Origin of the sequence: Streptomyces sp. NPDC007875 (assembly GCF_042868035.1) — a bacterium.
GTDB lineage: Bacteria > Actinomycetota > Actinomycetes > Streptomycetales > Streptomycetaceae > Streptomyces > Streptomyces antimycoticus.
Genome location: NZ_JBIADZ010000012.1, coordinates 222,326 through 277,456, shown reverse-complemented (window position 1 = coordinate 277,456; position 55,131 = coordinate 222,326). Strand labels below are relative to the sequence as shown.

The 55,131-nt window shown below is 71.0% G+C and carries 51 protein-coding genes and 2 pseudogenes (1 of these 53 running past the window's edge); 23 read left to right on the top strand and 30 right to left on the bottom strand.

Annotated elements, in window-relative coordinates:
- Both ACFYOY_RS25770 and ACFYOY_RS25765 read left to right on the top strand, forming a co-directional pair.
- A protein-coding gene (locus tag ACFYOY_RS25770; RefSeq protein WP_351888628.1) for a Clp protease N-terminal domain-containing protein crosses the window boundary here: on the top strand, positions 1 to 330 show its 3' portion. Its footprint begins 198 nt before the window's first position; the window shows 330 of its 528 coding nt (coding positions 199-528); the start codon falls outside the window, past its left edge; the stop codon is at positions 328 to 330.
- A 31-nt stretch (positions 331 to 361) separates the two neighbouring features.
- On the top strand, positions 362 to 1,351 hold the full coding sequence (locus ACFYOY_RS25765; protein WP_351888625.1) for an EamA family transporter: 990 nt from the start codon (positions 362 to 364) through the stop codon (positions 1,349 to 1,351).
- A 53-nt stretch (positions 1,352 to 1,404) separates the two neighbouring features.
- On the opposite strand, the gene ACFYOY_RS25760 is transcribed toward ACFYOY_RS25765, so the two are convergent.
- Entirely contained in the window at positions 1,405 to 2,106 is a 702-nt protein-coding gene (locus ACFYOY_RS25760) for a pyridoxamine 5'-phosphate oxidase family protein (protein WP_351888622.1), read from the bottom strand.
- A 36-nt stretch (positions 2,107 to 2,142) separates the two neighbouring features.
- Between ACFYOY_RS25760 and ACFYOY_RS25755 the strand changes: the two genes are divergently transcribed.
- Positions 2,143 to 3,471 (top strand): aminotransferase class I/II-fold pyridoxal phosphate-dependent enzyme, encoded by a 1,329-nt coding sequence (locus tag ACFYOY_RS25755; RefSeq protein ID WP_388589841.1) that lies wholly within the window; start codon positions 2,143 to 2,145, stop codon positions 3,469 to 3,471.
- A 159-nt stretch (positions 3,472 to 3,630) separates the two neighbouring features.
- Here ACFYOY_RS25755 and ACFYOY_RS25750 read toward each other — a convergent pair whose 3' ends face one another.
- On the bottom strand, positions 3,631 to 4,584 hold the full coding sequence (locus ACFYOY_RS25750) for a DMT family transporter (protein ID WP_351888616.1): 954 nt from the start codon (positions 4,582 to 4,584) through the stop codon (positions 3,631 to 3,633).
- Positions 4,585 to 4,660: 76 nt separating this feature from the next.
- Between ACFYOY_RS25750 and ACFYOY_RS25745 the strand changes: the two genes are divergently transcribed.
- A complete protein-coding gene (locus ACFYOY_RS25745) occupies positions 4,661 to 5,569 on the top strand; it encodes a LysR substrate-binding domain-containing protein (protein WP_351888706.1) in 909 nt (302 codons plus the stop codon).
- 70 nt (positions 5,570 to 5,639) lie between these two features.
- On the opposite strand, the gene ACFYOY_RS25740 is transcribed toward ACFYOY_RS25745, so the two are convergent.
- Positions 5,640 to 6,107 carry a pyridoxamine 5'-phosphate oxidase family protein gene (locus ACFYOY_RS25740; RefSeq protein WP_351888613.1) on the bottom strand — a complete coding sequence of 156 codons (468 nt, stop codon included), beginning with the start codon at positions 6,105 to 6,107 and terminating at the stop codon, positions 5,640 to 5,642.
- Between the two features lie 57 nt (positions 6,108 to 6,164).
- On the opposite strand from ACFYOY_RS25740, the gene ACFYOY_RS25735 reads away from it, so the two are divergent.
- Positions 6,165 to 6,869: a cysteine hydrolase gene (locus ACFYOY_RS25735; protein ID WP_388589838.1), complete on the top strand. Its 705-nt coding sequence runs from the start codon at positions 6,165 to 6,167 to the stop codon at positions 6,867 to 6,869.
- Here ACFYOY_RS25735 and ACFYOY_RS25730 read toward each other — a convergent pair.
- The gene (locus ACFYOY_RS25730) at positions 6,835 to 7,329 is read right to left on the bottom strand and encodes a Rieske (2Fe-2S) protein (RefSeq protein ID WP_351888606.1); all 495 of its coding nucleotides are present in this window, start codon (positions 7,327 to 7,329) and stop codon (positions 6,835 to 6,837) included. The two genes, ACFYOY_RS25735 and ACFYOY_RS25730, sit on opposite strands and share 35 nt — an antisense overlap.
- 141 nt (positions 7,330 to 7,470) lie before the next feature.
- On the opposite strand from ACFYOY_RS25730, the gene ACFYOY_RS25725 reads away from it, so the two are divergent.
- On the top strand, positions 7,471 to 9,090 hold the full coding sequence (locus ACFYOY_RS25725) for an ATP-binding cassette domain-containing protein (RefSeq protein ID WP_351888603.1): 1,620 nt from the start codon (positions 7,471 to 7,473) through the stop codon (positions 9,088 to 9,090).
- Positions 9,091 to 9,326: 236 nt separating this feature from the next.
- On the opposite strand, the gene ACFYOY_RS25720 is transcribed toward ACFYOY_RS25725, so the two are convergent.
- The 5 genes from ACFYOY_RS25720 to ACFYOY_RS25700 all read right to left on the bottom strand — a co-directional run bounded on the left by ACFYOY_RS25720 (position 9,327) and on the right by ACFYOY_RS25700 (position 13,121).
- Entirely contained in the window at positions 9,327 to 9,806 is a 480-nt protein-coding gene (locus ACFYOY_RS25720; RefSeq protein ID WP_388589835.1) for a SpoIIE family protein phosphatase, read from the bottom strand.
- Positions 9,766 to 9,990, bottom strand: a complete 225-nt coding sequence (locus ACFYOY_RS25715) for a SpoIIE family protein phosphatase (RefSeq protein WP_388589832.1) — start codon at positions 9,988 to 9,990, stop codon at positions 9,766 to 9,768. Before ACFYOY_RS25715 ends, ACFYOY_RS25720 begins: the two co-directional genes overlap by 41 nt.
- A 558-nt stretch (positions 9,991 to 10,548) precedes the next feature.
- Positions 10,549 to 11,817 carry a YbfB/YjiJ family MFS transporter gene (locus tag ACFYOY_RS25710; protein ID WP_351888600.1) on the bottom strand — a complete coding sequence of 423 codons (1,269 nt, stop codon included), beginning with the start codon at positions 11,815 to 11,817 and terminating at the stop codon, positions 10,549 to 10,551.
- 88 nt (positions 11,818 to 11,905) lie between these two features.
- Positions 11,906 to 12,286, bottom strand: coding sequence for a nuclear transport factor 2 family protein (locus ACFYOY_RS25705; protein WP_351888597.1), 381 nt, complete (start codon positions 12,284 to 12,286; stop codon positions 11,906 to 11,908).
- Between the two features lie 121 nt (positions 12,287 to 12,407).
- Entirely contained in the window at positions 12,408 to 13,121 is a 714-nt protein-coding gene (locus tag ACFYOY_RS25700) for an SDR family NAD(P)-dependent oxidoreductase (protein WP_388589829.1), read from the bottom strand.
- A gap of 283 nt (positions 13,122 to 13,404) precedes the next feature.
- Here ACFYOY_RS25700 and ACFYOY_RS25695 point away from each other — a divergent pair, with 283 nt between their 5' ends.
- On the top strand, positions 13,405 to 14,328 hold the full coding sequence (locus ACFYOY_RS25695) for a LysR family transcriptional regulator (protein ID WP_351888700.1): 924 nt from the start codon (positions 13,405 to 13,407) through the stop codon (positions 14,326 to 14,328).
- Positions 14,329 to 14,523: 195 nt separating this feature from the next.
- Here ACFYOY_RS25695 and ACFYOY_RS25690 read toward each other — a convergent pair whose 3' ends face one another.
- The 7 genes and pseudogenes from ACFYOY_RS25690 to ACFYOY_RS25660 form a co-directional block, all read right to left on the bottom strand.
- Complete coding sequence (locus ACFYOY_RS25690; protein WP_351888591.1) at positions 14,524 to 15,306, bottom strand: DUF899 domain-containing protein; 783 nt, start codon at positions 15,304 to 15,306, stop codon at positions 14,524 to 14,526.
- Between the two features lie 241 nt (positions 15,307 to 15,547).
- Positions 15,548 to 16,723 carry a DUF6596 domain-containing protein gene (locus ACFYOY_RS25685; protein WP_351888588.1) on the bottom strand — a complete coding sequence of 392 codons (1,176 nt, stop codon included), beginning with the start codon at positions 16,721 to 16,723 and terminating at the stop codon, positions 15,548 to 15,550.
- Positions 16,720 to 17,139: a YciI family protein gene (locus ACFYOY_RS25680; RefSeq protein ID WP_351888585.1), complete on the bottom strand. Its 420-nt coding sequence runs from the start codon at positions 17,137 to 17,139 to the stop codon at positions 16,720 to 16,722. The genes ACFYOY_RS25685 and ACFYOY_RS25680 overlap by 4 nt, the downstream gene beginning before the upstream one ends.
- 277 nt (positions 17,140 to 17,416) lie before the next feature.
- Positions 17,417 to 18,322: an RNA polymerase subunit sigma gene (locus ACFYOY_RS25675; RefSeq protein ID WP_388589825.1), complete on the bottom strand. Its 906-nt coding sequence runs from the start codon at positions 18,320 to 18,322 to the stop codon at positions 17,417 to 17,419.
- Positions 18,309 to 18,689 carry a hypothetical protein gene (locus ACFYOY_RS25670; RefSeq protein ID WP_388589822.1) on the bottom strand — a complete coding sequence of 127 codons (381 nt, stop codon included), beginning with the start codon at positions 18,687 to 18,689 and terminating at the stop codon, positions 18,309 to 18,311. The genes ACFYOY_RS25675 and ACFYOY_RS25670 overlap by 14 nt, the downstream gene beginning before the upstream one ends.
- Before the next feature lie 243 nt (positions 18,690 to 18,932).
- Positions 18,933 to 19,462, bottom strand: a pseudogene (locus ACFYOY_RS25665) (SDR family oxidoreductase); the annotation flags it as partial.
- 74 nt (positions 19,463 to 19,536) lie between these two features.
- Positions 19,537 to 21,237 (bottom strand): FAD-binding protein, encoded by a 1,701-nt coding sequence (locus ACFYOY_RS25660; protein ID WP_351888697.1) that lies wholly within the window; start codon positions 21,235 to 21,237, stop codon positions 19,537 to 19,539.
- Positions 21,238 to 21,456: 219 nt separating this feature from the next.
- Between ACFYOY_RS25660 and ACFYOY_RS25655 the strand changes: the two genes are divergently transcribed.
- The 3 genes from ACFYOY_RS25655 to ACFYOY_RS25645 all read left to right on the top strand — a co-directional run bounded on the left by ACFYOY_RS25655 (position 21,457) and on the right by ACFYOY_RS25645 (position 23,686).
- On the top strand, positions 21,457 to 21,954 hold the full coding sequence (locus ACFYOY_RS25655; RefSeq protein ID WP_351888572.1) for an Ohr family peroxiredoxin: 498 nt from the start codon (positions 21,457 to 21,459) through the stop codon (positions 21,952 to 21,954).
- A 227-nt stretch (positions 21,955 to 22,181) separates the two neighbouring features.
- Positions 22,182 to 23,189: a sigma-70 family RNA polymerase sigma factor gene (locus ACFYOY_RS25650; protein WP_351888569.1), complete on the top strand. Its 1,008-nt coding sequence runs from the start codon at positions 22,182 to 22,184 to the stop codon at positions 23,187 to 23,189.
- Between the two features lie 23 nt (positions 23,190 to 23,212).
- Positions 23,213 to 23,686: a carboxymuconolactone decarboxylase family protein gene (locus tag ACFYOY_RS25645; RefSeq protein ID WP_351888566.1), complete on the top strand. Its 474-nt coding sequence runs from the start codon at positions 23,213 to 23,215 to the stop codon at positions 23,684 to 23,686.
- A gap of 237 nt (positions 23,687 to 23,923) precedes the next feature.
- Here ACFYOY_RS25645 and ACFYOY_RS25640 read toward each other — a convergent pair whose 3' ends face one another.
- The 6 genes from ACFYOY_RS25640 to ACFYOY_RS25615 form a co-directional block, all read right to left on the bottom strand.
- A complete protein-coding gene (locus ACFYOY_RS25640) occupies positions 23,924 to 24,802 on the bottom strand; it encodes an ABC transporter substrate-binding protein (protein ID WP_388589818.1) in 879 nt (292 codons plus the stop codon).
- Positions 24,803 to 24,858: 56 nt separating this feature from the next.
- Positions 24,859 to 25,614: an SDR family NAD(P)-dependent oxidoreductase gene (locus ACFYOY_RS25635; protein WP_388589815.1), complete on the bottom strand. Its 756-nt coding sequence runs from the start codon at positions 25,612 to 25,614 to the stop codon at positions 24,859 to 24,861.
- The gene (locus ACFYOY_RS25630) at positions 25,611 to 26,282 is read right to left on the bottom strand and encodes a TetR/AcrR family transcriptional regulator (RefSeq protein ID WP_388589812.1); all 672 of its coding nucleotides are present in this window, start codon (positions 26,280 to 26,282) and stop codon (positions 25,611 to 25,613) included. The genes ACFYOY_RS25635 and ACFYOY_RS25630 overlap by 4 nt, the downstream gene beginning before the upstream one ends.
- Positions 26,283 to 26,379: 97 nt before the next feature.
- Positions 26,380 to 27,621: a thiolase family protein gene (locus tag ACFYOY_RS25625; RefSeq protein ID WP_388589810.1), complete on the bottom strand. Its 1,242-nt coding sequence runs from the start codon at positions 27,619 to 27,621 to the stop codon at positions 26,380 to 26,382.
- Positions 27,618 to 28,262 (bottom strand): CoA transferase subunit B, encoded by a 645-nt coding sequence (locus ACFYOY_RS25620; protein ID WP_351888552.1) that lies wholly within the window; start codon positions 28,260 to 28,262, stop codon positions 27,618 to 27,620. Before ACFYOY_RS25620 ends, ACFYOY_RS25625 begins: the two co-directional genes overlap by 4 nt.
- Positions 28,262 to 29,044, bottom strand: a complete 783-nt coding sequence (locus tag ACFYOY_RS25615) for a CoA transferase subunit A (RefSeq protein ID WP_351888549.1) — start codon at positions 29,042 to 29,044, stop codon at positions 28,262 to 28,264. The genes ACFYOY_RS25620 and ACFYOY_RS25615 overlap by 1 nt, the downstream gene beginning before the upstream one ends.
- Before the next feature lie 271 nt (positions 29,045 to 29,315).
- Here ACFYOY_RS25615 and ACFYOY_RS25610 point away from each other — a divergent pair, with 271 nt between their 5' ends.
- The 5 genes from ACFYOY_RS25610 (at position 29,316) to ACFYOY_RS25590 (ending at position 37,321) form a co-directional block, all read left to right on the top strand.
- The gene (locus ACFYOY_RS25610; protein WP_351888546.1) at positions 29,316 to 30,371 is read left to right on the top strand and encodes a maleylacetate reductase; all 1,056 of its coding nucleotides are present in this window, start codon (positions 29,316 to 29,318) and stop codon (positions 30,369 to 30,371) included.
- Positions 30,372 to 30,441: 70 nt separating this feature from the next.
- Positions 30,442 to 31,311 (top strand): dioxygenase, encoded by an 870-nt coding sequence (locus ACFYOY_RS25605; RefSeq protein WP_351888543.1) that lies wholly within the window; start codon positions 30,442 to 30,444, stop codon positions 31,309 to 31,311.
- Positions 31,312 to 31,445: 134 nt separating this feature from the next.
- Positions 31,446 to 34,349, top strand: coding sequence for a BTAD domain-containing putative transcriptional regulator (locus tag ACFYOY_RS25600; RefSeq protein WP_388589805.1), 2,904 nt, complete (start codon positions 31,446 to 31,448; stop codon positions 34,347 to 34,349).
- Positions 34,350 to 34,476: 127 nt separating this feature from the next.
- Positions 34,477 to 34,965: a flavin reductase family protein gene (locus tag ACFYOY_RS25595; protein ID WP_351888537.1), complete on the top strand. Its 489-nt coding sequence runs from the start codon at positions 34,477 to 34,479 to the stop codon at positions 34,963 to 34,965.
- A gap of 136 nt (positions 34,966 to 35,101) precedes the next feature.
- Complete coding sequence (locus ACFYOY_RS25590; RefSeq protein WP_388589802.1) at positions 35,102 to 37,321, top strand: LuxR C-terminal-related transcriptional regulator; 2,220 nt, start codon at positions 35,102 to 35,104, stop codon at positions 37,319 to 37,321.
- 19 nt (positions 37,322 to 37,340) lie between these two features.
- Here ACFYOY_RS25590 and ACFYOY_RS25585 read toward each other — a convergent pair whose 3' ends face one another.
- Positions 37,341 to 38,876, bottom strand: coding sequence for a 4-hydroxyphenylacetate 3-hydroxylase family protein (locus ACFYOY_RS25585; protein WP_388589799.1), 1,536 nt, complete (start codon positions 38,874 to 38,876; stop codon positions 37,341 to 37,343).
- A gap of 158 nt (positions 38,877 to 39,034) precedes the next feature.
- Between ACFYOY_RS25585 and ACFYOY_RS25580 the strand changes: the two genes are divergently transcribed.
- Positions 39,035 to 41,887 carry an AAA family ATPase gene (locus tag ACFYOY_RS25580; protein ID WP_388589797.1) on the top strand — a complete coding sequence of 951 codons (2,853 nt, stop codon included), beginning with the start codon at positions 39,035 to 39,037 and terminating at the stop codon, positions 41,885 to 41,887.
- A 25-nt stretch (positions 41,888 to 41,912) separates the two neighbouring features.
- On the opposite strand, the gene ACFYOY_RS25575 is transcribed toward ACFYOY_RS25580, so the two are convergent.
- Entirely contained in the window at positions 41,913 to 42,638 is a 726-nt protein-coding gene (locus ACFYOY_RS25575) for an SDR family NAD(P)-dependent oxidoreductase (RefSeq protein WP_388589794.1), read from the bottom strand.
- A gap of 138 nt (positions 42,639 to 42,776) precedes the next feature.
- Between ACFYOY_RS25575 and ACFYOY_RS25570 the strand changes: the two genes are divergently transcribed.
- Positions 42,777 to 43,829, top strand: coding sequence for an Lrp/AsnC family transcriptional regulator (locus ACFYOY_RS25570; RefSeq protein ID WP_388589792.1), 1,053 nt, complete (start codon positions 42,777 to 42,779; stop codon positions 43,827 to 43,829).
- Here ACFYOY_RS25570 and ACFYOY_RS25565 read toward each other — a convergent pair.
- Positions 43,759 to 44,796: a GAF domain-containing protein gene (locus ACFYOY_RS25565; protein WP_388589789.1), complete on the bottom strand. Its 1,038-nt coding sequence runs from the start codon at positions 44,794 to 44,796 to the stop codon at positions 43,759 to 43,761. The genes ACFYOY_RS25570 and ACFYOY_RS25565 overlap by 71 nt on opposite strands.
- 403 nt (positions 44,797 to 45,199) lie before the next feature.
- Between ACFYOY_RS25565 and ACFYOY_RS25560 the strand changes: the two genes are divergently transcribed.
- The gene (locus ACFYOY_RS25560) at positions 45,200 to 46,333 is read left to right on the top strand and encodes an NAD(P)/FAD-dependent oxidoreductase (RefSeq protein ID WP_351888518.1); all 1,134 of its coding nucleotides are present in this window, start codon (positions 45,200 to 45,202) and stop codon (positions 46,331 to 46,333) included.
- 43 nt (positions 46,334 to 46,376) lie between these two features.
- On the opposite strand, the gene ACFYOY_RS25555 is transcribed toward ACFYOY_RS25560, so the two are convergent.
- From ACFYOY_RS25555 to ACFYOY_RS25540, 4 genes are all read right to left on the bottom strand, one after another.
- Positions 46,377 to 46,760: a VOC family protein gene (locus tag ACFYOY_RS25555; protein WP_351888515.1), complete on the bottom strand. Its 384-nt coding sequence runs from the start codon at positions 46,758 to 46,760 to the stop codon at positions 46,377 to 46,379.
- A gap of 90 nt (positions 46,761 to 46,850) precedes the next feature.
- A complete protein-coding gene (locus ACFYOY_RS25550) occupies positions 46,851 to 47,750 on the bottom strand; it encodes a geranyl diphosphate 2-C-methyltransferase (protein WP_388589786.1) in 900 nt (299 codons plus the stop codon).
- 17 nt (positions 47,751 to 47,767) lie between these two features.
- The gene (locus ACFYOY_RS25545) at positions 47,768 to 49,126 is read right to left on the bottom strand and encodes a family 2 encapsulin nanocompartment cargo protein terpene cyclase (RefSeq protein ID WP_388589784.1); all 1,359 of its coding nucleotides are present in this window, start codon (positions 49,124 to 49,126) and stop codon (positions 47,768 to 47,770) included.
- Between the two features lie 98 nt (positions 49,127 to 49,224).
- Positions 49,225 to 50,637, bottom strand: a complete 1,413-nt coding sequence (locus ACFYOY_RS25540; RefSeq protein ID WP_388589782.1) for a family 2B encapsulin nanocompartment shell protein — start codon at positions 50,635 to 50,637, stop codon at positions 49,225 to 49,227.
- A gap of 469 nt (positions 50,638 to 51,106) precedes the next feature.
- Here ACFYOY_RS25540 and ACFYOY_RS25535 point away from each other — a divergent pair, with 469 nt between their 5' ends.
- The 3 genes from ACFYOY_RS25535 (at position 51,107) to ACFYOY_RS25525 (ending at position 53,486) form a co-directional block, all read left to right on the top strand.
- Positions 51,107 to 51,928: a PhzF family phenazine biosynthesis protein gene (locus ACFYOY_RS25535; RefSeq protein ID WP_388589779.1), complete on the top strand. Its 822-nt coding sequence runs from the start codon at positions 51,107 to 51,109 to the stop codon at positions 51,926 to 51,928.
- A gap of 178 nt (positions 51,929 to 52,106) precedes the next feature.
- Positions 52,107 to 53,168 (top strand): low specificity L-threonine aldolase, encoded by a 1,062-nt coding sequence (locus ACFYOY_RS25530; protein ID WP_351888501.1) that lies wholly within the window; start codon positions 52,107 to 52,109, stop codon positions 53,166 to 53,168.
- 57 nt (positions 53,169 to 53,225) lie between these two features.
- A complete protein-coding gene (locus ACFYOY_RS25525) occupies positions 53,226 to 53,486 on the top strand; it encodes a hypothetical protein (protein ID WP_351888498.1) in 261 nt (86 codons plus the stop codon).
- 27 nt (positions 53,487 to 53,513) lie between these two features.
- On the opposite strand, the gene ACFYOY_RS25520 is transcribed toward ACFYOY_RS25525, so the two are convergent.
- On the bottom strand, positions 53,514 to 53,768 hold the full coding sequence (locus ACFYOY_RS25520) for a hypothetical protein (protein ID WP_351888719.1): 255 nt from the start codon (positions 53,766 to 53,768) through the stop codon (positions 53,514 to 53,516).
- Here ACFYOY_RS25520 and ACFYOY_RS25515 point away from each other — a divergent pair.
- Both ACFYOY_RS25515 and ACFYOY_RS25510 read left to right on the top strand, forming a co-directional pair.
- A pseudogene (locus ACFYOY_RS25515) lies at positions 53,694 to 54,116 on the top strand (Lrp/AsnC family transcriptional regulator). The gene ACFYOY_RS25520 and the pseudogene ACFYOY_RS25515 sit on opposite strands and share 75 nt — an antisense overlap.
- A 112-nt stretch (positions 54,117 to 54,228) precedes the next feature.
- Positions 54,229 to 54,930 (top strand): hypothetical protein, encoded by a 702-nt coding sequence (locus tag ACFYOY_RS25510; RefSeq protein WP_351888495.1) that lies wholly within the window; start codon positions 54,229 to 54,231, stop codon positions 54,928 to 54,930.
- The last annotated feature ends 201 nt before the right edge of the window (positions 54,931 to 55,131 follow it).

Genomic DNA, 55,131 nt, shown 5'->3' with positions numbered 1-55,131 from the left:
CCCCAGGTGATACGGCTGCTGGGGTATCTGGTGCAGCGCGTCATCGGCTACGGGCTCCGGTGGAGCGGCACCGTCGAGGTCTCGGGGGCGGCGCCGTCGGTGGGGAACGGGATGGCCGGATGGTCGCCCGCCGCGGCGGCCGCCCTCGATGCGGCGGTCCGCCGCGCCGCCTCCCGTGGCGGGTCCCGCGCCGGGGGCCTCGATCTCCTCGCCGCGTTCGTCCGTGACCGGGAGTGTCGTGCCATGGAGGTGCTGCGGCGCGCGGGCGTCGCCGTCGAACCGCTGGTCACCGCCCTGACTGTGGAGACCTGCCAGCAGTCAACGGGATGACGGTACTGACGTGAGCTGACATGATGGCCCGGTGCAGGTATCCGGAGGCCACTCACGGCAAAGGAAGGTCGGCCTGGGGCTCGCCCTGGTGTCGGCGCTCACGTTCGGCGGATCGGGTGTCGCCGCCAAACCGCTGATCGAGGCGGGGCTCGCGCCGCTCGAGGTCACCTGGCTGCGGGTGACCGGCGCGGCCCTGGTCCTGCTGCCCCTGGCCTGGCGCCATCGCCGACTGCTGACCCGGCGCCCCGCCCTGCTGGTGGGGTTCGGTCTGCTGGCCGTCGCGGGAGTGCAGGCCTGCTACTTCGCGGCGCTCTCCCGGATCCCCGTCGGCGTCGCGCTGCTCGTCGAATATCTGGCGCCCGCCCTGGTGCTGGGGTGGGTGCGGTTCGTCCAGCGCCGGCCGGTGAGCCGGGCCGCGGCGATCGGCGTCGTCCTGGCCGTCGGCGGGCTCGCGTGCGTGGTGGAGGTCTGGTCCGGGCTGGGCTTCAACCCCCTCGGACTGCTGCTCGCCTTCGGCGCGGCCTTCTGTCAGGTGGGCTACTTCGTCCTCTCCGACCACGGCAGCGACGGCCAGGACCCGGCGGATCCGCTCGGCGTCATCGCCTACGGACTGCTGATCGGAGCCGTGGCGCTGACCGTGGTCGGCCGCCCCTGGGGCATGGACTGGACGGTCCTCACCGGTGGCGCCGACCTTGCGGGCGCCCGCGTTCCCGCCATGGTGCTGCTCGCCTGGATCGTGCTGGTGGCGACGGTGATCGCGTATCTCACCGGGGTGCTGTCGGTGCGCCGGCTCTCACCGCAGGTGGCCGGGGTGCTCGCCTGTCTGGAGGCGGTCATCGCGACCGTTCTGGCGTGGGTGCTGCTGGATGAACACCTGGGCGTGGCGCAGGTCGTCGGCGGTGTGGTGGTGCTGGCCGGCGCCCTGATCGCCCAGACCTCCACCCCGAAGGCCGCCGCCGCCGAGCCGGTGGCGGCCTCGGCGCCGGTCGAGGGGGAGCGGGAGTACACGGCGGGAGGGTGACCGCCCCCCGTCCCCGGTGTGTGACGACCCGGAGGGCGGCGGGGCGTCCCCGGTCAGAGTCGGGTGAGGTAGCCGGGCACCGGCGTGTCGGGCGCGAGGTCGTCGGCGGGGTCCGGCGCGCCGTACGTGCGGGCGACGGGCACCACGCCGCTCCAGTGGGGGAGTCCCAGATCCTCGGCGTCGTCGTTGGGCCCGCCGGTGCGGATCTTCGCGGAGACCTCTTCGAGGTCGAGGCCGAGCACGGCGGTGGCGGCCAGCTCCTTGGCGTTGGCGGGCCGGGAGTCGGCGGCTCGGCCCGGCACCACATGGTCCACCAGGGCGTCCAGGGCCGCGGTGCGCTCGGCCGGATCGGTCACCGGGCGGGCGATGCCGTGCACCACCACCGAGCGGTAGTTGATGGAGTGGTGGAACGCCGCGCGGGCCAGGACCAGTCCGTCGACATGGGTGACGGTGAGACACACCGGCAGCCCCGGCTCCTCGCCGCCCGGCGCGCCCGCCATGCGCAGCGGACGCGCCCCCGTCGAGCCGTGGAGATACAGCCGCTCCCCGACCCGGCCGTAGAGGGTCGGCAGGACGACGGGTGCGCCATCGCGTATGAAGCCCAGATGGCAGACGTAGCCCTCGTCGAGGATCGCGTGCACCACCTCCCGGTCGTACGACGCGCGCTCGCGGGAGCGGGTGGGCACGGTGCGGCCGGTCGGTGTGTAGGCGTTGTCGGGCGCGTTGGTCGCGGCGGTGGCGTCCGGGGCGGGCATTTGCGTCCTCCATTGCATTAGTGCAAAATAGCATTTGTGCTAGGAGAATATCCGATCGTCGGGCGTCGCGCAGCCGAGATCGCGGCCAGTGTGGAGCGCGCGGTCGGCGCCGGTGAGCTGCCGCCGGGCCAACTGCTGCCGCCCTTGCGGGAGTTGGCGCAGCGACTGGGCGTGAATCCCAATACGGTCGCGGCCGCCTATCGCGTGCTGCGCGAACGGGGCGTGATCGAAACGGCGGGGCGCCGGGGGAGCCGGGTGCGCTCCCGCCCCTCCAGTACGCCCCGCGAGTGGATCGGCGTCGACGCCACCGGCGCGCGCGACCTGTCTAGCGGCAACCCCGACCCCGCCCTGCTGCCCCCGCTCGGCGCGCCGCTCGCGGCGGCCGCGGCCCGCGCGGCGGAGCGCCCCACGCTGTACGGCGCGCCGGACGTCGTCCCCGAGGTCGCCGAGCTCGCCCGGGCCGCCCTCGATGCGGACGGGGTGCCGGCCGGGCCGGTCGCCGTCACGTCGGGCGCGCTCGACGCGATCGAACGGGTGCTGGCCGCGCATCTGCGTCCCGGTGACGCGGTCGCGGTCGAGGACCCCGGCTGGGGTAGTCTGCTCGACCTGATCCCGGCGCTCGGACTGCGCGCCGTCCCGGTCGGGGTCGACGACGACGGGCCGCTGCCCGAGCGGGTGGAGCAGGCGCTGGCCCAGGGGGCGCGGGCGCTGGTGGTCACCGACCGGGCGCAGAACCCGACCGGCGCGGTGGTGAGCGCGACACGCGCCCGCGAGCTGCGAACCGTGCTCGCCGCCCACCCTTCCGTACTGCTGATCGAGGACGACCACGGGCACGGCATCGTGGACCTCCCGCTGCGCCCCCTGGCCGGGGGCACGGACCACTGGGCGCTGGTCCGCTCCACCGCCAAGGCGTACGGCCCCGATCTGCGGCTCGCCGTGCTCACCGGCGACCCCGTCACCCTGGACCGGGTGCGCGGCCGCCAGCGGCTGGGGCCGGGCTGGGTCAGCCATCTGCTGCAGGACGCGGTCGGCGGGCTGTGGCGGACGGGCGCGGTCGACGCGGCGGCGGTGGCGGCGTCCTACGACACGCGGCGCGCCGCGCTGGTGCGGGCGCTGCGGGCGCGGGGGATCGCCGCGCACGGGCGGAGCGGGATGAATGTGTGGGTGCCGGTCCCGGACGAGACCGGCGCCGTCGCCCGGCTGCTGGCCTCGGGCTGGGCCGTCGCCCCCGGGGCGCGGTTCCGCGTGGCTTCGCCACCGGGGGTCCGGCTGACGATCTCGCCGCTGGCCGCCGGCGAGATCGAGACGGTCGCCGCCGCGGTGGCCGCGGCGGCGGGGGCGACGGTCACGGGACGGCTGGACTAGCGCCCCGGGTTCCGCACACCGACCACGGAGGGCAGGGGCTCAACGCCAACCGGCAGGCGTGTCCGTGCCCTGCCGCTGGCGTTGGACGCGCTGATGTGACGACCGGTGCCCTCGACCGGCCGACGGGCGGCCGACCGAGGGCACCGGGCGGCGGGGCGGCTATCGGGTGGTGGAGCGCCGCTGGGTCAGGGCCGCGCCGATGAGGACGACGGCGGCGCCCACCGGTGTGTTCCAGGTGAGGTGTTCCCCGAGGATCGCCACGCCCGCGGTGGTGGCGATCACCGGGACGAAGTAGGTGACCATCATCGCCGTCGTCGGGCCGACCTCGTCGACGAGCCCGTACTGGACCAGGAAGGCCACCCCGGTGCCCAGCGCGCCCAGGGCGAGCACGGACAGCACGGGCAGGACCGGGAAGGAGGTGGGCGTCGTCGCGAACACCGGTGCGACGAGGGCGAGTTGCACCGTGCCGAGCAGCAGCTGACCGCCGGACATCGACAGATGGGAGTGGCCCGTATCGCTCAGCGTGCGCCGGACGTACTGCCAGCCGACCGCATAGCTGGCCGAGGCGATCAGGGCCAGCACCGTGCCCAGCGGGTCCTGGCCGGAGAAGCCCTGCCAGGCGCCCAGCACGATCAACACGCCGATGAAGCCGAGCCCGAGACCCGCGACACGCTGACGGCTCGGCCGGTCGTCGGAGACCACGACCACCGCGAGCAGCATCCCCCACAGCGGCGAGGCGGCGTTGCAGATACCGGCCAGGGTGGAGGGGATGGTCAGCTCGGCGTAGGCGAACAGCGAGAACGGCAGCGCGTTGAGGAAGAACGCGGCCACCGCCAGATGACCCCAGACCCGCGCCCCGCGCGGCAGCCGCTCCCGCTGCACCACCAGCGTCACGAGCAGTACGGCGGTGCCGAACAGCATCCGCCCGAGCGTGACGTACAAGGGGGCGAACGCCTCATTGCCCACCTTGATGAAGAGAAAGCTGAAACCCCAGATCAGGGAGAGCGTGCCGAAGCGGATCCGCCAGTCGAGGAGCGGTCGTCGGGCGGGGGAGCAGGAGGTCTCCGCCGTGGAAGCGGCGGCAGGGGGCGCCGAGGCGGTCGCTGAGGTCATGCCTTTACGATGTGGGCTGCAACCTCTTAGGACAAGCGAGATTTCGTTGGCGGTATCGCGTAGGATTCCTTACATGTTGTTGAACCTGGATCGCCTACGGACCTTGCACGCCGTGGCCCGCCACGGCTCCGTGAGCGGCGCCGCCGAGGGGCTGCACGTCACCACCTCCGCCGTTTCCCAGCAACTCGCCAAGCTGGAGCGGGAGACCGGTCAGCAGCTGCTCGCCAAGAACGGGCGCGGGATCCGCCTCACCGACGCCGGGCGGCTGCTCTCCGACCACGCGGCGCGCATCCTCTCCCAGGTGGAGCTGGCCCAGGCGGATCTGGAGGCGCAGCGTGGCCATGCCGTCGGCGAGCTGCTGCTCGGCGCGTTCCCGACCGCCGTCCGCGGTCTCTTCCCCGACGCGCTGGGCCGGCTGCGCACCGAGCATCCGCAGTTGAACGTGCGGCTGCAGGAGATGGAGCCCGATGAGTCGGTGCCCTCGGTGGTGCGCGGCGACATCGATCTGGCCGTGGTCCTGGACTGGTACAACAAACCCCTGCCGATGCCCGGCGGGCTGGTGAAGGCCGCCCTGCTGGACGACCCGGTGGATGTGGCGATGCCCGCCGACCACCCCCTCGCCGACCGTCACGCGGTCGAGCCGGAGGACTTCGTGGACGACGAGTGGGTCTCCTGGCCCAAGGGCGGATTCTGCTACGACTGGCTGATGGTGACCCTGCGCGGCAAGGGCATCGAGCCGAGGATCCGGCACACCGCGCATGAGCACCACACCCAGCTCTCGCTGATCGCCGCCGGGCTGGGCATCGCGGTGGTGCCCCGGCTGGGCCGTGGCCCGGTGCCCGAGGGGGTGCGGATGGTGCCCGTCAGCCAGCCCACGATGCGGCGGCACATCTACGCGATCTGGCGCGCGGACGCCGACCGCAGGCCCTCGATCCGCGCGGCGGTCGAGGTGCTGCGGTCCGTCGGCGAGAAGATCATCGACTGATCATCGACTGATCGCCGACGGGCCGCCGACCGGCCCGGAGCCCGGCCCGGGCCCCGCTCCCGGGCAAGCCTCAGCCCTGCGGCATCTTGCGGAAGTCCCAGGAGCGGATCGCCTCGGGGGCCAGGCGCAGCCATGCGTGGCGCCCGTCGTGCGGCATGGCGTCCAGGCCGAAGTACTTCGCCGCGAACATCCGCTCCGGCGTGTCGAGTTCGGGGCACGACACGCCGGTGCGCGGCGCCTCGCCGACCAGGACCGCCTCGCCGGAGAGTTCCACCCCGCGCAGTTCGCCGTAGTCGTGCCCGTCGTCGACCACCACCGAGATCCGCGGATCGCGGCGCACCTCGGCCCAGCGGCGGCTGCGGGTCAGGGAGTACAGCCACAGGGCGGCGCCGTCCCAGCAGAACCACAGCGGGCTGACATGCGGCCGCCCGTCCGCGGCCACGGTCGCCACCCGACAGGTGCGCTGTTCGGCGAGGAAGGTGTCCAGCTCGTCCTGGGCCATCATGATGCGGCGTCCCCGCCGCTGGGTGACGGTCATCCGACCCTGTACCTCCCGGTGACTGGATGTGCGGCACAGGATGATGGCTCTTCCTTGATGACGCAAGGGACGCTACTCTCCCGCGCCGTGACCCCGCGCCCCCGCGAAGACCTAGTGGAACTGCTCCGGCCGGAAGGCTGCGCCCTGCTCACCGTCGAATGCCAGCGCGGTGTGGTGGGCCCGGACAGCGCGCTGCCCGAACTGGCCGCCGTGGCACAGGACATCGGTGCGCTCGGGCGTGTCGCCCAGCTGGTGGCGGCCGCCCACGACACGGGCGTCCAGGTGCTGCACGCGGTGGCCGAGCGGCGCGCCGACGGACGCGGCGCGAGCCGCAACGCCCCGCTGTTCCGGGCCGTCGAGCGGCTGCCGGTCCGGCAGCTCACCGGAAGCGCGGCGGTGGAGATCGCCGAACCGGTTCCGGTGGCCGCCGAGGACCTGGTCGTACGGCGGCTGCACGGCCTCTCGCCGATCGCCGGGACCGAGGTGGACGCGCTGCTGCGCAATCTGGGCTGCCGCACGCTGGTCATCACCGGCGTGTCGGCCAATGTGGCCATCCCGGCCGCCGTCTTCGACGCCGTCAACCTCGGCTATACGGCCGTGGTGCCCGAGGACGCGATCGCCGGGGTGCCCGCCTCGTACACCCCGGCGATGGTCCGCCACACCCTCGCCCTCGTGGCCGCCGTCACCACGGCCGACGAGGTGGTCGCCTGCTGGCGGAGGACGGCCGTCACGCCATCCAGATCGAACTTCCCTGCACCTTGATCTGCGCGCCCGGCAGCGGCTTCTGCGCCGGTCCGCCCTTCACACTGCCGTCGGTGATGTCGAACTTGCTCTGATGGCACGGGCAGTTGATGGTGCCGCCGGTCACATCGCCGACCGAGCAGCCCTGGTGCGTACAGATCGACGAGAACGCCTTGAACTCACCCGCCTTGGGCTGGGTCACCACGACCTTGTGGTCCTTGAAGACCATGCCACCGCCCTCGGGGATCTGGGAGGTCTTGGCCAGTTCCATACCGTCCCCGCCGGCCGACTGGCCGCCCTCCGCGCTCTGCGACGGCTGCGAACCCCCGGCGTCCTGGGCGCTGCCCGCGCTGCCGGTGTCCGAATCGCCGCTGTCGTCCTTGCCGCATGCGGCAAGCGTGGCGGCCAGCCCGGCCACTCCCGCCGCGGTGACGACGGCGCGGCGGGTGGTGCCCTGCCCGTTGATTGCCGACTGCGTCATGGTAGTGCCTCCTGATCAGGGGACGTTTCTCTCCCATACGGACGGCGGGGCCCCCGTGTTCAGCCACATGCGGGCATCCTCGGGCCCGGTTCGGGAAATCGCTTTGCCGATGGGGCGACCGGGCCGTGAGAATGCCGGACCATGGGACATCTGGAGGCCGCGCACCTCGCCTTTTTCCTGCCCGACGGACGGCTGCTGCTCGGCGATGTGTCGTTCCGCGTCGCGGAGGGCACGGTGGCCGCCCTGGTCGGGCCCAACGGGGCGGGCAAGACCACGCTGCTGCGGCTGGTCTCCGGCGAGGTGGAGCCGCACGGCGGCACGGTCACGGTCAGCGGTTCGCTCGGGGTGATGCCGCAGTTCATCGGCTCCGTGCGCGATGAGCGGACGGTCCGCGACCTGCTGGTGTCGGTGGCCCAGCCCCGGGTCCGCGAGGCCGCCCGCGCGGTCGACGAGGCCGAGCTGGCGATCATGGAGCGGGACGACGAGGCCGCCCAGATGGCCTACGCCCAGAGCCTGAGCGACTGGGCCGAGGCGCGTGGCTACGAGGCCGAGACGGTATGGGACATGTGCACCATGGCGGCGCTCGGACTGCCGTACGAACGGGCCCAGTGGCGTCAGGTGCGCACCCTCAGCGGGGGCGAGCAGAAGCGGCTGGTCCTGGAGGCGCTGCTGCGCGGGCCCGACGACGTGCTGCTGCTGGACGAGCCGGACAACTACCTCGATGTGCCGGGCAAGCAGTGGCTGGAGGAGCGGCTGCGCGAGACCCGTAAGACCGTCCTGTTCATCAGCCACGACCGGGAACTGCTGGCCCGCGCGGCCGACCGGATCGTCAGCGTCGAGCCGAGCCCGGCGGGCAGCGATGTGTGGGTGCACGGCGGCGGTTTCGCCACCTACCACGACGCCCGCGAGGAGCGGTTCGAGCGCTTCGAGGAGCTCCGGCGGCGCTGGGACGAGAAGCATGCCCAGCTCAAACGGCTGGTGCTGGACATGCAGCGGTACGCGGCCCGAAGTGACGAGATGGCCTCCCGCTACCAGGCCGCCAAGACCCGGCTGCGGAAGTTCGAGGAGGCCGGGCCGCCACCGGAGCCGCCGCGCAAACAGGACATCACCATGCGGCTCGCGGGCGGACGCACCGGGGTGCGGGCGCTGACGTGCCGGGCGCTGGAGTTGGAGGGGCTGATGCGCCCCTTCGACCTGGAGGTCTTCTACGGTGAGCGGGTGGCCGTCCTGGGCTCCAACGGCTCGGGCAAGTCCCACTTCCTGCGGCTCCTGGCGGGCCAGAGCGTCGACCACCGGGGGGAGTGGAAGCTGGGCGCGCGGGTCGTGCCCGGCCACTTCGCCCAGACCCACGCCCATCCGGAGCTCTTCGGGCGCACGCTGGTCGACATCCTGTGGACCGAGCACGCCCGGGACCGGGGGCGCTCGATGAGCGCCCTACGGCGCTATGAGCTCGATCGCCAGGGCGACCAGACCTTCGACCGGCTCTCGGGCGGCCAGCAGGCTCGGTTCCAGATCCTGCTGCTCGAACTGGCCGGGACGACCGCGCTGCTGCTGGACGAGCCCACGGACAACCTGGACCTGGAGTCGGCCGAAGCGCTGCAGGACGGGCTCGGCGCCTATGACGGCACGGTGCTGGCGGTCACCCATGACCGCTGGTTCGCGCGGTCCTTCGACCGCTTCCTGGTCTTCGGTGCGGACGGTGTCGTCCGCGAGACGGCGGAGCCGGTCTGGGACGAGCGCCGCGTCGACCGGGTCCGCTGAGCGCTCCGCTGGATGTGCCGCGCTGTGCCGTCGGTCGTCTGTGGCGCCATCGTGGCTGGTCCCGCCCACGCGGCGGAGCCGCACATCCAACACAGCCCCGCGCCCCTTCAGGGCACCTGCCGAACGGCAGTGGGCTTCGTCCGACCTGCTCAGCCGGGCGGCGTTCCGCCGGGTCTGCCGGATCTGCCGGAACGCCACGGATCAACGGTCGACGGCGTTGACCGGCACCATCTTCTTCAGCTGCTGGACCGGGTGGAGGGCGGGCGAGCGCCGGATGACCACCATGGCGGCGTCGTCGTCCAGCCGCCCGCCGGCATGGTCCAGCAGATCGCGGCGGAGGTGGTGCAGCAGCCCTTCGGGACCGGAGCACCTCCACTGCCCGACCCGTTGGGCCAGCGGATAGAAGGACCCGTCGGGGCACGGGCCTCGATCACCCCGTCCGTGTAGAGCAGCGGCGGCTCGCCGTCCTCGAAGGCGAAGGTGTCGGGCGTGCCGGAGGCGCTCGAGCCGTTCGGGAGTCCGCACATGCCCATCGGAGAGGCGGGCTGGGCCGCGGACAGGGTGGTCACCTCGCCCCGCTCGTGCAGCAGCAGGCGCGGCGGATGCCCGCAGTTGGTCATGTGCGCCACGGTGTCCTCGTCCGGGATGTCGACCAGCAGGGCGGCGATGAAGTGCTCACTGAGCTCCGCGTCCGCAACGGGCCGCTCGGCGGGCACCGCCGAGCTCGCCGTGCGCGATGGTGGTGTGCTCGGCCAGATGCCGGCAGACGCTGCGCTCCAGGACCTCGGCGAGCTCCAGCAGGCCGGGGCTGAAATGGGCGGCCTCCCGGAAGGCGCCCATCAGCACCGACGCGTCGCTGATGGAGGTCAGCCCCTTGCCCCGGACATCCCCGATGATCATCCGGGTGGAGTCCTTGACCCGGGTCGCCGCGTACAGGTCCCCGCCGATCTGCGCGCTCGTCCTCGGCCGCCATGTACAGCGAGGCGACCCGCAGCGGGACCAGCCGGTGCGGCAACGACCGCAGGACGCACCCGCTGCGTGGCCTCGGACACCGACCGCACCCGGGCCAGCTCACGGTGGCGCCGCCGCTGCTCCTGGGCGTAGGCCACGATGTACGCAGCTTCCGCCCCGCCAGCAGGCGCAGCCACGCCGCCGCCGCGTAGGCCGACTGCGACACGACATGCCGCTCCGGGTCCTGGTCTTCGGAATAGCACAGACCCACTTCGGTCAGCTGCTCATGGACCGCGTCGACGTCGGTCGGTTCGCCCGCGGCGGCCTTGCGGATTCCCCGTACCGCATCCGGGGTCGAGAGCACGGGCTCATCGCTCAGCTCCTCGTCCTCCTGCTCAACCCGGTAGCACGAGGTACGGACATCGAGATGGCCTGGCCCACCGGGCCGGTAAGGCCCAAATCCGGATGAGGGGCGTGCCGCCCACGACAGCGGGCCTCGCGTGGAGGTCAGTCGGCCTGGGCCCTCGCGGTGTCGACGGTCGTGGGCTGCCCGCCCGGTGCGGGTTCCGAGCGCGCGACCGGGTGGCCGGGCGTGGGCATGTGATGGGGGAAACCGATCCGGAGCAGGGCTGCCGCGACGGCGGACGCCAGGACGACGACGGCCGCGAGGATCAGGGCCTGGTGGTACCCATGGTGCAGCAGAGGGGTGGCGACCAGCGGGCCGAGGATCTGGCCCACCGAGTATCCGGCCGTCAGCAGGGCGACCGCGCGCGGGAAGCGCAGATGCGCGCCGGTCGCGAGCGCGAGGGTGCTGACGCCGATGAACGTGGCGCCGAAGAGCACCGCGGAGAGCAGCGCGGCGGCGACGCCACCGATCAGCGCGGGCAGGGCGATGCCGACGGCCTGGACGGCCAGCGCGGCCAGCAGGAGCCCCGGGCGGGACCAGCGCCGGCCCAGCCCCGCCCACAGCGCGGAGGACGGGATGGCCGCCAGGCCGACCAGCACCCAGGCACCACTGCCGATCCAGCCGGGAGAACTCTGCTCGATCGCGGCCACCAGGAAGGTCCCCGCGATGATGTAGCCGATGCCCTCCAGCGTGTAGGACGCGAGGAGCGCGGTGAACCACCGATGGGTGCGCGGGCCGGTCGCCCGCCGCTCCGCTCCGGGCGTGGCGGACGCCGACGGGGGAGCGGGTTCCGGCCGCAGGAACCATGCGGGAAGGGCGAGCAGCGCGGTCAGCCCGGCGGAGGCCCACCACGCGGCCTGCCAGTCGGCGATGGTGCGCAGGGCGAGGACGAGCAGCCCGGACAGGGCGATACCGGCCCCCACTCCTCCGAAGGCCCACCCGGGCAAGTGGGCGGGGTGGTCGCGCAGATGGCTGAGCAGGGAGCTGGCGGCGATGACGAAGATCAGCGCACTGGCCACGCCCGCACACAGCCGGAGCACCAGCCATACACCCGGGGCGTGGGTCAATGGCATCGCGGCCAGGGACACCGCCAGCACCACCAGGCAACCCCGCAGCACGGCCGGGGAACGCACCAGCCGAGGCAGGAAGGTTCCGGCGAGGGCACCGAGCAGATAGCCGACGTAGTTGGCGGTGGCGAGATTCGCCCCCGTCGCGGCGGACAGCCCGATCTGAGCGTGCATCAGGGGAAGAATCGGGGTGTAGACGAAACGGCCCACACCCATGCCGGCTCCCAGCGCGGCGGCGGCCTGTACGACATGGCCCCAGGGTGAGTGACGTACGCCTCGGGTGTCGGTGACGTGCTGCTGCATGGCCCCACACTGCGCCCGCCGCCAGGGCGAATGCCAGGATCGGCTTCCTCCCTGCTGGTAGGTCCAGCCTCTTACGGGCACCGCCGTCTCAGTGATCAGTGACGATCCGGGAGACGTGGTACTGACGGATCCGCCAACCGCCGCCCTCGCGCTGAAGGACCAACGACAGATGCACCGGGGCCTCCCACCCCGTCGGATCCCGGAAGGTGACGTCGGCGAAGCCACCGGCCACGTGTTCGCCGATCCGGTAGCCGTGGACGTTCCCCAGATGGGCCCTGCGGTAGTCCGGAACGGCCGCGTAGTAGCCGCGCACGGCGTCCCGGCCGGAGATCGTCTCGGGCCCGAACCCCTGGAAGAGGGCGTCGGGTGTGAACAGGTCGGCCATCGCGTCCGTCTGGTGACCGTCGAAGGCGGCCTGCCAGCGGCTCAGCACCTCGTGCAGGGGGTCGTTCAGCGCGTCAGTACTCATGGTGTCAGCTCCAACACAGGGGGTGAGGCGTCGCTCGCCTGCCGGAGAGCCGACGCCTGAGGAACACGGTCCGAGAAGGGTGTGCCCGGGCGGCGGGTGTGGCGCCCGGGCGGTGTGAGGGTCAGTGGCCGGCGCTCTGGCCGCCGTCGACGTGGAGGATTTCGCCGGTGACGAAGGGGGCGTTCTCCAGGTAGGTGACGGCGTCGGCGATGTCGCTGACCTCGCCCATCCGGCCGACCGGGTGGAGGGCGGCGAGGGTGTCGTGGTGTTCCGCCGGGTGCATGGGTGTCTTGATGATGCCGAGGGACACGGCGTTGCTGCGCACGCCGCGGGTGGCGTATTCGATGGCCAGGGCCTTGGTCGCCGACTGGAGCCCGCCCTTGGTCAGGGAGGCCAGTACGGAGGCGACCGCGGAGTTGGCGTGGTCGACCAGGCTGGTGGTGATCTGGACGACGTGCCCGCCGCCTTGACGGAGCATCTGCTCGACGGCGAGCTGGGTGATGCGGAAGAAGCCGCTCAGGTTGACGCCGGTGACCGCATCGTAGTCCTGCTGTGTGTACTCCGTGAACGGCTTGGCGACGAAGATGCCGGCGTTGTTGACCAGCGTGTCGATGCGGCCGAAGTGCTCTATCGCGGCGCCGGCGACCCGCTCGGCGGTGGCGGGGGCGGCGATGTCGCCCTGGACGGTGAGGACCTGCGGGTCGGGTGAGGGAGCGATCCCGCGCGAGGTCGCGACGACGGCGTAGCCGAGCTTCCGGTAGGCCTCGACCAGGCCCGCGCCGATGCCCTGGGACGCGCCGGTGATGATGGCGACCTTCTGGTCAGGAGTGCTCATGGTGACTGTCTCCAGTGGGGGTTGTCCGGACCGGTGTTCATGACCGGCTCCCCATGAATGTAGACGACCGGTCGACAAAACACCAAGGGGGGCGAGAGCCTCCGGCCCGCTTCGGCACCGCTGTGACCTGCGGTGGGAGGCAGCGCCTACCAGATGGGAGGAAGCCGGTCACAGGGACGCCCCGACGCGAGACCGCCCCGCCCCGCGGCCACTGAGCGGGCGTGGACGCAGGGGGGCGAGTCCGCCGAGGGCGCGACCGGCCGGGGCTCCGGCCGCGGGTAGCATTGCGGGCGTGGAGCTACGCCAGTTGCGGTATTTCGTCGCTGTAGCCGAGGAGCTGAACTTCGGCCGGGCCGCGGAACGGCTCCTGATCGCCGGCCCCTCCCTGTCCCAGCAGATCAAGTCGCTGGAACGGGATCTCGGCGTCCGGCTCTTCGACCGCGACCGCCGTTCGGTGGCCCTCACTCCGGCCGGAGCGGCCCTGCTCCCTCACACCCGGGCCCTGCTCGAGCGCGCTGACGACCTCCGCAACCGCGCCGCCAGGATCGCGGGCTCGGAGCCGGTCCGGCTCGGCTACGTCAACTGGCTGCCCGCGGACCTGACCGCCCGCGCCTCGTCCGTGGCGCGCCTGCACATCGACGCATGGGTCGCGCCCTCCCACGCCCAGGCGGCGCGCGTCGCGGACGGTGGCCTCGACCTCGCGGTGTGCTGGATCCGTACGGACGACCTGGAGAAGCTCGGACTCGGCGCCAGGCTGATCGGCGCGGAGCGGCTCTACGCCGTCTCGGCCGGGCAGGACACCGGCGAGGTCCGCGCCCAGGACACCGTCGCGCTGCTGGACGACGACACCACCACATGGCTGTCCTGGAACGACTACGCGGGCCGATTGGCCGAAGAGACCGGCGTCCCCGTGGCGCGCATCAGGGACGGGGGCATCACCGGTCCCGTGTTCTTCGACCATGTGCGTCGAAGCGGGCGGCCCATCCTCAACTCGCCCAAGGGCCAGACCACTCCACTGCCGCCCGATCTGGCCGCACGCCCTGTGGCCGAGCCGAAGCTCTACTGGACCTGGTCTCTCGTCTGGCGCCGGGACGAACTCCGCCCGGCCGTACTGAGCACCGTCGACGCCCTGACCGAAGGCGTTGGCGACTTCGGCATCCATGCGCCGGACGCATGGCTCCCTGACGGGGATCCGTACAAGCGGTAGACCCGGTCGGCCGTGGTCGGGGTCGCCGTGGTCGGGGTCGCCGTGGTCGGCGCTTCGTGACCGGCGGACACGATATGTGCCCCCGGACTCCTGGTGGGATGGGCAAGCCTGGACGGCCCGTCTCCCACCAGGGGCCGCCGACCGATAGAGCGCGCAGACCCCTCACGCCCTGCCGACGCCGTCGGCGGAGGCGCGTCAGTGGTGGTGGCCGTGTCGGCCGAGGGTCTCCACGGGGGTCGCGCCGGGGCGGGTCCACTGCGGCACGGGGCGGCTGGTCGGGCCCCAGGTGGCGTTCCCGTCCGCGTCCGTGCGCCAGGACCAGCACGGGCCGCGCCCTTCGGGCCAGCCCTCGGGGTCGTCCTCCCACGCCTCGCGGCGGCCGTAGGGCGTCATGTCGAGCAGGCCGAGGGACCCGTTGACCCGCTCATTGCCACGGCCGGTCGTGGAGTAGGTGAGGAACACGCGATCGCCGTCGCGCAGGAAGCAGGTGAGGTACCCCATGTCCCCGCCGACCGGCGCGTCCACGTCGCGCACCGAGTACCAGGGCTGGGTGTAGCCCATGAACTCGACGTAGGAGGCCACCTCGTCCCACCGGCCCGTGGTCACGATGGCGAACGAGACACCGCCGGCGTTGAGGTAGGCGGCGTCCTTCAGATGCCAGGCCGTGGTGGTGCAGCCCTCGCACTGCCCCTGGTGCGGCGCGCCGTCGTGCCACATGTGCTGGTAGACCACGAGCTCGTCGCGGCCTTGGAACAGGTCCAGGAACGGGACCGGGCCGTCCGGTCCGACGACCTCGACCGTCCCGTCGAACTCCACCATCGGCAGCCGGCGGCGGGCCGCGGCGATGGCGTCGCCCTCGCGGGTGTGGGCCTTCTCGCGCACCAGAAGCTCGTCACGGGCGGCCTGCCAGGTGGCCAGGTCGACGATGGGCGGGCGGCCGGGCAGCGTGGTGGTCGGGTCGTCCGGTGCGGTCGTCATGGTGTCCTCCGTGGTGTCTCGTGCCGGGCAGCGTCGTACGGCGTCCTACGACGGTCACCAGAACAGACTCGCGTCCCGGCCGGAACTCATCGCGGCACCGTGCGCACTCGGCCGAGCCCGCACGGAACCGAGGGCCGGCCGCGAGCGATCACCTCCGCCGTGTACCGGTCCATGGACGCCCCGTGCTCTTCCCACATGTCCTCACGCGATGTGACGGAGCCGGACCGCCGGGCGCGACTCGTCAGCCACGCCGACGGGCGTTGAGGCGGGCGGCCTGGCGGGTCAGGTAGTCGCGCTCGGCGAGGTTGGGTGCCTGGTGGGCCGCCTCGGCATACAGCCGTGCCGCCGTCGTCAGGTCGCCGTCGCGTTCGTGGAGGTACGCCGCCACCGCGGTGTGGCGGGGCATGGGGGATCCCCTGCTCGAAGAGGCCGGCGAAGAGTCGTTCAGCTCCGCGAGCGCCGCCAGGCCGGCGCGCGGGCCGTCGGCCTCGCCGACGGCCACCGCGCGGTTGAGCCGGACGACCGGGCTGTCGGTCAGGCGCACGAGCTCGTCGTACCACTCCAGGATCTGTACCCAGTCGGTCTCCTCGACGGTGGGCGCGTCGGCGTGGAGTGCCGCGATGGCGGCCTGGGCCTGGAACTCGCCCAGTCGGTCGCGGGCGAGGGCCGCCTGCAGGATCTCGATGCCCTCGGCGATCGAGGCGGTGTCCCACCGGCCGCGGTCCTGCTCGGCGAGCGGCACCAGGCTGCCGTCCGGCGCGGTCCGGGTGGCGCGCCGGGCGTGGTGGAGCAGCATGAGGGCGAGCAGCCCGGCCACTTCGGGGTGGCCGATGCGGGCCGCGAGCTGCCGGGTGAGCCGGATGGCCTCGGCGGAGAGGTCGACGTCGCCGGAGTAGCCCTCGTTGAAGACCAGGTAGAGGACGCGCAGCACGGTGGCGACGTCGCCGGGCTGGTCGAATCGCACGTCGGAGACGGTGCGCTTGGCACGGCTGATGCGCTGCGCCATGGTCGCCTCGGGCACGAGGTATGCCTGGGCGATCTGGCGGGTGGTCAGCCCGCCCACGGCGCGCAGGGTGAGCGCCACCGCGGACGACGGCGTCAGCGACGGGTGGGCGCACAGGAAGTAGAGCTGGAGGGTGTCGTCCACGGCGGGCGCGGGCCCGGGTGCCGGCTCCTCGTCGACGCGGTCCTCCCGCCGGCGGCGGGCGGCATCCGAGCGGGTGGCGTCGAGGAACTTGCGCCAGGCCACGGTGACCAGCCAGCCCTTCGCATCCCGCGGAGGGTCGGCCGGCCAGCCGCGGACCGCCTCGACCAGTGCGTCCTGTACGGCGTCCTCGGCCGCCGCGAAGTCGGCTCCGCGGCGGACGAGGACGGCGAGCACGCTCGGCGTGAGGCTCCGGATCAGGGCCTCGTTCATTGATGAGGGCACTCCGTGATGGTGGGGTGCGGGCCCAGGAACGGGCGCAGCTCGAGCCACTCGTGGATCGGCTTGCCGCCCGCCCCTGGGGCGGCCGACAGCTCCCCGGCCAGCTCGACGGCGCGCTCGTAGCTGTCGACGTCGATCACCATCCAGCCCGCGATGAGGTCCTTGGTCTCGGCGAACGGGCCGTCGGTGACCGGCGGGCGCCCCTCACCGTCGTACCGCACCCATGTCCCCTCGGGGGCGAGTGCCTGGCCGCCGACGAACTCGCCGGTCCCCTCCAGCCGCGCCGCGAAGTCGTTCATGTACTGCACGTGCGCCGCGACCTCCTCCGGTGCCCACTGGTCCATGGGCACGTCGTTGACCGCGGCCGGAGCGCCACGATAGTGCTTGAGCAGCAAGTACTTGGCCATTGTGTTTCTCCTCGGTGCCGATGCGACCCATTGTGGTCGCGTTCACCTCGGGGACGGAGCCGGCCGCGGGTTCTCGACATCGCCGTCCGAACTTTTTTGGCGCCCGTGCGCGAGCAGGGGTGAGCCGACCGCTCTGCCTTCAGCGGCACGTGTCACAGACGGGCGGACTCCCCGGTCCGGCCTCAAGCCCGGTGACCTCATCCCCGGGGCCGATGCTCATATCGCGACCACTCGCTACGGCGACTGGCTTGACGGGCACGCCGGCGCTCAAAGGTGATCAAGACCGGTCATCACCCCGCTGTGCCGGGCCCTGGTGTGAACCGGGGCCATCGGGGGCGGGGGGCCGGTTCCAGGAGCGCAGTTTCTCGGGGTTGAGGACGACCCAGACCTGTGCGACGCGATGGTCGGTCATGCCGAGACTGATGACGGCGGCGACCTGGCGGTCGTAGCGGGCGACCAGGCCGGTGCGCCCGTTGACGGAGTGGGTGGTCAGGGTGGTGCGCGGGCGGTGGGCCAGGAGTGTCAGCAGGCTGTGGGCGACCCGTCGGCTGCCGTGTGCGGGCCTGATCAGCGTCCGGACCTTGCCGCCGCCGTCGAAGAACGCCGTGACATCCGGACACAGCAGCGACGCGAGCAGTTCGGCGTCCTCGCTCACACAGGCCCGGCGGACGGCGTGGGCCAGGGCATCGTGCTCTTCCGGCGTCGCGGGATGTGAGCGCCGCATCCGGAGGGAGTGGCGGGCCCGGTCGGCGAGTTCGGCGCACTCCGGCTCGATGCGCCCCACGATGTCCGCGACCGTATCGGGGGCCATGCCGAAGGCGTCATGGAGCACGAACACCGCCCGCTCGGGCGGCGGCAGAGAGTCCAGCGCGTTCAGCAGGACCTGGCTGACCTCCTCCACCAGCTTCGTCCGGGCTCCCTCGGTGTCTCCGGTTTCTGTGCGGTGATCCTCGGGGTGGGTGAGCCGGCTCAGGCAGATCCCGCCCGCGGTCTTCGCGAGCCAGGACCGGGCCGCGGTGATCTGCCGGCGCTCCGCATCCGACAGCGCGTACCAGCGGCGGTAGGTCTCGTCGACGACGTTCTCCGCCTCACGGGGGCCGCCCAGCATCCAGTAGGCGACATCCAGCAGATACCGGCGCTCATCGAGCAGCTCCGCGATCGGCACCGCGTCAGCGTGCTCCATACGGCAACCTCCCGAACAGAGAAAACAGATCAGAGACAACGGGGCAGAGTGAACGGGTCAGGCTGAAAGAGCCGAGAGCGTCCCGAAGGATCTGCTGGACCTGGATCTGATCGGCTTCGGCCTGGACCCCGCTCCGGGCCACCCGGTCCGGGTCACGGTCGGCACACCGGAGGGCCCTGCACACCGCGTGAGTCGAATCGCAGGCCCCGTCCACCACGTAGTACAGCCAAAACCGCTGGAAGTCGGCGGTGTGGAACGGCAGGCCCACCAGCCATTTGCCATGAAGTTCGAGGCCGGAGTCGCGGGAAAAGCGCTCGGCCTCCGCAGCAACACGCCCGCCGCAATCAGAGTCCGTATGGTGCCGCATGCTGTGTCATCTCCATTCCGACTCGGGCGATCGCGCCGATGGCGCGGCCTGCCGTCGAGGTACGGGTACGGGTGAGACGCTTCGCTTTTCTACCTGCGTGACCAGACGGCACTCCGACTTGTGACACCTGCGACCGGTATTGCGGCACCTTTTTGACACGCTTCCGCCGGGCAGGCGAAGGCGCCCGTGGCGAGGGACGGCCGGTCCCCTTCCGCCGACGGGCGCCCTGCGGCCGCCCGCGGTCTAGTGCTGCTGCACCAGCCAATCGTTGACCTTGGTCTCGGTGATCTCCGCGTCAGGACCCGGCAGCAGCGAGGTCTCCTGCAGCTCGACATCGACGTACTTCGCACCCGGGTCGGCGACGCCCTTGCGGGGGTCCTTGTTGGCGGCGAGCATCTCGCGGATGAGCTGGTCGAGTTCGAACTCATCGGGCCCCGCGACCTCCACCACGTCGTTGGTCGGGGTACCGAGCGCGGCGCGGTCCACGGCCGCGGCCAAGTCGTCGGAGTACATGGGCCGGATCTTGACGTGGGCCAGATGAACGGTGTCGCCCTCGGTCGCCGAGTCCGTCAGCCTCTTCATGAACTCGAAGAACTGGGTGGCGTGGACGATGGAGTACGGGATCCCGGACGCTTGAGCAGGTCCTCCTGGACCTGCTTGGCACGGAAGTATCCACTGTCCTGGAGCCGATCGGTGCCGATCACGGACAGCACCACGTGGTGCGCCACACCGGCCTGGGCCTCCGCCTCCAGGAGGTTGTGCGGGGCGCTCCTGCGATGAGCTCCTCGCGGGCGCCGAAACGGCGCCCCCGGTCTGTGTTCCCAGGCGTTGTTCGCAGTGTACGAGGTCATTCGGCGAGCTTTCCCTCGGTCGAGACCTCCTCCATCAGCGAGGAAATCTCGTCCGGTGCGGCCGGGATGCTCTCGCGGGTGATACCGGTGGCGGGTGACCACACGAGGTTGACCCGCAGCGCGGGATCGAGGTCGGGGTAGTCGCTGCGGTTGTGGCAGCCGCGGGTCTCGCGCCGCTCCAGTGCCGCTTCGAGGGTGGCCCGGGCCGACAGGGCGGCGGACTTGAGATCGAAGGCGTGCGCGAGGTCCTGGAAGCCGGCGATGTCCGGGTGCACGCCGACGTCCTGCATCCTCTTCTCGATCAGTGCGAGCTCCGCCAGCCCGGCGCGCAGCCCTTCTTCGTCGCGTACGACTCCCGCATGCTCGGTCATGGTGTTGCGGATGGCACGCTGCAGGGCGCGGACATTCTCCCGTCCGTCGGCCGCGAGAAGATCGTCGATCTCGGCGCGAGCCGCCGCGATGGCCGGGGCCGACCGTGGCTGCGCGGTCAGGGACGCGGAGTAGGCGGCGGCCGCCTGGCCCGTGATACGGCCGAAGACCAGCAGTTCGATGAGGCTGTTCCCGCCGAGGCGGTTGGCGCCGTGCAGCCCGCTCGACGCCTCACCGATGGCGTACAGACCGCGGACGTCGGTGCTGTGGTCCTCGGGACGCACCCACACCCCGCCCATCGAGTAGTGCGCCGTGGGCGCGATCTCGATCGGATCGCGGGTGATGTCCAGCATCTGGAGGTCCAGCAGGGTCTGATAGACGCGGGGGAGCCTCGTCATGATCGTGTGCCGTGGCAGATGGGAGACGTCGAGCCACACTCCGCCGTGAGGAGTCCCGCGTCCTTCCTTGATCTCCGTGTAGGAGGCCAGGGCCACGCGATCACGGGTGGACAGCTCCATGCGCGCCGGGTCGTAGCGGGTCATGAACCGTTCCCCGAGCGCGTTGCGCAGCGTGCCGCCCTCACCCCGTGCGGCCTCGCTGACGAGGGTGCCGGCCGCGTTCTCCGGCTCGATGATCCCGGAGGGATGGAACTGCACCAGCTCCGGGTCGCGCAGCCGGGCCCCGGCCTCGACGGCCAGGCGGAAGGAGTCGCCCGTGTTCTCGTCGCGTCGTGAGGAGGTGCGCCGCCAGATACGGGTATGGCCACCCGCCGCGAGAATGACGGCGTCGGCATGGATCAGATAGCGCGTTCCGTGCGTGAGGTCGAAGCCGTACGCGCCGAAAACGGCCCCGTCGTGGACCAGGAGCCGGGTGATGTAGACGCCGTCGAGCACGGGGATGTCGAGCTGCTCCGCCCGCCTGATGAGTGTGCGCTGGATCTCCAGGCCGGTGTAGTCACCGGCGAAGGCGGTGCGCCGGAATTTGTGCGCGCCGAAGAAGCGCTGGGAGATCCGCCCGTCCTCTTCCCTGGCGAAGGCCACGCCATAGCGTTCCAGGTCGTCGATTCCCCGGGCGGCGCCCTCGGTGACGATCTGGACCGTGCGGGGATCGGCCAGCAGATAGCTCTCTTTGAGCGTGTCGGCCGCGTGCTGCTGCCAGCTGTCCTCGGGATCCATGGTGCCGAGGGCCGCGTTGATTCCTCCGGCGGCGAGTGCGGTATGGGCGTCCGCCTTGGGGCGCTTGCCGACCGCGAGGACGTCGACGCCGGCCTCGGCCAGTTCGATCGACGCCCGCAGCCCGGCCCCTCCGGTGCCGATCACCAGCACCATGGTGGAAAGACGTCGTTCGGTGATAGCCACGGTCTGCTCCGATCGTCGAGAGGTTGCCACTCACTACGACCAGACCGTCCCAGGATATGTGACACCTTTCGCTCCCGCCGGTCCCGTGATGGGTGGCGCTTGACCAGGGACTGTCACAACACGCGTGTCTCGCCGGTCAACCAGGTGTCCGCGCCCGGCCGTATGCCGCAACGTCGACGGAGTGACGCAATGACCGAGCAGATCCGGTTGCCCCATCTGTCCACCGACCATGACTTCGACGGAGAGTCCTTCGCCCCCATCTACACCACGACCGTGACGGTGAGCGGTGGGATGGCGCGTCATGGGCGGGCCTCAGGGAGAGCCTGCTCGGCCGACGGACTCCTGGATCTCCATCTGCGCATGCCGACGGAGCTGGGAGGAGACGGTCAGGGGACGAATCCCGAGCAGTTGTTCGCCGCCGGGCTCGCCGCCTGCTTCCACGGGGCGCTGAGCCTGGTGGCACGACAGGCCGCGCTCGACCCCGCCGCGATCTCCGTGGCGGGAACCGTGGCCTTTGGGCGGGACCCGGAAGACGGTGGCTATGTATTGCGCGTCGACCTCGTGGTCAGGTGGCCGGGCGTCGATCCCGCTGTCGCCGCCCCGCTCCTGGAGAAGGCCGGTGCATTGAGCCCCTACGCGAAGATGGCTCGGCGGGGAACGGCGACAGCCATCACGCTGGCTTCGTAGCGGGCCACATCGGCCGGCTGTACGGGGCGGGCGGTACGGAAAGCGACGGCCTGCCGCGCTGTGTGATGGCGTGGTCTCCCATGCACACCGCCAAGGCCCCGGGCCGTACCTGAGAGGCAACCGGCTCGAATCACTCGTTTATGCGATGCGATTCAGGGCCGCCCCGATCCAGTGTGGCCAGGTAGGAACGCAGACGGCTTACTACTCAGAGGTATGACCGCAGGATCATGGATCTCGAACCGCGTCCCCCGGCAGGGGACCTTGAAGAGGCCGTCTCTGTCTTCGTGCGGCACCGGGGGCGCCTGTTCGGCATCGCCTACCGCGTGCTCGGCAGCGTGGTCGAGGCCGAGGACGTGGTCCAGGAGGTGTGGCTGCGCTGGCAGAAGACGGACCGCTCCGCGGTGGTGAGCCCGGTGGCCTTCCTCTCGAGCACCACGACCCGTTTGGCCATCAACGTGGCGCAATCGGCGCGTGTGCGCCGGGAGACCTATATCGGGCCGTGGCTGCCCGAACCCATCGACACCAGCGCGGATCCGGAGGTGGGGGCGCAGCGCGCGGAGGCACTGGAGCTGGCTCTGCTGCTGGTGCTGGAGAAGCTGAGCCCCGTCGAGCGCGCCGCGTATGTGATGCGTGAGGCGTTCGACTACGGCTACCCCGAGATCGCCGACATGCTGCACATCAGCCCCGTCTACGTGCGGAAGATCGTCAGCCGCGCCCGCAAGCATCTGTCGGACGAGCAGCGGGAGAGCGTGGACACGGCGGAGCACCGGCGCCTTCTGAACGCCTTCGTCTCCGCGGCTCGAACCGGGGACGTGGCGTCGCTGGAGGCCCTTCTCACCCCCGATGCCACCAGTCTGTCCGACGGCAACGGTCTGCGGGCCTGCGCGCGTATCCCGGTGCTGGGCCCTGCGCGTATCGCCAAACTGGCGACCTATCCGCGGCTCTGGCGGGACGCGGAGCCCAGGCTGGTCGACGCCAACGGCCGTACGGGCGTGATGTGTTACCGGGATGGGGAGCCCGCGACGTTCCTGACGGTAGCCGCCTCGAAGGAAGGCATCCACAAGGTGATGTGGGTGTTCACCCCGAGCAAGATCGCTGCCTTTCTTGCTTCGCGCTCCCGCTGCGCGACCGCTTCCGGTCGCCCGGACGGTACGGCGATGACACGGCCGCGGAGACCCACCTCACACGGCCTTGGGTGTCACACCTCGCCGGGCTGTCCGGTCATGAGTGCGTAACGGCAATTCTGCTAGGAGGACCCATGGATCCCCGTGTCAACTACTACGGCAATGGCCTCGCGGCCAAGGCGATGAGGCACTTCGGCTCGGTCAGCAAGGTGCTGGCGGACTCGACGCTGCCGCACACCATTCAGAGCCTGGTGGAGATCCGCGCCAGCCAGATCAACGGCTGTGGCTTCTGCACCGACATGCACACCAAGGAAGCGGCCAACGCCGGCGAGACCTCGATACGGCTCAACCTGGTCGCCGCCTGGCGGGAGGCGACCCTCTTCACCGAGGCCGAGCGTGCCGCACTGGAGCTGGCCGAGCAGGGCACCCGGGTCGCGGACGCGGCCGGCGGGGTCACGGACGAGGCCTGGGCGAACGCCGCCAAGCACTTCGATGAGGACCAGCTCGCCGCGCTGATCACTCTCATCGCCATCATCAACTGCTACAACCGCATCAACATCATCAACCAGCAGCCGGCCGGCGACTACAAGGTGGGCCAGTTCGGCTGAGCCGGAGCGTCCGCGTTATCTCCTCCGGCCGCCGTCACAGGCGGGTGCATCATTCCCGAGGGCGCTTCGGGGATGACCGTCCTCGTCGAATGGCCTCCCGGCCACCGGCCATCCGCACGTCGCGGGTGGCGCAGCGGAGTGGATCCTCTCCCGCACACCGCCATGGCCCCTGGCCATGGCGGTGCTGCGGTGTCCCCCGAGGCCCGTGCGCCGCGACAGCGCGCACGTCCCAGGCTCCTAGGGGGTGATGGTCGCGGCGCGGTAGAACTCGGCCGCCGTGACGGTGGCCGGGACGCCGAGTTCGGCGGCGACCGCGCTGATCGCGGTGGCGCCGATGGCCAGGTCGGCTTGGCCGTCGGTGGTGAAATACGGTGCGATGAACGTCTCGTAGTGGGCTCGGGCTTCCTCCGCGGTCTGTCCGCCGAGGAACGTCTGCATGTGCCGCACCGTGGTGTCGGGGTCGTCGCGGATCACCTTCAGGGCGCGCCGGTGGGCTCGTACGACGGCCTGGACCGCGGGGTCGTCCGGTGGGATGTGGGTGGGGTCGACGGCCACGCCGACGGTGGGGATCTGGAAGTGGTCGCCGACCCAGGCCAGCACCTGCCAGCCGTGCTCGGCGGCTACCGCCTCCGGTGCCACGGTGCTGCCGACGTAGGCGGCGTCGATGCTGCCGTCGTGCAGCGCCCGCAGGTCCAGACCGTAGTCCCCGGGCGGGCGGACGACGGTGTGGAGGTCGCGGTCGGGGTCCAGGCCCGCCTGGCGCAGCACGATCCGGGCGAAGCACCCGGGTGCGGTGTGGGGGGCGTGTACCGCCAGCCGCCGGCCTGCCAGGTCGGCCAGGGAGGTCAGGCCGGGGCGGGCCAGGAACCAGAACAGCGGGCGGTGGGTGTTGACGTTGAGCGCGACCCAGGGGGTGCCGTCGGCCAGGCGGGAGAGCAGCGCCCGGCCCAGCCCGATGGTGGCGCCGCGGCGCAGCCGCTCTTCGTCCCAGGTGCAGCCGTCGCGCAGCGCGACGTGGACGCCCTCATCGGCGTAGTAGTCCTGCTGGTCGGCGATGTAGGCGGCCAGTTCTTCGTGCAGGCCCCGCCCGACGTAGGCGAGATCGATGGTGTGCATGAACACCTTTCCTCGTTCGTGTCACCGCCATGCGGCCGCGCGTGCCGCGGGCGCGGTCAGTACATAAACATTCCGCCGTTGACCGCGGCCGTGGTGCCGGTCATGAAGGCGTTGTCCTCGCCGGTGTAGAAGGCGACCGCTTGGGCGACGTCGGCCGGGTGTGCCAGGCGGCCCAGTGGGGTGGCGGCCACCTGCCGCTGCTTGTGCGTATCGTCGAAAACATCGGCCATGCGGGTGTCCTCCACCGGACCGGGCGCGACGATGTTGACCGTGATGCCCTGCGGGCCCAACTCCTGGGCGAGGTACCGGGCGAACTGCTCCAGGGCGGCCTTGGACGTGCCCAGCGCGATCATGCCCTCCCGGGGCCTGCGGCTGAGGCCGGTGCTGAGATAGACAATGCGTCCCCAGCCCTGTTCGGTCATGGCGGGCAGCACGGCTTTGGTGACCGCGAACGCCGCATGCATCTCGGCGTCGAGCTTGCCGCCCAGTTCTTCCCACGTCATGTCGTGGAACGACGTGACCGCATACGGGATGAGCGCGTTGTGCACGAGCACGTCAATGCCGCCCCATGCCGCCTGGACCTGCTCGACCATGCTCGCGATGGCGGCCACCTCGCGCACATCGGCCCGCACGGCCATGGCCTGGCCGCCCGATGCCTCGATGTCGGCCACGACCTCCTCGGCCGCCGTTTCGCTGCGGAGGTAGTTGACCACCACGCGCATCCCTCGCGCGGCCAGAAGGCGCGCGGTGGCCGCTCCGATTCCGCTGCTGGCTCCGGTCACCAATGCCACCCTGCCGGTCGCCTCGGTCATGGGCCCTCCTTTTCATCGCGGTCTGCCGGGGTCGCCACCCGGGGCTGTTCTTCGCCGGCGCCGGGGGGTGCTGAGCGGATCGCCCCATAGAGCACGGTGTCGACGGTGGCCCGCAGCAGATCGGCCGCGGTCCAGTCGAGTTCGTGCGGCAACTGCGAGGTGAGCAGCCGTTCCAGCGCGCCGCGGGTGATCTCACTCAGCAGCTCGGGCGGCGTCGCCAGCAGTTCCCGCCGGTGCCCGTCGCGGAACAGCTCGTCGAGCCGCCGGTAGACCACCGCGTCCACTCGCTGCTCCACGTACTGGCGCAGCATCGCGTCGCCCCGGCCGGTCGCGAGCTGGGCCGCTCCGATCCGGCCGAGCTCCGTGCCCGCCGCGATCAGGAACCGCTGTACCCGTACATCAAACGGCTGCCCCGGTGAGTCCTCGGCCGCCGTCAGCGTGCGCTCCACCGCCGCGAACTGCCGATCCAGCACCGCGGCCACCAGGCTGCGCTTGTCCGGGAAGTGACGGTAGATCGTCTTCTTGCTCATCCCGAGCTCACGAGCGAGATCGTCCATGCTCACCCGCGCGAAGCCCGGCGCGAAGAACAGCCGGCCGGCCGCCTCCACGATCACATCGGCACGCTGCCCGTCGGGCGTGGAAACTGCAGAAACTTCATTTGTTTCCATGGTTTCCACAATGATCGCACACCCCTGTGCTGTCAAGACAGCGACGTGCGCGGCATGGACGCGCAGCCGGGGCGACGAAGAGGCGGGCGAATCCGGGTCAGCGTTCGAGGACCAGGGCGAGGCCCTGGCCCACGCCGATGCACAGGGTCGCGATGCCGGTGCCGGAGCCGCGGCGGGCCAGTTGGTGGGCGACGGTTCCGGCGAGGCGTGCGCCCGAGGCGCCGAGTGGGTGCCCGAGGGCGATGGCGCCGCCCTGTGGGTTGAGGATCGCCGGGTCGAACTCGGGCCATTCGGCCACGCACCCGAGGACCTGTGCGGCGAAGGCCTCGTTCAGCTCCAGCACGTCGAGATCGGCGAAGGTCCGGCCGGCCTTGGCCAGGGCCCGGTGGACGGCTTCGACGGGGGCGAGGCCGAAGTAGCCCGGGTCGATCGCGGACACTCCGGTGGCCGAGACGCGGGCCAGCGGCTCGCGGCCGGTGGCCTTCAGGCCCTCCTCGTCGGCCAGGAGCAGGGCGGCCGCGCCGTCGTTGAGCGGGGAGGCGTTGCCCGCGGTCACGGTGCCTCCCCCAGTCTCCGGCCGGGGGGACCCCCCTCTCGCTCCGCTCCCGCTGCGGAAGGATGGCTTGAGCTTGGCCATCGCCTCCAGGGAGGCGTCCGGGCGGACGCATTCGTCGGCCGCGAACAGGCGCGGGTCGCCCTTGCGCTGCCGGACCGGCACGGGGGCGAGTTCGGCGTCGAACAGCCCCTGGGCCTGGGCGCGGGCGGCCTTGCGGTGGCTGCCCAGGGCGAACTCGTCCTGCCGCGCGCGGCTGATCGTGTGCTTGTCGGCGATGAGTTCGGCCGACTCCCCGAGCGGGATGGTCCACTGCGGGGGCATCTCCGGATTGACCATGCGCCAGCCCAGGGTGGTCGAGTGCAGCTCGGCGTGGCCGGCCGGGAACGGCCTGTCGCTCTTGGGCAGCACATACGGAGCCCGGGTCATCGACTCCACGCCACCGGCGACCGCGATGGACGCGTCGCCGACGGCGATGGCACGGGCGGCCTGAATGACCGCCTCCAGACCGGAAGCGCACAGCCGGTTGACCGTCACACCCGGTACGGAGGTGGGCAGACCGGCCAGCAGCGCGGCCATGCGGCCGACGTTGCGGTTCTCCTCACCGGCGCCGTTGGCGTTGCCGAGGTACACGTCCGCGATGTGCGCGGGGTCCAACTGGGGGGTGCGGATGAGGAGTTCGCGAATGGCGTGGGCCGCCAGATCGTCGGGGCGTACCGAGGCCAGGCCGCCGTTGTAACGCCCGGTCGGTGTGCGCACGGCGTCGACGATGTACACGTTCTTCACTTCAGGCCCTCCGCGACGGTCAGTTCGGCACCGGTCTTGGCGATGATCTCCTCGATGTCGACGCCCGGTGCGCACTCGGCCAGCACCAGGCTCTCGTCGGTGATGTCGAGGACGCCGAGGTCGGTGATGATCCGGTTCACACAGCGCTTCCCGGTCAGCGGCAGCGCACACTCGGTGAGGATCTTCGGCGAGCCGTCCTTGGCCGTGTGTGTCATCACGACGATGACCCTGCGGGCGCCGTGCACCAGGTCCATCGCCCCGCCGATCCCCGTGATCATCTTCCCGGGGATCGCCCAGTTCGCCAGGTCCCCCCGCGCGGAGACCTGCATCGCGCCCAGCACCGCCACATCGATATGGCCGCCGCGGATCATCGAGAACGACAGCGCCGAGTCGAAGAAGCAGGCGCCGGGCAGCACCGTCACGGTCTCCTTGCCCGCGTTGATCAGGTCGGGGTCGACCTGCTCCTCGCCGGGATAGGGGCCGGTGCCCAGGATCCCGTTCTCCGACTCCAGGATCACTTCCACGCCCTCGGGCAGGTGGTTGGGGATCAGCGTCGGCAGCCCGATGCCGAGATTGACGTACTGGCCGTCCTTCAGCTCACCCGCGGCCCGGGCGGCCATCTCCTCACGGTTCCAGGCCATCAGCCGCTCACCGACCCTCGTGTCACGGGCACGGACACCGTGCGCCGCTCGATCTTCTTGTCCGCCGCCTGCTCCGCGGTGAGGGCCACCACCCGCTGCACGAATATCCCCGGCAGATGCACCGCGTCGGGATCGATCGCGCCCGGCTCCACCAGCTCCTCCACCTCCGCGATGGTCACCTTGCCCGCCATCGCGGCCAGCGGGTTGAAGTTGCGGGCGGACTTGCTGAAGACCAGGTTGCCGTGCCGGTCTCCCTTCGCCGCCCGTACCAGCGCGAAGTCGGTACGGATTCCGCGCTCCAGCACATAGGCGACCCCGTCGAAGGTCCGCACCTCCTTGGCCGGTGAGGCCAGCGCCACCCCGCCCGAGCCGTCATACCGCCAGGGCAGCCCACCCTCCGCGACCTGCGTGCCGACCCCGGCCGGGGTGTAGAAGGCGGGGATCCCCGCACCGCCGGCCCGCAGCCGCTCGGCCAGGGTGCCCTGCGGAATCATCTCCACCTCCAGCTCCCCGGCCAGATACTGCCGCGCGAACTCCTTGTTCGCCCCGATGTACGAGCCCGTCACCCGCCCGATCCGGCCCGCCGCCAGCAGCACCGCCAGACCCGACTCCATCGCCCCGCAGTTGTTCGAGACGACCGACAGGCCGCCGACGCGCCGCTCGAACAGCGCCTGGATCAACACGTTCGGCACACCGCTCAAACCGAATCCGCCCACCGCCAACGACGCACCATCCGGCACATCCGCCACCGCCTCCAGGGCCGTGGCGACCACTTTATCCATCTTTTCTACTCCACCCTTGGCCAATAGGGATCCATCGGACGCTGCTTCCGAAAGGCAATCTCAAGTATTCGGCCGGGTCGGCGGGCCCCCGACATCCCGCAGATGAGTGATATCGGTCAGGATCCCGCGGCCACGGTGTCGGAACCGGTCGCGTGAACACGGTATTTCGACATCGCCTCCCGTCATCGCCCACCGAATCCATTGACGTGCGAGATCCCAGTGCCGAGGCTTTATCCATAAACCGAGGAGCGGCGGGACCGAGGAAATTCTGATGAAGACATTCGTGCATCGGGGACAGATCACCAAGGTGGTTTTCGGCAGCGGTACGCGCAGCCGTATCCCTGAGGAGGCCGATGCCCTCGGGTGCGGTCGGGTGCTCATTTTGTGCACCCCTGGCCAAGTGGACCAGGCATCGGAGATCCGCGAGCTGCTGGGTGCCGCGGCGGTGGGCACGTTCACCGAAGCGGCACCGCACACCCCTGTCGAGGTCACGGAGAAGGCGGTGGCGTACGCCGAAACCGTGGAAGCGGACTCCGTACTCGCCATCGGCGGCGGATCGACCATCGGTCTCGGCAAGGCGATCGCCGTACGGACCGGTCTTCCGCAGCTGGCGCTGCCCACCACCTATGCCGGCTCCGAGATGACGCCGATTCTCGGAGAGACCGAAGGCCGCAAGAAGACCACTCGCCGACTGCCGCAAGTGCTGGTCAAGACGGTGGTGTACGACGTCGACCTGACGCTCACGTTTCCGGCGGCGATATCGGTGGTCAGCGGCATCAACGCGATGGCGCACGCCGTGGAGGCCCTCTACGCACAGGACCGCGATCCGGTCGCCTTCCTGATGGCCGGCGAGGCGCTCGATTCCCTCACGCGATCCCTTCCGGTCATCGCGTGGCGTCCGGACGACGCCGAAGCGCGGGCGGACGCGTTGTACGGGGCGTGGCTGGCCGGCACCTGCCTCGGCACGGTGGGCATGGCCCTGCACCACAAGGTGTGCCACGTGCTGGGCGGCACCTTCGGGCTTCCGCACGCCGAAACCCACACGGTCGTCCTGCCGCATGTGGTCGCCTACAACCGGTCGGCGGCCCCCGAGGCCATGGCACGCATCGCGTGGGCGCTGGCGTGGGACGACGCCGCGAGCGGCCTCTTCGACTTCGCCGGAAGGCTCGGCGCCCCCAGGGCGCTGCGGGACCTCGGCATGCCGGAATCCGGGATCGAGCAGGCGGCCGACCTCATCGTGCGGGACGGCTACTGGAATCCGCGACCGGTGGAACGGGACGCGGTACGCGCTCTCCTGACCCGCGCCTGGGCCGGCGAGGCGCCATGAACGTCACCCGGCGACGAACATCCCTCCGAGCCACTCCGTCAGCGAACACTCAACCACCACGGGAGCGCGCATGCGTGATCTGACGAGCGACACCATCACCGAGGCCATGATCTCGACCATGCGGGACACCAAGGACCCCCGCGTCGCCGAGATCCTGGAATCACTGGTACGCCACCTCCATGCCTTCGTGCGTGATGTCGACCTGACGGAGGAGGAGTGGGCCCGGGGAGTGGACTTCCTGACGCGCACCGGCCAGAAGTGCACCTCCACGCGCCAGGAGTTCATCCTGCTGTCCGACGTGCTGGGCGTCACCATGCTGGTCGACGCCCTGAGCAATCAGCGCCCCACGGAAGCCACGCAGAACAGCGTCCTGGGCCCCTTCTTCAGGGAGGACCGGCCGCAGCACGCCGACGCCGCCGACATCTCCGGCGGTCTGCCCGGCACCCCGCTGTTCTTCGAGGGACGGGTCGTGGACCGTACGGGAGCGCCGGTGGAGGGCGCCGCGGTGGACGTCTGGCACAGTGACGCGGACGGCCACTACGACGTGGATGTGCCCGGCCAGGTCGACCCGGCCATGCGCGCGCTGTTCCGGACCGACGAGACCGGACGCTTCGGCTTCCGTTCCATTCGCCCGTCCAGCTACCCGATCCCCGGTGACGGCCCGGTCGGCGAACTCATGAGCGCGACCAGCAGGTCGCTCATGCGTCCCGCCCATGTGCACCTGCTGATCGAGGCTCCGGGATTCCAGCGCGTGACCACCATGCTCTTCCCGTCGGACGACCCGTACCTGGACACGGACCCGGTGTTCGGGGTCAAGGAGTCGCTGATCGAGTCCTATGACACCTATGCGGCCGACGCCGGGCCGTGCAGCGAGCTGACCGACGAGCCGTACACCTTGCTGCGGCACACCTTCGTTCTCGAACCCCGCCCCGCGGACTGATTTCGACGAGCGGGCACACCGTCGAGAGGCGGTCATCCATGAGGAGCAGCGATCCGGGCGAGGCGGGTGGTGGCCTGCCTCGGTTGCCCGGTCATGTCATAGCCCGACCGAGGCTGGTCCGGAGAATCCATCGGTTGCTGGACCAGTACCCGGTACTCGTCATGGCCGCCTCGGCGGGGTCGGGCAAGACGACCGCCGCGGTCCAGGCCGCTGAGGCGCTGTCCGGGCCGGTCGCCTGGGTATCGCTCGCCGGGATGCCCGGCAACGTCGATCCCGGTGCCGAGGCGCTGACGCGCCGTCTCCGGGCGGCCGTCGAGCTCCATGTGCCGACCGCGGCGGCCGCACTCACCGACGCACCGGCGCGAGGACTCTCAGCCTCGGAGACCGGCGTCCTGCTCGCCCGGGCGCTCGCCGGCACGGAACTGGTGCTGGTGCTCGACCGCGTGGAGACGATCGGCGGGTGCCCTGGTGCGCAGGGGCTGCTCGACGCCCTGGCCGGGAACCTGCCGGACGGGCCGCGGCTGGTCCTGATCTCGCGCGTGGATCTGCCCCCTGACCTCGGAGGTCTCGGCGATGTCCACCGCGTCGCCTTCCTCGAGGACCCGGACCTGGCCTTCGAGGTGGCCGAGGCCGCCGAAGCCCTGCGGGCCGTCGACCGGGGCGACGACCCGTCCCGGCTGGTCGGGGCGACGGGCGGTTGGGTCGGCGGAGTCCTGTACGACTGGTGGGGTGCCGACGCCTCGGCCTCCGCCGTACAGCACGGGCGCCTCGCGGCCGACCTGCTGACCCAGCTCACGCCCGCGGAGAGAGCACTGCTCGTGCGCACCAGCCTGCTCGACGACGGTGTGACGGCCGAGCAGGCGAACGCCCTCGGACTGGCCTCGCCGGACCGGACGTTGGCCGCCCTCCGCGGGCGGCGGCTGCCGCTCAGCTGGTCCTCCGACGGGAGCCGGATGCTCGCCCTGCCGCGGTTCCGCCACCATCTCCAGCGTGAGATCGAGGGCCTGGACGCGGACACCCTGCGGGTGTTGCGCCGGGGGTACGCCACTTTGCTCCAGGGCAGGGGGCGGCACGAGGACGCGGTGTCCGAGCTGCTCATGAGCGGGGACACCGCCGCCGCCCGGGACGTGGCGGAACTCGCCCTGCCCGGCGTACTGGGGCGACTCGACCTGGCGACCGCCGAGAGCTGGCTCGACCGCATGCGCCCGGCCCCCACCCCGAGCCTGGCCTCGGCGGCGCTCCGTGTCGCCCTCGGGCTCGAACAGTGCTGGCGAGGTGTGCAGCTGGCCGACCACCACGGTCGTGCGTGGTGGGGCGCGCTCGCCGAACAGCCGGGCGGCGAGGAGGACTTGGCCCTGCTGGTGTGGTGTCTGTGGCACGTCGGGAGGATCGACGGAGCGCGCGAGATCCTTGGCGTCATGCCGCCCGGGCACCCCCGCGACATCGCGGCGGCCGTGCTGGCTCTGGCCGACAACAGCACACCCCAGCTCGCCCCGGACCTCCTCGACCGGGTCGCGGGCCCCCTCGAAGCCATGGTGATGCGCATCGCCTACCGCTCCGGGCATCTGCGCGAACTGCGGGACAGCATGTCCGGCGCCTGGCGGACCGTGGCGGGGACGCCATGGACGGTCGCGGCGCTGCGCGCCGAAGGACGTATCTCCCAGGCGGAGGAGGCGTACGCGGCGGTAGGAGACGCACCGGGGCCCGTCTGGCTGGCCGCCTTCGAGGCCGCCGAGCTGATGGCGGACCTCGGACGCCGGGACGAGGCGTGGCCCGCGCTGCTGGCCGGGCGACAGCGGATCGCCTCGACCGGATCCCGGGTGTACGAGATCCTCAGCCTGCTCCTGGAGGCGAAGCTGGCCCTGCGCCTGGACCGCGATCTGCCACGAGCCGCCCGGGCCCTCGCCGAGGCGGAGCGCCGAGGGTGCGCGCGCTACGCGTTCACCGCGGAACTGGCGGGCACCTGGCGAGGTCTGGAGCTGCTGCTGGCCGGCCGCGACCACGACGCCGTGCCCCACCTCACCACCGCGGTCTCCACCATGCGCGCGGGCGGCAGACGGGTGGAACTCCCCACCGCGGCCGTCTACTTGAGCGAGGCGCTGTGGCGCACCGGCGACGAGGACGGTGCGGACGCCGCCGCCGATCTGGCGCTGGAGGTGGCCACCACCCAGGGACCCCGCAATCTGCTGGTGCAGGCGCTGGAGGACATGCCCTCCGTCGCCGTGCGGCGGGCCGACGCGGAACCCACCCACTCCTCACGCTGGCACGAGCTCGTGTCCGCTCTCGCCACCGCGAGACCGGTGACCGGGTGCGCCGCACCCCGGCTGACACTCGAGGACTTCGGCCCGGTGCGGCTGGCCGTCGACGGGCGGGAGGTCCACCCGCGGCTGGCCAAGAGCGTCGAGTTGCTCGCCTATCTGCTGCACCAGCCCGCGGCGAGCGCAAGGCGCCGCCCTTTGGTGGAGGCGCTGTTCCCCGGACGGAGCGACACCACGGGGCGCAGCTACCTCCGGCAGGCCGTCTACCGGCTGCGCGAGGTGCTGCCCGACGGCCTGTCGCTCCGCCAGGACGGTGATGTGTACCGGCTGACACCGGCGTCCGCCGTCGTCAGCGACTCGGGAACCCTCCAGCGGCTGCTGGCGGAAGCCGCACGGCAGGACGGCGAGCACCGGTGGGACACCCTGCGGCGCGCCCTGGACATCGCCGAACGCGGCTCCTACTTCGACTCCCTCTCGACGCAATGGCTCGACACCAGGCGCGCCGAACTCGACTCCGCCCTGCTGCAGGCCCGCGTGGACGCGGCGACCGTGGCGCTGCACCTGGGCCGCGTCCGCGAGGCCCGTCGCCTCGCACGCCATGTGCTGGACAGCGATCCCTACCGGGAACAGGCCTGGCGGGTCGCCCTGTGCGCCGCCGAGGCGGCCGGCTCGGACGATGAACTGCTCGACCTGTACCGAGGCTATCTGCGCGTCATGGAGGAGCTGGGCGTGGCGCCGTCCGCCGATCTCAGACGCCTGGTCGACCGGCTGCGCCGATGAGCGGGCAGCCCGCGTGGACGCCCGGTGGCCCCCGGCCCACGAACCGATTTCGCCGGCGTTAACAGCCCGCGACACACACTGCATCGCAGGCACCAGGGTCCAGCCCCACTCTCACGGAGGTCCCCCGATGACTGAAACCCTCGACATCACCGTCGGTTTCCGAGCCACGATGAGCCGGCTCGCCACGGGCGTCAGCGTGATCACCACACGCTCAGGAGACACGCCCATCGGCATGACGGCCAGCGCCGTATCCGCCCTCTCCCTGGACCCGCTCCAGCTGCTCGTGTGCATCGCCAACCACCTGTACACCCGGACCGCGATCGCCGAGCACGGCCGCTTCGCCGTCAATGTCCTCGGCGAGGACAGCGAGGCCCTCGCGCGCAACTTCGCGGCTTCCAAGCCGGACAAGTTCGCGAGCGTCGAGACCTTCGACGACCACGGTGTGCCCGTGCTCAAAGACGCCATCGCGGTGATCGTGTGCGATGTCGCCGAGGCACTCCCCGGCGGCGATCACACCATCTTCGTGGGTGACGTCCGCTACTGCGACCACCGGACGGAGTGCCGGCCGCTGCTCCACTTCGCGGGCGGCTTCGGCACGCTCAGGGCTCCTCACTAGCGCGCATGGCAGCGGCCCGAAAGAAGGTCGCCGCGGGGCCCATGACCGGCCCCGCCGCCCCCGATGTCCGGCTCTCACGAGGCCAGCCAGGGACGTCAGGGCTCAGCCCGTCCCGACGACCCCACGTAAAGGTGCCATGACCAACTCCGTGCCCGCCTTCAAGCTGCATCCCCCGGTGCAGCCCCCGCATCTGCTGACCCGCCCGCGTCTGCTGCGCCGGCTCGACGCGATGACCGAGCCCGTGGTGGTGGTCTCCGCGCCGGCCGGGGCCGGAAAGACGGTGCTCCTGACCGAGTGGTCGCGCGGCCCCGCCGCCCGGGGAGAGTGCGCCTGGCTCGGCCTGGACGGGTACGACAACGCCCCGGGCCGGCTCTGGGCCGGCATCCTGCGCGCGCTGCGGGACGTACGACCGGAGTTGCCCGTCCGCCTCGACAGCGACGAGTGGACGCTCGACGCATGGCTCGAGGAGATCCTGCCGAGCCTGGTGGCCGGACTGGGCGGCGAGGGGCCGCTCACGCTGATCCTCGACGGACTGGAAGCGATCACGGACGCCGACGCGGTACGCAGCCTGTCGGACTTCCTGACCAGGCTGCCCGAGGGCTTCCGCGTCGTACTGTCGACCCGGCACGTTCCCGGACGGCCCGTTCCCACCCTGCGCGCCCGGGGCCTGATCGCCGAACTCGACCAGCACGACCTGGCCTTCACCCCAGGCGAAGCACAGGCGGTGCTCACCGGCCTGCTCGGGTCCGCTCCGGCCGTGGACATCTCCAGCGCGCTGTACGAGGCCACCGAGGGATGGGCGGCGGGACTGTGCATCATGGGGCGCGCCCTCGCCCGCTCGGCCAACCCGGCCGACACGGAGGGGAACGTGGCGCACGGCAGGCAAGCGGTGGCCGAGTATCTGGCCACCGAGGTGCTCTTCCGGCTCACCACGGAACAGCGCCAGTTCCTGCTGCGCACCAGTGTGCTCGACGAGCTGAGCACCGGGCCGTGCCAGGCCCTCGCCGGGGACCGGGCGGGCGTACTGCTGCGCGAGCTCGCCCGGACCGTGCAACTGCTCGTGCCCGTGGCCGCCGACCCGTCGGCGTACCGGCATCACCGGGCACTGGCTCCGCTGCTGTCCGACGTCCTCACCTCCGAAGGGCCGGACATCGTGGTGTCCCTGCACCGGTCCGCGGCCCAGTGGTACGCGCGGCAGGGGGAGACGACCGAGGCCGTACGGCACTGGGTGCTGGGCGGCGATGAGCCGGCGGCCGTCACCTCGATCCTCGGCGCCTGGGAGAAGACGATCTCGGCGGGCCGTGGTGCGCGGGTCTCGCAGTGGCTGGGCCTCCTGCCGCCCCGCACCGTCGCCACCGACGCACGCTTGTGCGTCGTGGCGGCGATGGCCGCCCTGTCAGGAGGCGCCCCGGAGACGGCCCGGCGCTGGCTGGACGTGGCCCGGCTCCGAGCGGCGGGACCCGAGACGGTCGGTGAAGGCAGCACGGTGTCCGACGCGGCCGCCGTCGCTCAGGCCGTGGCCTGCTGTCTGAAGGGAGAGGTCCTGACCGCCGACCGCCTCGGCGAATCCGCCGTCGCCGACGCCATGCCGCTCACTTCCTGGCGCGCCCTGGGCTGTACGGCCCGCGGCGCCGCTCTGCTGTGGACCGCCCGGTACGAGGAAGCGGAGACGCTGCTCGGCGAGGCGACTCGTGACGCGCACGCCGCAGGTCACGGCCTGGCGCTCGTTCGCGCGCTGGGACTGCGGGCGCTGTGCGCGCTGATGGCCGGACGGCAGGAGGCGGCGCGCATTCTGAGCGACGAGGCCCTGGAGGCGGCCGCGACGGCCGGCTTGGGCCGGCACTTCGTTGCCGTGCCCGCTCATATCGGCCGGGCCGGCCTCCTCCTCGAAGAAGGACGGATCGAGGAGGCCGAACGGGTTCTGGCCGACGCGGAGACGGCGCTGGCGGGCTCGCCCCGGACCGGGAGCGAACCCCACGTACGCGCGCTGTACCACGTCACGCGGGCGCGACTGGAGAATGCGCGGCACGACGCGGACGCCTCGCGGGAGGCCCGCCGGGCGGCCGAGCGGGCGGCGGACCGGTGTGAGTCACCCGGCGTCCTGACGGATCTGCTGAGGCGAGTCGGCGGGGAGGCGGTCGTGCCGCCCGCCGTGCCCCGCCCCCAGGACCTGTCGCTGGGGGAGCGCCGAGTGCTCCGCGCCCTGTGCGGCCCGCTGACCCTGCGGGAGATCGCCTCCGAGCTCTATGTGTCCCACAACACCGTCAAGACACAGGTACGGGCGATCTTCCGCAAGCTCGACGCGCACGACAGGAGCGGAGCGATCGCCAGGGCCCGGGAGTGCGGTGTGCTCTGATCCGGGCCCTGGCATTCCGCTACGAGGCGTCCTTGCCGGAAGCGTCCTGGCGCCGGGCGTAGTCCGCCTGAGCCGTGTACGCGGTCTCCTTCTCCTCGGCGTCGCTCACCAGCTCGATGCCGCAGACCTTGCGCGCGAGGTCCGCCATGCTGCCGCCCGGGGACATCTCGGCGCGCTTCATGGTGAGGGTGCGAATCGCCAGCAGGGGCGTGCCGTTGAAGTTCTCGAAGGTGCTGATGCGGTCGCCCCAGTCGGACAGGAACAGGTCTCGGATCACGCGGCTGATCTTCAGCCGGTCGTGCGGCCTGCCGACCGGTCCCGTCTGCAACGCCTCCAGCCACGGCCGCAGTTCGGGCCGCTGCCACTGCCCCTCGGTCGGGAAGATGAGCGAGGCACGACCGGCCAGGTCGACGACCTCGTGGACCATGCCCGCGATGTTCTCGAGGTAGAACGCCCGCCCGAAGTCGAACATCAGGACGTTCGGCTTGTAGAGGCCGCCCGGCGTGGTGAAGCCCTCGTCCTCCGAGGCGATCACATGCGCCTTGATCGTCTGGTGGAAGCCGGCGAACCGGGCGATACGGGTCTGCACCGGCGGCAGTTGGTAGGTGCCGATGTGCTCGGTCATCAGCAGCACCAGACCGAGCATCAGCTCGGCGCGCACCATCTGGCGCACCAGGGCCTGGTAGTGCAGCCAGTCGAAGACGCGCTGCGGGTACAGCGAGGCGTGCTTGGGGTTACCGATGTGGAACACTCGGCTCCAGGGGATGAGCACGTCCTCGAACACGATGACGCTGTCCAGCTCGTCCCCCTGGGAGGCGAGCGGGTGCTCGACGTCCTCGCCGTCCCGGACGTTGCTCTCCCGGCAGACGATGGTGACCCCGGGGGTGTTGGGCTTCACCGCCCCGAAGATGATCTGTTCCGGCAGAATGCCCGGCCGGTAGAAGACGCCGATGTGGATCCAGTCGCCGAAGGCCGCGCCGGTGCTGATCGCCTTCACACCCCGCACGGTGATGCCCTTGTCCGAGGTGCCGACCACCTGCAGGGCGGGGGAATCGGCCTGCGCGGCATCGCGCGAGCGGTCCGTCTGCGGGTCGACGAACGCCGGGGTCGTGTTGAGGTCGCCCTCCCGCACCTCGTTCCAGAAGTCGAGGATCCCCTCGGTCAGGTCCCTGCCGTCGGTGCCGACGGACTGGCTGCTCCAGGGCTCCGGGTCGTCCACGTAGGTCAGCAGGACGTAGTTGTTGACGTCCGGGGTGCGCGGGGTCGCCCCGCCGCCGAGCTCCCGCAGCACCGTCTCCATGTAGCGCCGCTTGCGCTGCAGGTCCTCCTTGGAGCGGTGCTGGAACCACGTCATGGACCGCCTGACGCCCTCTTCGTCCACGAACGTCATGGCGTCCTGGAGCTCCGGGCGGTGGTGCAGGTCGTAGAACTCCGCGAGCCTGCGGGCATACGCCCGGGTCTTGGGGTGCGTGGCCACGTTCTCGACGAGTTCGTCACCCACCCATACCGTGCGGCCGTCGTTCAGCGCCGCCAGGTATTCCTTGCCTGTACGCACGTCGTGCTCCTCTCCAGGGGCAAGAGATCTGGACGGTTCGGAGCATGCGTCGCGGTGGGGTGACAGGACGGCGCGGCAGCGGGAATCACCCGGGTGAAAGAGTCGATCACAAAGGCACCGGCGTTGAGGGCGATGTGGCCGTGCGGCATGCTTGCCCCATGCGCAGCACAGACCCCGCGGGCGACCGGGCGCGTGGGCGCGGCAAGGGGGCCTCGGCCGGGCTGCCCCTCAGAGGACGCGACCACGAGATGGCCGCTGTCCGTGAGGACCTGGAAGCGGTGCGTGGCGGACGAGGTGCCTACGTCGTCGTGGAGGGCGCGCCCGGCGTCGGCAAGAGCCGACTGCTCGCGGAGCTGGACGAGATGGCGCGGCGATTCGGGTTCGACGTGGTGTCCGTACGGGCCGACGAACTCGACCAGTACGCGGCGGGAGCCGCCCTGCAGTCCGCCCTGCAGCCCTCCGACGACTCCCACCGAGCCGCCGCGGCCACCGACGACCACCGGCTCTGGCTGCTGGACGGCATCGCGGACGCTCTGGAGGCCCGGGCCCAGCGCGCCCCGGTGGCCGTGGTCGTGGACGACGCGCAGTGGGCGGATCCGGCCACGCTCTTCGTCCTCCGTACCCTGCCCGGACGACTGGCCGCCTCGCGGATCCTGTGGGTGCTGGCGGTACGGTCGGAAACCGAGCGGCTGACCGTGGCCCGGGTGCGGGATGACCTCGAACACCTCGGGGCCCACTGGCTGACCCTCGGTCCCCTGCCACAGCAGGAGCTGCTGCATATCGCGGCCGATGTCCTCGGGGCGAGGCCGTCATCCGGTCTGGCCCGGCTCCTGCGAGGCGTCGCGGGCAATCCGTTCCTGGCGCTCGAATTGGTGCGTGCCTTCGCCGACACGGACGCCGGCCCGGTGGAGGCTGGCGTGGCGAGCCTCCCGCACCCCGGTATCCCCGCCGGTTTCCGGCGCAGTGTCGCCGCGCGTCTGGACCGGCTTCCGGAGGACGCCGTGCGCCTGCTGCAGATCGGCTCCGTCCTCGGCCGCGAATTCGATCTCGGCACGGCCGCCCGCATGCTCGGCAGGCGGGTCGGCAGCCTGCTGTCGGGCGTCGAGGCCGCCCTGAGCGCCGGTCTGCTCTCGGCCGACGGCCCGCGACTCGCCTTTCGCCACGACCTCATCCGGCAGGCTCTCCAGGAGAACCTGCCGCGGGCGGTGCGGACCGCTCTGCACGGCGAGGCGGCCGACAGTCTGCGGGGCATCGGGGCCCGATCGGCCGAGGTGGCCTGGCACGTCGTCATGGCGGGCGGCCCGGTCGACGACGACGCCGTGACCACGCTGACCACCGCCGTTCAGGAACTGTCGCCGTCGGCCCCCGACGCGGCCGCGGACCTGGCCCAGCGGATCGCCTCACTGCTGCACCCGCACGACCGGCGTCGTATCGCCCTGCTGACCGACGCCGCCGAATACCTCGGCCGGACTCGCCGGATCCACGAGGCGCTCGGCCTGGTCGACGCCACCCTGTCGGACGGTCCCGAGCCGCTGCAGGAGGCATGCCTGCGCCTGGTGGCCGCCGAGATCCACCAGGCCGCGGGCGACGACGCCGCCGCGATGACCCACCTCCAGCGGGCTTTGGACCTGCCCGAGCTGCCGTCCGACGTACGTGTCCGGCTGCTGAAGACCAAGGCCACGGGCCATGTGTACCTCGGGGACATCACCGCCGCCGAGCAGACCGACACCGGGCTGGTCCAGGACGCCTACCGCAGCGACGATCCGGCCGTCGTCGTCAGCGCCATGGTGTTCCAGTCGCAGACCTTCTTCTACCGCGGGCGCCTTGCCCGCGCCCTCGAACTCGCGGAGGCGGCCGACGGACACGCCGGCACCGAATCCGCCGGGTTCTACCTGCGGCCCCCGCGGATTCCGGCGCTGTGGCTGGCCATGGTGCTGACCGCCACCGACCGGCTCGCGGACACCGAGCGGGTTCTGCGGGAGGGACAGCGCGAAGCGGAGGCGCGGGGCCTGGGCTGGTCGCTTCCCCACTGGCATGCAGCCCGTGCCTGCGCGCTCCTCGAACAGGGAGCGCTGGACGACGCGGCCGTGGAGGCCGAGGCCAGTCTGATGGTGGCGGACGAGCTCGAGATCACCCGCCCGAATCCGCGAGCCCACTCCGTACTGGCATTGGTGGAGATCAGACGCGGTGACCTCGTCAAGGCCAGGGACCATCTCCGCGCCGCCGAAGCCGATTCCGGCACCCACACGCAGCGGTACGGCCTGTGGGTGGTGCTCGCTCGCGCCTGCCTGGCGGACGCGGAGGGCCAGGACGGCGCCGCGGCGGCGGCACTCACGGGCAGCTTCGGGGACGGTGAGCCGACGCGGCTGCTCACGGTGGGTCCGTCCCACTGGCCCGGGATCGTGCGCATCGCGCTGCGTGGTGAGGATCCGTCGGCCGCGCAGTCCGTGTCCGACGCTCTGCGCACCCTGATCGCGCGGGACGACAGCCAGCAGATCATCGGGGCGGTCCGCGCCCATGTGGACGGCCTGCTCCACCGCGACCCCCGCGCACTGGCGTCCGCGATCACGGCCTACCGGAGCGGTGGCAGGCCGCTGGCCCTGGCCGCGGCCTGCGAGGACCTCGGCGAGCTCCTGGCCACCTCGGCCGATACGACGGCGGCGATCCCGCACTTGGAAGAGGCGGGTGAGCTGGCGTCGGGCTCAGGAGCCCTGCGCGATCACGAACGGATCCGGCGGCGCCTTCGCCGGCTCGGGGTGCGCACCGGCGCCCCGCGACACCACACGACCGGCCCCCCGGGGTGGGGGACCCTGACCGAATCCGAGCGGAAACTGATCCCGCTGGTCGTGGACGGTCTCACCAACCGCGCCATCGCCGACCGGCTCTATGTCTCTGTGCACACCGTCAACACGCATATGAAGCACATCTTCACCAAGCTCGATATCAACACGCGAGTCGAACTGACCCGGCTGGCGATCGAACGGGGTGCTGTCGCGGGCGGGGCGGACTGAGCGGTGCACGCTCCCGGGGTGGGGTTCACCATGGGACGGTCTGGCCGAAGCGATCCAGATACGCGAGACCAGGCTTCCCCAGCCTCGACAGGAGAACGTCCACCACCCGCGGGATGCTCTCGCCGATGGTGAGTGGCGCGTCTGGTCCCCCCAGGGTGGTGCTGACCCAGCCAGGCGCCATGAGGACGAATGCGCGCTCGGTTTCGTGCTGCTGGACCTGCCGGACCGAGAAGCCGCGCATGAACATGTTCAGGGCTGCCTTGCTGCCCCGATAGACCTCGCGCGATGCGGTCGTGTTGTTCGTGATGCTGCCTTGCCCGGAGGACATCGCCCCGATGAGTCCGGTCGGAGAAACGAGGTCTTCGAGTGATTCGATGACGCGCATCGGGCTGAGCGCGTTGGTGACCATCACTTCTATGAAGTCGGCTGTCGGAACGGCACCGATCGGCGTCGGCTCGTTGTTCGTGGTCCCTGCGTTGACGAAGAGCACGTCGAGTGTGCGATGGGCGAGACGCTCGTGGAGGGGCGCCAACTGTGTGGGCTCGTTGATGTCGAGATGCTCGACGCGGACGCGCCCGTCGGAGCGGTCCGCGAGATCGTGCAGGAGGGTGCGAGCGGTTGCGTCTCGGACCGTGCCGATGACGTTCCATCCCCTGTCGAAGAGTTCGGCCGCCATCGCGTGTCCGAGACCGCGCGACGCCCCGACGATGAGAGCGGTTGGCGGGTGCCGGTCCGCGTCCGTTGACGACATTCCGCGTCATCCCCTTATTTCCTTGTTTCGAGTTTCGGAGTGCCGACCGCCATGAGCGGCACCCCTGATGCGCTGCAATCCTTGCCGCTCCATCGCATTCGGGGCACGTCCGGGGCGCGGATTTGTACGATTGCCCTCATGAAGGGAGTGCTGATGGCCGAATCCGCCACTGTGCAGCCCGATGATGTGCGTGTCATTCGCGCACTCCAGGTGGCTCCGCGGGCCTCGTTCGCCTCGATCGCGGCGGTGCTCGGCCTCTCGGAGGGGGCCGTCGGCCGCCGCTATCGCCGGTTGCTCGCCGATGGCGTCATCCGCGTAGCCGGTGTCCTCGATCCGGGGGCGCTGGGACAGAGCAGATGGCTGGTGCGACTGCGGTGCCGTCCCGGCAGCGTTACGGCGATCGCCGACGCGCTCGCGAAGCGCGACGATGTCAGCTGGGTGGCCCTCGGAGCCGCGGGCTCCGAGATCACCTGCGCGGTCCGGTCGCGGACGCGGGAACAGCGCGAGGACCTCCTCGGTCGGCGACTTCCGCGCACCGCGGCTGTCATCGACATCAACGCGTCCGCGATACTGCGTCAGTTTGTCGGAGGCCGCGGCCACTATTGGGCCGCGCTACGCGGCACGCTGACTCCACAGCAGGAGTCGATGCTCGGGAGCGATGGCGCCCCCTTTACGGAATCCCCGGTTGTCCCTCGCGTTCCCGTGCAGCTCGGCCCCGAGGACGAGAAGATGCTCGACCTCCTCGCCGCGGACGGTCGCGTCGGCCTCGTCGATCTCGGCGCAGCGGCGAACCTCACACCCGGGCGCGCATCACGCCGTCTTCAAGCCTTGCTCCGGCGCCGGGTCGTCCACATCGATGTCGAGATCGCCCCGGCCGCACTGGGCTATCACGCCCGGGCGAACCTTTGGCTCCGCGCGCACCCGACGGCGGTCAAGGACATCGGACGCACACTCGCGCAGGAACCCCACATAGCCTTCGCCGCGGCCGTCTCCGGGCCCTACAATCTCCAGGCCGTCGCGCACTGCCGTGACCTCGACGAACTGTTCGAGTACACCTCGGACCGCATCGGGTCGCTGTCCGGCCTCCAGAGCATGGAGGTCTCACCTTTGCTGCAGCAGATCAAGCAGGCCGGCACGCTCGTGTCCGGCGACCGTCTCGTCCCACCGCACCGCACTCGAGCGCGACCCTGAAGGCGCGCCCGAAGCCTCGACCGCCGTGCGGCCGAGCGCAGGCCCATCGGACAAAGGCAGGCGGTGTCGTGCTCGGCGAGCCCGCCACGTCCAAGGCGCAACAGCCTTCCGAGAGGCGGTCGGCGAAGTCCACCGCGGCCTGTGCCTGGACCGGCGCGGCGGCCCAGGCTCGCGGCGGGGCCGCCACGTGCGGCTCTTCGGGTGCTATCGGGTGCCTGTCCGCGGCGGCATGCCGCAGGAACGCCCCCACCCGGTCGCAGGTGGAGCCGATCACGGCGCGCTCATGCGCGCTCAGCTGCGGCCGGTGCGGACCGGGCCACATCAGCACCAGTCCGCCCCAAGCCGTGGTGCCGGATGTGACCGGTGCGGCGGCCAGCGCTACCGGATAGGGCCATACCAGCGCTGCCCTCGGGTAGCGGCGCACCAGCTCTGCCTGGCTGGCGAGCCACACCAGGCGCCGCTCACGTACCGCGTCCGCCACCGGGCCCGAAGGTGGAAGCGGCAACCGTTCCCAGAGCTCGGCGATCTTCGGTGGCATCCCGGTCACCATGGCCAGCCGCAGCACCTGCCCGTCCGGCGGCAGCAGGTACACCAGGCCGGCGGACGCGCCTGCTTCCCGCACCGCCGTGCACAGAAACGCATCCAGCAGCTCCATACCGGAGCCGGCGGCAGGCGTGGCATCGTCCCGCGTCCCCTGCCCCTCCTCCGCGACCTGCCGCACACGCCCGAAGCGGCGCCTGGCCGCCTCGGCGCTGATCCCGAAGGTGGCGCCGATCCGCGCCCAGCCGACGCCGGCCTGCCGATCGGCCAGCACCGCATACCGCACCAACTGCTCGGTCAGCCCGGGAACCTCCGCCACCGCGGCACAGTGACAGCCCACCGCGGCTTCCCGCGCCGGGGACAGCTCACCCGCCTGCTGCGCTGCCGCCTGAACCCGGTCCAGCAGATCCGCGCCCGCGAGCACCATCGCCTGCCGCGTCTCGGCCGCCGCCGGCCATCGGGACCGTGCTCGTCAGGCCGCCTGCCGGTGGGCCGGGCTGCAATACCGCCGGTTGCGGTCGGCCTGATTCGGTAGCGGCGCATCGCACCAGCCGCACCGAACATCACCCATATGCGCAGATTACGTTCGTCAGGGGTGACGGCGGCGTCGGGTGTGAGGAGCTGAGGTGCGGGACATCTCGCTGCTCGGCGAGGGAGTGTTCGAGGCGTTCCGCCAGTCGTCGAGCGGGAGCCGCGGCGATGCGGATGGTGTCGGTCGCGTGTCGGTGGCTGTCGGACCCGTTGTAGGTGGTGTGTCGGCGGGGTCCGGAACCTTTCAAGAGATCCTGCCGGATGCCCATTCGGCAGGTGTCCGACAGCAAGGAACCACCATGACCACTGACGTCACGATCATCGGTGCCGGACTCGGCGGCCTGACGCTCGCCCGCGTCCTGCACGTCCACGGCATCCCGGCCACGGTCTACGAGGCGGAGGTCTCTCCGATGGCGCGTGCGCAGGGCGGGATGCTCGACATCCACGAGGACAGCGGACAGTCCGCTTTGCGGGCGGCCGGGCTGATGAACGAGTTCCGTCGTCTCGTCCTGGGGGGCCGCCAGGCGATACGGGTTCTCGACCTGGCCGGGACCGTCCTGTTCGACAAGACCGACGACGGTACGGGGAGCAACCCCGAGGTGCTGCGCGGCGAGCTGCGGCAGATGCTCCTCGACTCGCTCCCGGCCGGCACCGTCCGGTGGGGCCACAAGGTCAGCGGTACCCGTGCCCTCGGCGAGGGCCGCCACGAGGTGACCTTCGCCGACGGCACCACCGTCACCACCGGCCTGCTGGTCGGCGCCGACGGCGCGTGGTCCCGAGTCCGGCCACTGCTTTCTCCTGCGGCACCCGAGTACATCGGCATGTCGTTCGTCGAAACCTATCTGTTCGACGCCGACACCCGGCATCCGGCCGGCGCGAAAGCGGTCGGCAGCGGGTCGCTGTTCGCGCTCGCGCCGGGCAAGGGATTCCTGGCTCACCGGGAGAGGGCCGGCACCCTGCACGCCTACGTGATGCTCGCCCGGCCGCGGGACTGGTTCGCGAACATCGACTTCACCGATTCCGCCGCGGCCACCGTACGGATCGCGCAGGAATTCGACGGCTGGGCACCGGAACTCACCGCGCTGATCGCAGACGGTGACACCGCACCGGTCCTGCGGCCCCTCTACGCCCTGCCCATCGAGCACCGGTGGGAGCGGGAGCCGGGGGTGACCCTGCTCGGCGACGCCGCCCACCTCTCGCTCCCGAACGGCGAGGGCGCCAACCTGGCCATGTACGACGGCGCCGAACTGGGCAAGGCCCTCGCCGGGCACCCCGAAGACGTCGAGGCCGCGCTCACCGCGTACGAGCAGGCCATGTTCCCCCGCAGCGCCGCGGCCGCCACCGAAGGAACCCAGGTCCACGAGATGTTCTACGGAGCAGGCGCACCCCACAGCCTGATCAACATGATGACCGGCCACGAGCAGGCCCCGTGAGACACCGGCCGAGGGCACTCAGGGTGGCCGCATCCGCCCCTGGTCAGAGGTGCTGGAGCCGGGCGTGCAGGAGGCAGAACACGTTGCCTTCAGGGTCGGCCAGGACGTGCCAGTTCTCGGTGCCGGTCTGGCCGACGTCGGCGGGCGTGGCGCCGAGAGCGAGCAGCCGCTCCAACTCGGCGTCCTGGTCGCGGTCGGTGGCGTTGACGTCGATGTGCAGGGGGAGCTTCCCGGTCCGCGGGTCGCTGTTGGGGCTGAGGACGAGGGTGGGCTGCAGACCGCCGAAACCGGTGTCGGGCGGCCCGATCTCGATGCTTCCGTCGTCTTCCCGGCCGAGCTCCACGTAGCCGAGGACCTCGCTCCAGAATGCGGCGAGCCGCTCGGCGTCGGCGCATTCGAGGACCAGTTCACTGATGCGGCATGCCATGCCCGTCAGTGTACGTAGACAGGCCGAGAGCCGGTTGACAGCGCTTCGCCCCGCCACCATATGGCGACGGGGCGACGTGCCAAGAAGCGGTCAGATGCGGTCGGCCGCGATCAGGAGGTACTGGAAGGAGCCGTCCTTGTAGGAGTTGATGAACGCTTCCTCAATGCCGGTGACCAGCGAGGACGTGGCCCGCAGCTCCCAGTACGGCAGGGTCGCGGCGGTGAGGTCGATGACGGCCTGCGGTACGAGGCGATTGTCGGCCATGGCGCGCAGATACTCCCGGCGGGAGTGGATGTTGCACTCGAAGTGCGCGTTGATCTGGGAGACCCACTTCGAGGGCTGGCCGTAACGGGGGTTCCAGCAGCCGGTGATGGTCACGTAGCGACCGCCGACCTCGAGGATGCGGGAGTGTTCGGCGAAGAGGTCGTGCAGGTCGACGTACATGCTCGACTCGTTGTTCCATGAGGCCGCGATCTGCCCGGTCTCGAAGGGCGTACCGAGCATGTTGCAGACGCGGGCGTGGACGTGGTCCTCGATGCCGAGCTCGCGGGCACGCTGGTTGGCGAAGTCCGCCTGCTTGGCCGACAGCGTGACGCCCTCGACCCTGCACCCGAAGCGCTGGTGGGCCATGACCATCGAGCCGCCGCGGCCACAGCCGGCGTCCACGAGCGTGTCGTCGCGCTCCGTGGGGCCGATGTGGTCCAGGAGCAGTTCGGCCTGTGCCGATTCCAGGCGGTGCAGTTCGGCGATCAGCTTCTTCTCGTACGCATTGTCGTCGGTCTCGCCGAGGGCGGTGCGGTCGACCGCGCCGATTCCGTAGTGGTGGTGGTAAAGGCCGTCGACATCGCCGAGACGCAGGTTCACCGGCCTGGCCTCGCGGTCCCAGTAGCGGGCGATGTCCCCCTGGTAGGGCGTCACCGGGGCGGGGATGAACACCGAGGCGCCGCTGGTGGAGATGGCGGCGTCGGTGGTGAGATCGGTGCTGGTCACAGATAAGTCCATTCTTCTTACCAGAAGTCGGGCAGGCTGTAGCGATAGGTGTTGGTCCGGTGCCAGTAGTGGTTGCCGTCGACCCACGCGGCCACGCCCCGCAGAAAGCGCTGCGCGCTCGGGACGGGGCAGGCGGCGGCCAGGTCCGCGGCTGCGGCTTCGAAGTCGTGCATGAGATCGTTGTGGACCTCGACCGACTTCAGATAGGCCTCGCGGTCGGAGATGCCCTCACGTTCGGCGATCACCACGGGCAGGTTCAGGTGATGCCCGGGGGAGGCGAGTTCCTTGGTGTACGAGTACAGGTCGTTCACGATGGTGGTGGCGTTCCCGGCGAGCGCGATGACGCGCTGCATGGCGGGCGTGGCGTGCAGGTCCGCCGGCAGCTCGTAGCCGCCGACGGTGTCCGTAATGGTGGGGCAGGGGCGGAAGTTGTTGAACTGGCGCATCGCCAGGTATTCCCACACCTCGGGGACGTGGTCCGTCTGGGCCCAGGCTGCCTCGGCGAGGTACCCCATGTGCAGACGGGCCATGTCGTGCCGGTACCGGTCCGCCTGGGAGGCGCTGGCCGCTTGGACGAAGTACTCCATGGCGGAGCGGTACGCGCGCCGGGGCGCGTCCGAATGGAGCGACTCCGCCCACCGCGGCTGGTACTCCCTCGTCGTGTACAAGGGGTCGAGGGCGGTGTGCGCCAGCAGCAGGCGGCCGCCGAGGCCGATGGGCGATCCTCCGTGGTCCTCGCAGTAGCAGTCGTCCACCGCGTTCTCGGCGACCATCAGGCGCGTGGCGAGCATCAGGTGGTCGACGGTGGGAGCGTCCGGATGGCAGGCGACCATATAGCGCCCCACGGAGAAGCCGTCGAACTGGTCCTCCCAGTCCTCCGGGTACAGATCGACCTCGTCCAGCGCCCAGGTCTTGATCCTGCGGCTGACCTCCTCCACCCGCACCGGGTCGGGCTCCGGCACCGGATGGTGGTACAGGCCCGGGACCGGGGTGCCTTCCGCCGGAGCCGTCGGCGGCTCCACCGGCTCCACCGGCGCCGAGGTGCCCTCGCACCGGGCCAGATGCAGGCCCACCGTGCCCAGGCCACTGGGGCCACGCAGGATCCGACCCAGGCCGGCGCCCGCCGTCCGCACCTCGGCGGCAGGAACGTCGACGGGACGGGCGTCGGTGGCAGGAACGTCGGCGGGACGGGCGTCGGTGGCAGGAACGTCGGCGGGAGGCGGCGTGGGCAAGGACGGCGCGGGGTATCTGCCGCCGCCGAAGGCGGTCCTGATGTCGCGGGCGCGGGCGGCGGCCTCGGCGAGGACAAACGCTCCGGAGGGGGAAGCGGCCGCGGGCGGGCTCGGCTGCGGAGGGGAAGGCTCAGGCGCGGGCATCCATAGCTCCTCGATGGGGTGGGTGTTTGTCCCGGATCTCGGGCATGCTCGGCCGGCTCGGAGGGCCGGGCTCTCGTAGCCGTCGGGCAGGGCAGGGCCTAGTCGTGGCTGCGGGCGATCTGCACGTTCTCCAACACACCGAGCGCATCCGGCACCAGGATGGCGGCGGAGTAGTACGTAGTGACGAGGTAGGAGATGATCGCCTTTTCGTCGATGCCCATGAAGCGCACCGACAGCCCCGGTTCGTACTCCTCCGGCAGACCGGTCCGGCGCAGACCGATGACGCCCTGGTTGTCCTCCCCGGTGCGCATGACGAGGACCGAGCTGGTGTTCTCCTTCGTGATGGGGATCTTGTTGCAGGGCAGGATCGGGACGCCGCGCCAGGCCGGGACCTGCTGCCCGCCGAGGTCGACGTGGGTCGGGTAGAGCCCGCGGGAGTTGAACTCCCGCCCGATCGCCGCGATCGTCCTGGGGTGAGCGAGGAAGAACTTGGAGCCGCGGCGGCGGCAGAGCAGCTCGTCGAGGTCATCCGGGGTGGGCGGGCCTGAGTGGGGCTGGATGCGCTGCTTGAAGTCGGCGTTGTGGAGCAGACCGAACTCCCGGTTGTTGACCAGTTCGTGCTCCTGGCGCTCACGCAGCGCCTCGACGGTGAGCCTGAGCTGCTCCTCGGTCTGGTCCATCGGCTCGTTGTAGAGGTCGGCGACCCGCGTGTGGATCCGCAGAATGGTCTGTGCGACGGAGAGTTCGTACTCGCGCGGCTTCAGTTCGTAGTCGACGAACGTGCCGGGCAGCGCGGGTTCGCCGGTGTGGCCGGCCGCCATGGCGATCTCGGCCTCGCCGCGATGGTTCTGCGCGTGGCCGCGGAGTGAACTGAACTCCCGGAGGTGAGCCTGGAGGCTCGGCGCCGTGGACAGCACGGTGGCGAAGTCGGCGCGGGACAGGGTGAGCAGGGTGCCGGAGGTCTCAGCGGTGGCGGTGTAGTCCCACCGGGCATCCTCGTTCAGCAGAGCGCCCTCACCAAAGCGGTCGCCATCGGCCAGTACGGCAACGGCGGTCTCGTCGCCGTACGGACCGACGGAGGTCTGGCTGACGCGGCCGTGGGCGATCAGGTGGAACCGCTCGGCGGGTCCACCGCGCTCCACCAGCGTTTCGCCCGCACGGAAGTGGCGCTGGACGCACCGGTCGGCGATGGCGGTCAGCACCTCCACGTCCTCGAAACCACGCAGCAGGGCCAGTTCGCCGAGTTCGCGGGGGATCACCCGGACGTCGGCACCGTCCTGAACGAAGTCGATGCGCCCGTCGCCGACGGTGTAGCTCAGCCGGCGGTTCACCCGGTAGGTGCCGCCCTTGACCTCCACCCAGGGGAGCGTCCGCAGCAGCCAGCGCGAGGTGATCCCCTGCATCTGCGGGGCGGACTTGGTCGTGGTGGCGAGATTGCGGGCGGCCGCCGTGCTCAGGCTGGACTGCCGAGTCGGCTCCAGAGGTGCTTCCGAGCTGGTACCAACAGTCATCGGGCGAGCTCTCCTTCGTGAGGGCGATGGCTGGCGTGCCTGCGCGTCACCGGCAAAGAGGAAAGGAGGGGGCAAACATCCGGGAATCCGTCCAGACCCGGGGAACAGTAGCGGCGGGTGCACCCACTCGGCCTCGGAGAGCCGTCTGCATTAACTCGATAAGATGATCGTGCCCCGCGCGGCGTTTGCCCGGGTGGCCAACGGCATTCGGACGCGATCACGGCACGTGGGGGTGTCGGGGCGGGCGTGAGCGTCGGCACGGGATGCGGCGCCGTCTCGCGGGATCCTGCCCTCGCTCTCTCCCAGCCCCAGCAATACAGTCCACCCTGTCGTGACTGGCTGTTTTCCACCGGGCGGGCAGCCGCTGGGATGAAGCTTCCATGGACACGCGGGAAGCCCGAAGACCGCTTCCCCCCGCTTCCGCCACTGTGAAAGGCCCTTGATGACTACGCCTCGCGCACGCTCGTTCATGCAGGTCGACGTGTTCTCCACGACCCCCTGTCTCGGCAACCCGGTCGCCGTCGTCCTCGATGGGACGGAGATGACCGACGAGGAGATGGAGCGCCTGGCGCGCTGGACGAATCTGTCCGAGACCACATTCGTCCTGCCCCCGACCACGCCGGAGGCGGACTACCGGCTGCGGATCTTCACCCCTGGAGGCGAGCTGCCGTTCGCCGGGCATCCCACGCTCGGCTCCGCGCGCGCGTGGCTGGACAACGGGGGCGCGCCTCGGCACGTGGACCGCATCGTGCAGGAGTGCGGCGCCGGCCTGGTCACCGTGCGCCGCGGTGAAGGCATCGTGTCGTTCGCCGCCCCGCCGCTTGTCCGCGAGGGCGCGCTCGACGACGCGTACCTGAACCGGATCGTCGCCGCGTTCGGCATCGAGCGGGATCGTGTCATCGGCCACCAGTGGGTCGACAACGGACCCGGCTGGGCCGTGGTCCAGATGCCCACGGCCGAGGAGGTGCTCGCTCTCGAACCCGACCTGTCCCTCATCCCGGACGCGATGGTCGGCGCGATCGGTGCCCACCCCGAGGGATCCGAGCACGACTTCGAACTGCGCACCTTCGCTCCCGGCGTCGGCGTGGCCGAGGATCCCGTGTGCGGCAGCATGAACGCCTCGGTGGGGCAGTGGCTCACCGCCACCGGTGCGGTGCCCCCCGCCTACCGAGTCTCCCAGGGCGCGCGCCTGGGCCGGGCCGGGACCATCGAGATCGTTGCCGACAAGGACGGCACCGTATGGGTCGGCGGCGCCGCCACCAGCTACATCCGCGGCACCATCACCCTGTGACCTGTTCGGTTCGCCGCGGCGACCGCGTATGCGCCTTCGGTCTGTTCGGTCCGGTGCCGAGCCCCCGGTCACAGGTGGCATGCATGCGGGTGGCCTCGCTCAGGAGGACCGCGAGAAGCGGACTTCACCGTCGTCTTCGCCAGCCCCATCGGAACCTGACACCAAGGAAAACCCACTCATGAGCACCACCATCGCCACCACCCCCGCCAGCCGCGCCTTCATCAGCGACAACATGGCCGGAGCATCCCCGGAGATAGTCCAGGCCGTCGCCGACGCGGCTGCCGGGCAGGTCCTGCCGTACGGCAACGACCCCTTCACCGACAGCGCCCGCCGCAGGCTGAGCGAGATCTTCGAGCGGGACGTCGATGTCTTCATGGTCTCCACCGGGTCCGCCGCCAACGGCCTGAGCCTGGCCGCCCTCACTCCGCCGTGGGGCAGTGTGCTGTCCCACCCCGACAGCCACATCAACACCGACGAATGCGGCGCTCCGGAATTCTTCACGGGCGGTGCCAAGCTCGTCGGCGTCCCGGGCCCCGACAGCAAGATCGACCCCGATGCGTTGCAGGCAGCCGTGCGCCGCCGGGCCGGTGACGTGCACAGTGTGCAGCCATCCGCGGTGAGCATCAGCCAGGCCACCGAGCTCGGCAGCGTCTACACCGTGGAGGAGATCCGTCGCCTGTCCGCCGTCGCCAAGGATGCCGGGCTGCGTGTCCACATGGACGGTGCGCGCTTCGCCAACGCCCTGGACCACCTCGGCACCACCCCGGCCGAGATGACCTGGAAGGCCGGTATCGACGTGCTGTCCTTCGGCGCCACCAAGAACGGTGCGATGACCGCCGACGCCATCGTCTCCTTCGCCCCCGAACTCGCCGCCGAGCTCGGCTTCCGCGCCAAGCGCGCCGGCCAGCTCGCCTCCAAGATGCGCTTCCACGCCGCCCAGATCGACGCCTACCTCACCGACGACCTCTGGTTGCACAACGCCCGCCAAGCCAACGCGATGGCCACCCGGCTCGGCGACGGCCTCAAGGCCATCTCCGACATCGCTCTTGTGGCCATCCCCCAGGCCAACATCCTCTTCTGCCGCCTGCCCCAGCACGTCACCGAAGGACTCCTCGCGGAGGGCTACGTCTTCCACCACGACCGCTGGGAGCCGGGGACGGTCCGCTTCGTCACCTCCTTCACCCACCGCGCCGACGACATCGACCAGCTCCTCGACGCGGTCCGCCGCCACACACACTGACGGGCCCGGCCTCCACAGCGAGGGTCAGCCGCCCGGGGAGGACGTGATGGCTCTCCTGTGGGCCAGGAGCGTGACGGGCTCACCGCCTCGATCGCCGATCCGGCCGCGGGTCAGCGCGGTCGCGTTGCCGGCCATGCCCGGGGGTACGGCACCCGGAGCGCTTCCGCCGGGACGGAGGCGTGTTCCGCGGCGGCCTGGAGGCGTCCGTCGCGCAGAACGACGGCGCCGCTGCCGAGCATGGTGGCGATCAGCTCGGCGGTCCACCTCCAACTGGCGGACCGTGCCACCAGCGCGATCGCGGACAGCGCCAGTGGCTAGGCGGTGCGTACGGGCGGGGCGGGTTCATCAGCCGACCAGGCGTTCCCCCAGCAGAAGACCGCCGATGGCGATCATCATGACACCGGAGACACGGGTCACCGTCCGGGCCGCCGAGGGCCGGGTCCTCAGCACGGTGCGGGCCAGGACGCCGACGGCGAGATAGACGGGCGCGCAGGCCGTCATGTGGACCGTGCCGAGCAGCCCGGTCTGCGCGGCGACGGGCCAGCCGCCCGAGGGGTGGATGAACTGCGGGAAGTAGGGCTGAGCGTTTCGCCCTGCCACCGCCGCTTGCGGGACCTCGAACGCGAGGGTGCCATCCGCGGCTACCGCGCCGTCGTCGACCCGGCCGCCGTCGGCCTCGACTTCGAGGCACTGGTCCTCGCCCCCCTGCGCTGGGAGGACGCCGACACCGTCACCGCCTTCGAAGAGGCCGTGGCCGCCATCCCGCACGTCATCCAGGCCCAGCGGCTCTTCGGCGACCCCGACTACCTGCTGCGTGTCGCCACCACCGACCTGGCCGCCTACCAGTAGCTCTACGACCAGCGGCTGGCCAGACTCCCGGGCGTCCAGCGTCTGAACTCCACCCTCGTCATGAAGAACGTCGTCCACGACCGTCCCCTGCCCCGGTAGACGCTTATCCGCGAAGCCCGTTGCCAGGTCAGGTCAGGACAGGACAGGGTCACAGTGCGGCAACTGGTCCTAATATGTATTGGCTTGGGGCCGACGGGGGAGGGTGACGAGCATGGAGTTGGCACCGTGGCTAGTTGTGATCGCCTTGCTCTGCTGGTTGATCTACGCACTGTTCACATGGATCCGCGGAGTCGTGCATCGGCGGGGGCTGCCGGAGCCGTCGGTCGCCCCGGGCCAGTTGGAGATGTATCGGGCGCAGGCATTCCGCGAGATCTGCCAACGGGCGGCGAACCAGGGTCGGCGCGTGACGATGACCGACTACTTTGCCGAGCGGGGATGGAATCGGGCGGACGCCATGCGCATCCTGGCCGAGCCGCTCAAGCACAAACTGATCGATGTGGAGGGTTGGCGGTTCGGCAGGTACAGCGTGACGCAGAAGGGCTGGACCGAGTACGAGAGCAAGCTCCTCTGGACAGGAGGCGAAGGGGTGCACATCACCACTGGGCCGGGCGGCTTCGTCGTGGCGAACGTCAACAGCCATCATTCGGTGGTCCACGGCGGCTACGGCAACCGGGCGAACGCGCCTGACATTCTTCCCCACCAGCAACTGATCGACGCCCTGCGCACCGACGCGGACACCGCGACGTCCGATGAGGCGGTAAGGGCGCGGGAGTACGCCGACGACCTGGCCGCGGCCGTCGACGCGCAGGATCCCGACAGGACGGCTCGCATCCTCGCAAGGATCAACGGACTCCTGTCCACCGCTACGGCCGCCTTCACTCTGGCCCGCGGACTCCTGCCACCCGGCTCGTAGCGGAACGGTTCCGGATCAGCGTCTGGGTGTTCCCGCCGTCGGCCGCGCCGCCGGCCAGCAGCAGTTCGGCCAGGGCCGTCCGCTCGTGGCGGGGGGGGGGGGCGGGGCGCCCAAATAAAGTGAGGCGCCGCGCGCCCCCCCCCCGGGGGGGGTGGGGCCACCCCCCGCCGGGGCGGGGGGGGCCGCCCCGCCACAGCCCGG

Coding starts and splice junctions, on each gene's coding strand:
- ACFYOY_RS25710 (WP_351888600.1), bottom strand. CDS start 11,817: ATGCAGCAGCACGTCACCGACACCCGAGGCGTACGTCACTCACCCTGG.
- ACFYOY_RS25570 (WP_388589792.1), top strand. CDS start 42,777: ATGAAGGGAGTGCTGATGGCCGAATCCGCCACTGTGCAGCCCGATGAT.
- ACFYOY_RS25590 (WP_388589802.1), top strand. CDS start 35,102: ATGACCAACTCCGTGCCCGCCTTCAAGCTGCATCCCCCGGTGCAGCCC.
- ACFYOY_RS25615 (WP_351888549.1), bottom strand. CDS start 29,044: ATGGATAAAGTGGTCGCCACGGCCCTGGAGGCGGTGGCGGATGTGCCG.
- ACFYOY_RS25595 (WP_351888537.1), top strand. CDS start 34,477: ATGACTGAAACCCTCGACATCACCGTCGGTTTCCGAGCCACGATGAGC.
- ACFYOY_RS25760 (WP_351888622.1), bottom strand. CDS start 2,106: ATGCCCGCCCCGGACGCCACCGCCGCGACCAACGCGCCCGACAACGCC.
- ACFYOY_RS25640 (WP_388589818.1), bottom strand. CDS start 24,802: ATGCACACCATCGATCTCGCCTACGTCGGGCGGGGCCTGCACGAAGAA.
- ACFYOY_RS25630 (WP_388589812.1), bottom strand. CDS start 26,282: ATGGAAACAAATGAAGTTTCTGCAGTTTCCACGCCCGACGGGCAGCGT.
- ACFYOY_RS25735 (WP_388589838.1), top strand. CDS start 6,165: ATGACGCAAGGGACGCTACTCTCCCGCGCCGTGACCCCGCGCCCCCGC.
- ACFYOY_RS25530 (WP_351888501.1), top strand. CDS start 52,107: ATGAGCACCACCATCGCCACCACCCCCGCCAGCCGCGCCTTCATCAGC.
- ACFYOY_RS25565 (WP_388589789.1), bottom strand. CDS start 44,796: ATGGTGCTCGCGGGCGCGGATCTGCTGGACCGGGTTCAGGCGGCAGCG.
- ACFYOY_RS25560 (WP_351888518.1), top strand. CDS start 45,200: ATGACCACTGACGTCACGATCATCGGTGCCGGACTCGGCGGCCTGACG.
- ACFYOY_RS25510 (WP_351888495.1), top strand. CDS start 54,229: ATGGAGTTGGCACCGTGGCTAGTTGTGATCGCCTTGCTCTGCTGGTTG.
- ACFYOY_RS25580 (WP_388589797.1), top strand. CDS start 39,035: ATGCGCAGCACAGACCCCGCGGGCGACCGGGCGCGTGGGCGCGGCAAG.
- ACFYOY_RS25725 (WP_351888603.1), top strand. CDS start 7,471: ATGGGACATCTGGAGGCCGCGCACCTCGCCTTTTTCCTGCCCGACGGA.
- ACFYOY_RS25620 (WP_351888552.1), bottom strand. CDS start 28,262: ATGGCCTGGAACCGTGAGGAGATGGCCGCCCGGGCCGCGGGTGAGCTG.
- ACFYOY_RS25690 (WP_351888591.1), bottom strand. CDS start 15,306: ATGACGACCGCACCGGACGACCCGACCACCACGCTGCCCGGCCGCCCG.
- ACFYOY_RS25680 (WP_351888585.1), bottom strand. CDS start 17,139: ATGGCCAAGTACTTGCTGCTCAAGCACTATCGTGGCGCTCCGGCCGCG.
- ACFYOY_RS25740 (WP_351888613.1), bottom strand. CDS start 6,107: ATGACCGTCACCCAGCGGCGGGGACGCCGCATCATGATGGCCCAGGAC.
- ACFYOY_RS25700 (WP_388589829.1), bottom strand. CDS start 13,121: ATGAGCACTCCTGACCAGAAGGTCGCCATCATCACCGGCGCGTCCCAG.
- ACFYOY_RS25685 (WP_351888588.1), bottom strand. CDS start 16,723: ATGAACGAGGCCCTGATCCGGAGCCTCACGCCGAGCGTGCTCGCCGTC.
- ACFYOY_RS25655 (WP_351888572.1), top strand. CDS start 21,457: ATGACCGAGCAGATCCGGTTGCCCCATCTGTCCACCGACCATGACTTC.
- ACFYOY_RS25750 (WP_351888616.1), bottom strand. CDS start 4,584: ATGACCTCAGCGACCGCCTCGGCGCCCCCTGCCGCCGCTTCCACGGCG.
- ACFYOY_RS25635 (WP_388589815.1), bottom strand. CDS start 25,614: ATGACCGAGGCGACCGGCAGGGTGGCATTGGTGACCGGAGCCAGCAGC.
- ACFYOY_RS25670 (WP_388589822.1), bottom strand. CDS start 18,689: ATGCGGCACCATACGGACTCTGATTGCGGCGGGCGTGTTGCTGCGGAG.
- ACFYOY_RS25705 (WP_351888597.1), bottom strand. CDS start 12,286: ATGAGTACTGACGCGCTGAACGACCCCCTGCACGAGGTGCTGAGCCGC.
- ACFYOY_RS25645 (WP_351888566.1), top strand. CDS start 23,213: ATGGATCCCCGTGTCAACTACTACGGCAATGGCCTCGCGGCCAAGGCG.
- ACFYOY_RS25660 (WP_351888697.1), bottom strand. CDS start 21,237: ATGGTGCTGGTGATCGGCACCGGAGGGGCCGGGCTGCGGGCGTCGATC.
- ACFYOY_RS25540 (WP_388589782.1), bottom strand. CDS start 50,637: ATGACTGTTGGTACCAGCTCGGAAGCACCTCTGGAGCCGACTCGGCAG.
- ACFYOY_RS25535 (WP_388589779.1), top strand. CDS start 51,107: ATGCAGGTCGACGTGTTCTCCACGACCCCCTGTCTCGGCAACCCGGTC.
- ACFYOY_RS25610 (WP_351888546.1), top strand. CDS start 29,316: ATGAAGACATTCGTGCATCGGGGACAGATCACCAAGGTGGTTTTCGGC.
- ACFYOY_RS25575 (WP_388589794.1), bottom strand. CDS start 42,638: ATGTCGTCAACGGACGCGGACCGGCACCCGCCAACCGCTCTCATCGTC.
- ACFYOY_RS25545 (WP_388589784.1), bottom strand. CDS start 49,126: ATGCCCGCGCCTGAGCCTTCCCCTCCGCAGCCGAGCCCGCCCGCGGCC.
- ACFYOY_RS25650 (WP_351888569.1), top strand. CDS start 22,182: ATGGATCTCGAACCGCGTCCCCCGGCAGGGGACCTTGAAGAGGCCGTC.
- ACFYOY_RS25675 (WP_388589825.1), bottom strand. CDS start 18,322: ATGGAGCACGCTGACGCGGTGCCGATCGCGGAGCTGCTCGATGAGCGC.
- ACFYOY_RS25555 (WP_351888515.1), bottom strand. CDS start 46,760: ATGGCATGCCGCATCAGTGAACTGGTCCTCGAATGCGCCGACGCCGAG.
- ACFYOY_RS25730 (WP_351888606.1), bottom strand. CDS start 7,329: ATGACGCAGTCGGCAATCAACGGGCAGGGCACCACCCGCCGCGCCGTC.
- ACFYOY_RS25715 (WP_388589832.1), bottom strand. CDS start 9,990: ATGATCATCGGGGATGTCCGGGGCAAGGGGCTGACCTCCATCAGCGAC.
- ACFYOY_RS25605 (WP_351888543.1), top strand. CDS start 30,442: ATGCGTGATCTGACGAGCGACACCATCACCGAGGCCATGATCTCGACC.